Source organism: Campylobacter concisus (genome assembly GCF_050447505.1).
GTDB classification, from domain to species: Bacteria; Campylobacterota; Campylobacteria; order Campylobacterales; family Campylobacteraceae; genus Campylobacter_A; species Campylobacter_A concisus_BP.
Genome location: NZ_JALMFZ010000001.1, coordinates 1,151,301 through 1,208,971, shown reverse-complemented (window position 1 = coordinate 1,208,971; position 57,671 = coordinate 1,151,301). Strand labels below are relative to the sequence as shown.

The 57,671-nt window shown below is 41.2% G+C and carries 53 protein-coding genes and 1 tRNA gene (2 of these 54 cut by a window edge); 32 read left to right on the top strand and 22 right to left on the bottom strand.

Annotated features, from left to right (window positions below; all coding sequences use genetic code 11):
* Window positions 1-892, bottom strand: the 5' portion of a protein-coding gene (gene pta, locus MTT09_RS06020; protein ID WP_429803149.1) for a phosphate acetyltransferase. Its footprint begins 476 nt before the window's first position; 892 of the gene's 1,368 nt are visible here — the first part of the coding sequence; the start codon lies at window positions 890-892; its stop codon lies beyond the left edge, outside the window.
* Between the two features lie 67 nt (window positions 893-959).
* On the opposite strand from pta, the gene flgH reads away from it, so the two are divergent.
* From flgH to MTT09_RS05940, 16 genes are all read left to right on the top strand, one after another.
* Window positions 960-1,667 (top strand): flagellar basal body L-ring protein FlgH, encoded by a 708-nt coding sequence (gene flgH, locus MTT09_RS06015; protein ID WP_002940928.1) that lies wholly within the window; start codon window positions 960-962, stop codon window positions 1,665-1,667.
* 345 nt (window positions 1,668-2,012) lie between these two features.
* Window positions 2,013-3,158, top strand: coding sequence for a hydrogenase small subunit (locus MTT09_RS06010; RefSeq protein WP_429803147.1), 1,146 nt, complete (start codon window positions 2,013-2,015; stop codon window positions 3,156-3,158).
* A gap of 9 nt (window positions 3,159-3,167) precedes the next feature.
* Window positions 3,168-4,886, top strand: coding sequence for a nickel-dependent hydrogenase large subunit (locus tag MTT09_RS06005; protein WP_429803145.1), 1,719 nt, complete (start codon window positions 3,168-3,170; stop codon window positions 4,884-4,886).
* A gap of 9 nt (window positions 4,887-4,895) precedes the next feature.
* On the top strand, window positions 4,896-5,576 hold the full coding sequence (gene cybH / locus MTT09_RS06000; RefSeq protein WP_021089089.1) for a Ni/Fe-hydrogenase, b-type cytochrome subunit: 681 nt from the start codon (window positions 4,896-4,898) through the stop codon (window positions 5,574-5,576).
* Complete coding sequence (locus tag MTT09_RS05995) at window positions 5,576-6,118, top strand: HyaD/HybD family hydrogenase maturation endopeptidase (protein ID WP_429803142.1); 543 nt, start codon at window positions 5,576-5,578, stop codon at window positions 6,116-6,118. The genes cybH and MTT09_RS05995 overlap by 1 nt, the downstream gene beginning before the upstream one ends.
* The gene (locus tag MTT09_RS05990; RefSeq protein ID WP_429803140.1) at window positions 6,115-7,587 is read left to right on the top strand and encodes a hypothetical protein; all 1,473 of its coding nucleotides are present in this window, start codon (window positions 6,115-6,117) and stop codon (window positions 7,585-7,587) included. The genes MTT09_RS05995 and MTT09_RS05990 overlap by 4 nt, the downstream gene beginning before the upstream one ends.
* Window positions 7,571-9,796 (top strand): carbamoyltransferase HypF, encoded by a 2,226-nt coding sequence (hypF, locus tag MTT09_RS05985; RefSeq protein WP_429803138.1) that lies wholly within the window; start codon window positions 7,571-7,573, stop codon window positions 9,794-9,796. The genes MTT09_RS05990 and hypF overlap by 17 nt, the downstream gene beginning before the upstream one ends.
* A gap of 45 nt (window positions 9,797-9,841) precedes the next feature.
* On the top strand, window positions 9,842-10,255 hold the full coding sequence (gene nikR, locus MTT09_RS05980; protein ID WP_087583272.1) for a nickel-responsive transcriptional regulator NikR: 414 nt from the start codon (window positions 9,842-9,844) through the stop codon (window positions 10,253-10,255).
* Window positions 10,256-10,624: 369 nt separating this feature from the next.
* A complete protein-coding gene (locus MTT09_RS05975) occupies window positions 10,625-11,887 on the top strand; it encodes a DUF2157 domain-containing protein (RefSeq protein WP_429803136.1) in 1,263 nt (420 codons plus the stop codon).
* Entirely contained in the window at window positions 11,884-12,507 is a 624-nt protein-coding gene (locus MTT09_RS05970) for a GDYXXLXY domain-containing protein (protein WP_103637292.1), read from the top strand. The genes MTT09_RS05975 and MTT09_RS05970 overlap by 4 nt, the downstream gene beginning before the upstream one ends.
* Before the next feature lie 124 nt (window positions 12,508-12,631).
* The gene (hypB, locus tag MTT09_RS05965; RefSeq protein ID WP_429803134.1) at window positions 12,632-13,444 is read left to right on the top strand and encodes a hydrogenase nickel incorporation protein HypB; all 813 of its coding nucleotides are present in this window, start codon (window positions 12,632-12,634) and stop codon (window positions 13,442-13,444) included.
* The gene (locus tag MTT09_RS05960) at window positions 13,444-13,683 is read left to right on the top strand and encodes a HypC/HybG/HupF family hydrogenase formation chaperone (protein ID WP_009293878.1); all 240 of its coding nucleotides are present in this window, start codon (window positions 13,444-13,446) and stop codon (window positions 13,681-13,683) included. The genes hypB and MTT09_RS05960 overlap by 1 nt, the downstream gene beginning before the upstream one ends.
* Window positions 13,683-14,771: a hydrogenase formation protein HypD gene (hypD, locus tag MTT09_RS05955; RefSeq protein WP_429803132.1), complete on the top strand. Its 1,089-nt coding sequence runs from the start codon at window positions 13,683-13,685 to the stop codon at window positions 14,769-14,771. Before MTT09_RS05960 ends, hypD begins: the two co-directional genes overlap by 1 nt.
* Window positions 14,772-14,779: 8 nt before the next feature.
* Window positions 14,780-15,772 carry a hydrogenase expression/formation protein HypE gene (gene hypE / locus MTT09_RS05950; RefSeq protein ID WP_429803130.1) on the top strand — a complete coding sequence of 331 codons (993 nt, stop codon included), beginning with the start codon at window positions 14,780-14,782 and terminating at the stop codon, window positions 15,770-15,772.
* Window positions 15,772-16,113 carry a hydrogenase maturation nickel metallochaperone HypA gene (gene hypA, locus MTT09_RS05945; RefSeq protein WP_429803128.1) on the top strand — a complete coding sequence of 114 codons (342 nt, stop codon included), beginning with the start codon at window positions 15,772-15,774 and terminating at the stop codon, window positions 16,111-16,113. Before hypE ends, hypA begins: the two co-directional genes overlap by 1 nt.
* Window positions 16,114-16,309: 196 nt before the next feature.
* The gene (locus MTT09_RS05940) at window positions 16,310-16,723 is read left to right on the top strand and encodes a hypothetical protein (RefSeq protein WP_012001810.1); all 414 of its coding nucleotides are present in this window, start codon (window positions 16,310-16,312) and stop codon (window positions 16,721-16,723) included.
* A gap of 69 nt (window positions 16,724-16,792) precedes the next feature.
* Here MTT09_RS05940 and MTT09_RS05935 read toward each other — a convergent pair whose 3' ends face one another.
* Entirely contained in the window at window positions 16,793-19,258 is a 2,466-nt protein-coding gene (locus MTT09_RS05935) for an AsmA-like C-terminal domain-containing protein (RefSeq protein WP_429803126.1), read from the bottom strand.
* A gap of 73 nt (window positions 19,259-19,331) precedes the next feature.
* Between MTT09_RS05935 and mltG the strand changes: the two genes are divergently transcribed.
* From mltG to MTT09_RS05875, 12 genes are all read left to right on the top strand, one after another.
* Window positions 19,332-20,276: an endolytic transglycosylase MltG gene (mltG, locus tag MTT09_RS05930; RefSeq protein ID WP_103558483.1), complete on the top strand. Its 945-nt coding sequence runs from the start codon at window positions 19,332-19,334 to the stop codon at window positions 20,274-20,276.
* Between the two features lie 63 nt (window positions 20,277-20,339).
* A complete protein-coding gene (locus MTT09_RS05925; protein ID WP_429803123.1) occupies window positions 20,340-22,514 on the top strand; it encodes an NADP-dependent isocitrate dehydrogenase in 2,175 nt (724 codons plus the stop codon).
* Window positions 22,515-22,517: 3 nt separating this feature from the next.
* The gene (locus tag MTT09_RS05920; RefSeq protein ID WP_429803121.1) at window positions 22,518-23,411 is read left to right on the top strand and encodes a lactate/malate family dehydrogenase; all 894 of its coding nucleotides are present in this window, start codon (window positions 22,518-22,520) and stop codon (window positions 23,409-23,411) included.
* Between the two features lie 8 nt (window positions 23,412-23,419).
* On the top strand, window positions 23,420-23,731 hold the full coding sequence (locus tag MTT09_RS05915; protein WP_009293870.1) for a 4Fe-4S dicluster domain-containing protein: 312 nt from the start codon (window positions 23,420-23,422) through the stop codon (window positions 23,729-23,731).
* Window positions 23,728-24,858 carry a 2-oxoglutarate synthase subunit alpha gene (locus MTT09_RS05910; RefSeq protein WP_429803119.1) on the top strand — a complete coding sequence of 377 codons (1,131 nt, stop codon included), beginning with the start codon at window positions 23,728-23,730 and terminating at the stop codon, window positions 24,856-24,858. The genes MTT09_RS05915 and MTT09_RS05910 overlap by 4 nt, the downstream gene beginning before the upstream one ends.
* Window positions 24,848-25,693, top strand: coding sequence for a 2-oxoglutarate ferredoxin oxidoreductase subunit beta (locus tag MTT09_RS05905; protein WP_021091283.1), 846 nt, complete (start codon window positions 24,848-24,850; stop codon window positions 25,691-25,693). Before MTT09_RS05910 ends, MTT09_RS05905 begins: the two co-directional genes overlap by 11 nt.
* The gene (locus MTT09_RS05900; protein WP_429803116.1) at window positions 25,690-26,241 is read left to right on the top strand and encodes a 2-oxoacid:acceptor oxidoreductase family protein; all 552 of its coding nucleotides are present in this window, start codon (window positions 25,690-25,692) and stop codon (window positions 26,239-26,241) included. Before MTT09_RS05905 ends, MTT09_RS05900 begins: the two co-directional genes overlap by 4 nt.
* Window positions 26,242-26,281: 40 nt before the next feature.
* Window positions 26,282-26,704 (top strand): heat-shock protein, encoded by a 423-nt coding sequence (locus tag MTT09_RS05895; RefSeq protein ID WP_429803114.1) that lies wholly within the window; start codon window positions 26,282-26,284, stop codon window positions 26,702-26,704.
* A 431-nt stretch (window positions 26,705-27,135) separates the two neighbouring features.
* Window positions 27,136-28,974 (top strand): 8-methylmenaquinol:fumarate reductase flavoprotein subunit, encoded by a 1,839-nt coding sequence (sdhA, locus tag MTT09_RS05890; RefSeq protein WP_429803112.1) that lies wholly within the window; start codon window positions 27,136-27,138, stop codon window positions 28,972-28,974.
* Between the two features lie 9 nt (window positions 28,975-28,983).
* Entirely contained in the window at window positions 28,984-29,949 is a 966-nt protein-coding gene (gene sdhB, locus MTT09_RS05885; RefSeq protein ID WP_429803110.1) for an 8-methylmenaquinol:fumarate reductase iron-sulfur subunit, read from the top strand.
* Between the two features lie 2 nt (window positions 29,950-29,951).
* Window positions 29,952-30,809: an 8-methylmenaquinol:fumarate reductase membrane anchor subunit gene (gene sdhE / locus MTT09_RS05880; RefSeq protein WP_429803108.1), complete on the top strand. Its 858-nt coding sequence runs from the start codon at window positions 29,952-29,954 to the stop codon at window positions 30,807-30,809.
* 350 nt (window positions 30,810-31,159) lie between these two features.
* Window positions 31,160-35,860 carry a hypothetical protein gene (locus MTT09_RS05875; RefSeq protein ID WP_429803106.1) on the top strand — a complete coding sequence of 1,567 codons (4,701 nt, stop codon included), beginning with the start codon at window positions 31,160-31,162 and terminating at the stop codon, window positions 35,858-35,860.
* 99 nt (window positions 35,861-35,959) lie between these two features.
* Here MTT09_RS05875 and MTT09_RS05870 read toward each other — a convergent pair whose 3' ends face one another.
* The 15 genes from MTT09_RS05870 to murA all read right to left on the bottom strand — a co-directional run bounded on the left by MTT09_RS05870 (window position 35,960) and on the right by murA (window position 48,858).
* Complete coding sequence (locus MTT09_RS05870) at window positions 35,960-36,574, bottom strand: thiamine phosphate synthase (protein ID WP_429803104.1); 615 nt, start codon at window positions 36,572-36,574, stop codon at window positions 35,960-35,962.
* Complete coding sequence (thiH, locus tag MTT09_RS05865; RefSeq protein WP_429803102.1) at window positions 36,567-37,721, bottom strand: 2-iminoacetate synthase ThiH; 1,155 nt, start codon at window positions 37,719-37,721, stop codon at window positions 36,567-36,569. Before thiH ends, MTT09_RS05870 begins: the two co-directional genes overlap by 8 nt.
* Entirely contained in the window at window positions 37,721-38,485 is a 765-nt protein-coding gene (locus MTT09_RS05860; protein WP_429803100.1) for a thiazole synthase, read from the bottom strand. Before MTT09_RS05860 ends, thiH begins: the two co-directional genes overlap by 1 nt.
* Window positions 38,486-39,337, bottom strand: a complete 852-nt coding sequence (thiF, locus tag MTT09_RS05855) for a sulfur carrier protein ThiS adenylyltransferase ThiF (protein ID WP_429803098.1) — start codon at window positions 39,335-39,337, stop codon at window positions 38,486-38,488.
* A gap of 7 nt (window positions 39,338-39,344) precedes the next feature.
* Complete coding sequence (gene thiS / locus MTT09_RS05850) at window positions 39,345-39,548, bottom strand: sulfur carrier protein ThiS (protein WP_429803096.1); 204 nt, start codon at window positions 39,546-39,548, stop codon at window positions 39,345-39,347.
* A complete protein-coding gene (locus MTT09_RS05845) occupies window positions 39,548-40,726 on the bottom strand; it encodes a pyridoxal phosphate-dependent aminotransferase (RefSeq protein ID WP_107697747.1) in 1,179 nt (392 codons plus the stop codon). The genes thiS and MTT09_RS05845 overlap by 1 nt, the downstream gene beginning before the upstream one ends.
* Window positions 40,727-40,737: 11 nt before the next feature.
* Window positions 40,738-42,573, bottom strand: a complete 1,836-nt coding sequence (gene speA, locus MTT09_RS05840) for a biosynthetic arginine decarboxylase (RefSeq protein ID WP_009293792.1) — start codon at window positions 42,571-42,573, stop codon at window positions 40,738-40,740.
* Complete coding sequence (gene hisS, locus MTT09_RS05835; RefSeq protein WP_429803094.1) at window positions 42,570-43,796, bottom strand: histidine--tRNA ligase; 1,227 nt, start codon at window positions 43,794-43,796, stop codon at window positions 42,570-42,572. Before hisS ends, speA begins: the two co-directional genes overlap by 4 nt.
* Window positions 43,797-43,825: 29 nt before the next feature.
* Window positions 43,826-44,413 (bottom strand): dTMP kinase, encoded by a 588-nt coding sequence (gene tmk, locus MTT09_RS05830; RefSeq protein WP_103575503.1) that lies wholly within the window; start codon window positions 44,411-44,413, stop codon window positions 43,826-43,828.
* Between the two features lies 1 nt (window position 44,414).
* Window positions 44,415-44,885: a pantetheine-phosphate adenylyltransferase gene (gene coaD, locus MTT09_RS05825; protein WP_012001782.1), complete on the bottom strand. Its 471-nt coding sequence runs from the start codon at window positions 44,883-44,885 to the stop codon at window positions 44,415-44,417.
* A complete protein-coding gene (locus tag MTT09_RS05820; RefSeq protein WP_429803092.1) occupies window positions 44,882-45,433 on the bottom strand; it encodes a UbiX family flavin prenyltransferase in 552 nt (183 codons plus the stop codon). The genes coaD and MTT09_RS05820 overlap by 4 nt, the downstream gene beginning before the upstream one ends.
* Window positions 45,430-46,236, bottom strand: coding sequence for a flagellar basal body P-ring formation chaperone FlgA (gene flgA / locus MTT09_RS05815; protein ID WP_021089076.1), 807 nt, complete (start codon window positions 46,234-46,236; stop codon window positions 45,430-45,432). Before flgA ends, MTT09_RS05820 begins: the two co-directional genes overlap by 4 nt.
* Window positions 46,237-46,301: 65 nt before the next feature.
* A tRNA-Gly gene (locus tag MTT09_RS05810) sits at window positions 46,302-46,376 on the bottom strand.
* A 50-nt stretch (window positions 46,377-46,426) separates the two neighbouring features.
* Window positions 46,427-47,587: a molybdopterin molybdotransferase MoeA gene (locus MTT09_RS05805; protein ID WP_429803090.1), complete on the bottom strand. Its 1,161-nt coding sequence runs from the start codon at window positions 47,585-47,587 to the stop codon at window positions 46,427-46,429.
* A 2-nt stretch (window positions 47,588-47,589) separates the two neighbouring features.
* Complete coding sequence (murA, locus tag MTT09_RS05800; protein WP_103589679.1) at window positions 47,590-48,858, bottom strand: UDP-N-acetylglucosamine 1-carboxyvinyltransferase; 1,269 nt, start codon at window positions 48,856-48,858, stop codon at window positions 47,590-47,592.
* A gap of 138 nt (window positions 48,859-48,996) precedes the next feature.
* Between murA and MTT09_RS05795 the strand changes: the two genes are divergently transcribed.
* From MTT09_RS05795 to MTT09_RS05780, 4 genes are read left to right on the top strand one after another with little or no spacing between them, the layout of a single operon-like run.
* On the top strand, window positions 48,997-49,677 hold the full coding sequence (locus MTT09_RS05795) for an NlpC/P60 family protein (protein WP_103605644.1): 681 nt from the start codon (window positions 48,997-48,999) through the stop codon (window positions 49,675-49,677).
* Window positions 49,661-50,236 (top strand): rhomboid family intramembrane serine protease, encoded by a 576-nt coding sequence (locus MTT09_RS05790; RefSeq protein ID WP_429803088.1) that lies wholly within the window; start codon window positions 49,661-49,663, stop codon window positions 50,234-50,236. The genes MTT09_RS05795 and MTT09_RS05790 overlap by 17 nt, the downstream gene beginning before the upstream one ends.
* On the top strand, window positions 50,223-51,035 hold the full coding sequence (locus MTT09_RS05785; RefSeq protein ID WP_429803086.1) for a ferritin-like domain-containing protein: 813 nt from the start codon (window positions 50,223-50,225) through the stop codon (window positions 51,033-51,035). The genes MTT09_RS05790 and MTT09_RS05785 overlap by 14 nt, the downstream gene beginning before the upstream one ends.
* Window positions 51,032-51,529, top strand: coding sequence for a SixA phosphatase family protein (locus MTT09_RS05780; RefSeq protein WP_021086783.1), 498 nt, complete (start codon window positions 51,032-51,034; stop codon window positions 51,527-51,529). Before MTT09_RS05785 ends, MTT09_RS05780 begins: the two co-directional genes overlap by 4 nt.
* 873 nt (window positions 51,530-52,402) lie before the next feature.
* Here MTT09_RS05780 and MTT09_RS05775 read toward each other — a convergent pair.
* The 5 genes in view from MTT09_RS05775 to MTT09_RS05755 are tightly spaced (at most 53 nt apart) and all read right to left on the bottom strand, a layout consistent with a single transcriptional unit that may run on beyond the window.
* Window positions 52,403-52,930 carry a flagellar protein gene (locus MTT09_RS05775; RefSeq protein WP_429803084.1) on the bottom strand — a complete coding sequence of 176 codons (528 nt, stop codon included), beginning with the start codon at window positions 52,928-52,930 and terminating at the stop codon, window positions 52,403-52,405.
* Between the two features lie 4 nt (window positions 52,931-52,934).
* Window positions 52,935-54,281: a TolC family protein gene (locus tag MTT09_RS05770; RefSeq protein ID WP_429803082.1), complete on the bottom strand. Its 1,347-nt coding sequence runs from the start codon at window positions 54,279-54,281 to the stop codon at window positions 52,935-52,937.
* A 1-nt stretch (window position 54,282) separates the two neighbouring features.
* Window positions 54,283-56,211 (bottom strand): MacB family efflux pump subunit, encoded by a 1,929-nt coding sequence (locus MTT09_RS05765; protein WP_429803080.1) that lies wholly within the window; start codon window positions 56,209-56,211, stop codon window positions 54,283-54,285.
* Complete coding sequence (locus MTT09_RS05760) at window positions 56,212-57,408, bottom strand: efflux RND transporter periplasmic adaptor subunit (RefSeq protein ID WP_429803078.1); 1,197 nt, start codon at window positions 57,406-57,408, stop codon at window positions 56,212-56,214.
* Between the two features lie 53 nt (window positions 57,409-57,461).
* Window positions 57,462-57,671 carry the end of an ATP-dependent helicase gene (locus tag MTT09_RS05755; protein WP_429803076.1) on the bottom strand. Its footprint extends 1,824 nt past the window's final position, so only the last 210 of its 2,034 coding nucleotides appear in the window; its start codon lies beyond the right edge, outside the window — the gene reads right to left on this strand; it ends in the stop codon at window positions 57,462-57,464.

Sequence of the window (57,671 nt, the reverse complement as noted above, 5' to 3'; positions counted from 1 at the left end):
AGTCTGCAAAGAGTAAAATTTCTTCTTCAAGCGCCATAAAAAATGCCCCGCTTACCACGCTTACATTTGGCTTTGTTTTTATGATCTGAAGGGCTGGGCGGATCGTATCAGCCGTGCTCATCGTAGCACCACTTACCAAAGCATCGGCCATGCCTTCATGAATTAGCATCGTGGCAAAGTAAATTTTATCTTTTGCAAGTGCGTTTGCCTTGGCTTCATCCACGCCTTTATGTTTTCTTAGCTCATAAATTTTCTTTGCAAATTCATCTGTTAGCTCATTTTGCACAGGGTTTAACACTTTGGCTTTGCTTAAATTTAGCCCCAAAGTGGCTGCCTTTTTTGAAATTTCACTCTCAAGCCCAAGCAAGATGATATTTGCCGCACCTTTTTCTAGCACGATGTGAGCTGCTTTTAAAATTCTCTCATCATCACTTTCAGGCAAAACGACGGTCTTGTTTGCTGCTCTGGCTCTTTTTAGAAGCAAGCTTTGAAATTTAAATGGCGTGATGATCTCGCGCTCATAGCTTAAAATTTCATCAAATTTATCAGTTATTAGAAGCTTTGAGTTTAAATTTAGCACCCTTAGCTCGCTTGCATTTTCGTCAAAAATAGGCGCGTTTAAATTTCTAGCTAGCTTTAAATTTAGCTCGCTCTTGCCAAAGACGCTAAAGCCCTCACAGCCAACGACTATGACGAAGTCGCTTTTAGCCTTTAGCTCTTCAAATTTATCTATAAATTTTAAAAAAAACTCCTTTTCATTTAAATTTATTAGATTTTTTTTGTCATTTTCGTCTGGAGTTATCTTAAAGATCTCAACTTTTTTGAATTTTGTAGCTATAATTTCTTGCAAATATGCTAGATTTTTGTCTGAAAAAATGTAACAACTTTTCATTTTGTGACCTTTTTGGGAACTTAAATTGCTTAATCTTAGCACAAAGATACTTATTTTAAGGCATTTTATGAACTATAAAAAGATTTGGCTCGTCACATTTGCGGGCATTTTTTACACAGGTTGCACCCCAAGTGCAGATCCTCACATCAATATGAAACCTCCAGTTTATGTCGAGCAACTCCCTTCAAAAGATAGTGGCAGCGGTCAAAGCAACGCCGGCAGCCTCTTTGGCAAGGGCGAAAATCCGCTATTTTCAGATAGAAAGGCGATGAATGTAAATGACATCGTAACCATCGTCATTTCAGAAAATGCAAGTCAAATTTCAAGCGGCAGCAAAAGCACCAACAAAGATAGCACTATTTCGCTTGGCGGTGGCGTTTTCACAGCTGGGGCTGCGCCACTTTCAACCGTGGCTGATAATCTAAACAAATACGGCGACATCGGCTTTAAAGCAGGTGGCGGCAATAAATTTACAGGTAGTGGCACTAGCAACAGAAGCGAGAAATTTACCGCAACCATCTCAGCTAGGATCATCAAGATCTTAAATAATGGCAACTACTTCATCGAGGGCAGCCGCGAGCTACTCATAAACGGCGAAAAGCAGATCATGCAAGTAAGTGGCGTCATCAGACCTTACGACATCTCGCAAAACAACGAAATCGACTCAAAATACATAGCTGACGCCAAAATTTTATATAAAACTGAGGGCGAGCTAGACAAATCAACCAAAAAACCTTGGGGCACAAGGCTTATGGAGGCTATCTGGCCATTTTAATGCAAATTTAAAAGCCTAAATTTAACCCATTTAGGCTTTTAAAAATTTATATTTCAAAGCTCTTTCTTCTTAAATATACTAAATTATATTTTTTAAAAATTATTAAAATTTAATTGATATTTACTTTCAGAAAAATAGATTTTTTGCCATATCATTTCTCAAAATGGGGTAAATTCTCACTAAATATTATTTTTTAGCATATTTTAAGACTATTGATAACAAGGCGTTTAAAATTTTAATCTTTAAAATTTATTTAAATATAATTATTAATAGAATAAAATAATATTTGTCTTTTTTAAAAAAGATAAGATACAAAATAAACAAATTTCAAATGAAGGAGCTTATATGAATAATGACTTGCGTCAAAAGATAAATAGACGCTTAAGCGAACTTAGTGCATTGCCTAAGATAAAAAATGACACTAGTATTGCGCAGCTTTTAAAAGATAAGGGCTTTACTAGGCGTGATTTTATGAAGTGGGCTGGCGCGATGACAGCCTTTATGGCATTGCCAAGTGCGATGACGCCGATGGTTGCTCGCGCTGCTGAGCTAAGCGATAGGCTCCCAGTGATATGGCTTCACATGGCAGAATGCACTGGCTGTAGCGAGGGCTTGCTAAGAACTGACGCTCCAAGCATAGATAGCCTTATATTTGACTACATAAGCCTTGAATACCACGAAACTATCATGGCAGCTGCAGGCTGGCAGGCTGAAGAAAATTTAGAGCATGCGATAGAAAAATACAAAGGCAGATACATCCTACTAGTTGAAGGTGGCATCCCAACTGGTGCGACTGAAAATTTTTTAACCGTAGGTCCTCACGGCACAACAGGCAAAACTCACGCCGTAAATGCCTCTGCTAACGCTGCTGCTATCTTTGCCATTGGCACCTGTTCTAGCTTTGGCGGTATCCAAGCAGCTAAGCCAAATCCAACAAATGCAGTCGGCCTTTCAAAGGTGACCGATAAGCCAGTCATAAATGTGCCAGGCTGTCCTCCAAGCGAGAAGAACATCGTTGGCAACGTGCTTCACTACTTACTATTTGGCACTTTGCCTGCACTTGATGTTTATAACAGACCAAAATGGGCTTATGGCTTAAGAATTCACGATCTTTGCGAGAGACGCGGACACTTTGATGCAGGCGAGTTTGTCCAAAGCTTTGGCGACGAGGGCGCAAAAAATGGCTACTGCTTATACAAAGTAGGCTGTAAAGGCCCATATACATTTAACAACTGCTCGCGCGAGAGATTTAATCAACACACATCATGGCCAGTTCAAGCAGGACACGGCTGTATAGGCTGCTCAGAGCCAGACTTCTGGGATACGATGGGGCCATTTGAAGAGCCGATGGCTGATAGGCTATTTGACACTGTTTTAGGGCTTGGCGCTGATAATGTAAGTGATAAAATCGGCATTGGAATTTTAGCTCTAGCTGGTATCGGTATAGCGGCTCACGCTGCACTAGCTTGTATGAGTAAAGATAAAGAATAAGGCGAAAAAATGAGTGAAAAAAGAATAGTAATAGACCCTATAACACGTATCGAAGGGCACTTAAGAATAGAAGTCGTAGTCGATGAAAACAACGTTGTAAAAGAGGCTTACTCTGGCTCAACTCTTTGGAGGGGCTTAGAGCAGATAGTAAAAAACAGAGACCCAAGAGATGCTGGCTTTTTCATGCAAAGAATTTGTGGCGTTTGCACATACTCACACTACCGAGCAGGCATAGTCGCAGTTGAAAATGCCCTTGGTATCAAGCCTCCGCTAAATGCAGAGCTAACTAGAACGCTCATGAATGCAGCTTTATATCTTCACGATCACATCGTGCACTTTTATCAGCTTCACGGCATGGACTGGGCGGATGTCGTCTCTGCACTAAGCGCAGACGTGCATAAAGCTAGCGAAGAGGCGTTTAAATACACAAGCACGCCATTTGCAACGGGAGCTGACAAGCTAAAAGAGGTAAAAGAGAGGGTTGAAGCCTTTGTTAAAAAGGGCAACCTTGGACCATTTGCCAACGCATACTGGGGACATAGCACATATAAATTTACTCCAGAGCAAAATTTAATCGTCCTCTCTCACTACTTAGAGTGCCTTAGAATTCAAAGAACAGCAGCTCAGATGATGGCTATCTTTGGCGCAAAAAACCCACACCCACAAAGCCTAACAGTTGGCGGCGTGACTTGCGTGATGGACCTTATGGATCCAGCTAGAATGGGCGAATATATGAGTAAATTTGCTGAGATAAAAGAATTTGTAGATAGAGCTTACTATCCAGATATTTTGATGGCTGCTAAGGCTTATGCAAACGAGCCAAGCGTTCTAAACGACGTTGGCGTATCAAATTTATTCTGCTACGATGAGTTTTTGATCGGCAAAAATGACCATCTATTTAAAGGTGGTATCATCTTAAATGGCGATCTTAGCAAGGTCTATGACATAGACGAAGATAAGATCACAGAAGAGGCGACAAGGGCTTGGTATAAAAATGACAAAGCGCTTCACCCTTATGACGGCGAGACAGAGGCAAACTACACTGGCCTTGTCGATGGCGAGAGCATAGACGCCGAGGGCAAGCTAGCTCACAGCAAGCTTTTTGACACAAAGGGCAAATATAGCTGGATCAAAGCGCCAAGGTATGACGGCATGCCTATGCAAGTAGGACCGATCGCAAGCATCGTCATAAACTACGCTAAAGGCAACGAGAGAGTTAAAAAGGTAGTCGATGAGTTTTTAGCAAAGAGTGGCTTGCCACTAAGCGCAGTCTTTTCAACTCTAGGTAGAACCGCTGCTCGTATGCTTGAAGCAAAAGTGGTCGCAGAGCACACTATGGACGCATTTAATGCCTTGATCGAAAATTTAAAGACAGATCAAGAGACCTGCACAAAATATGTCATAGATAATGGCAAAGAGTATAAAGGTCACTTCAAAGGCAACGCTCCAAGAGGCGCGCTAAGCCACTGGTGCCGCATAAAAGATGGCGTCATCTCAAACTGGCAAGCAGTCGTGCCAAGCACTTGGAACGCCTCTCCAAAAGATGCCAAAGGTCAAATGGGAAGTTACGAGGCGTGCTTGATAGGCTTAAAGATCGCTGATCTTTCAAAACCACTTGAGATAATACGAAAAATTCACTCTTATGACCCTTGCATCGCGTGTGCCGTGCATGTTATGGACACGAAGGGAAATGATTTGAGTACTTATAAGATAAATCCAAATTTGTAAGGAGAAAAGATGTCACATAAAAATCCTGACAGGATCAGCGAATACGAATTCTCCATCGGCGTTAGGCTGACACACTGGATTAGATTTGTAGCTATCACGCTTTTGGTTGTGAGTGGCTACTACATCTCTTATGTCTTTATGAGCCCAGAGATCACGAGCGAGCCTACAAATTTCATGCAAGCAAAGTGGCGTTTGGCGCACCAGGTCGCTGGCTTTGTGCTAATAGCGGTATTTATCTTTAAATTCTATCTATTTGTCTTTGATAAACACAGCAAAAAAGAGTGGATGAGCGTGCTTGACTTTTTAAGTCCAAAAGTTTGGATAGCGCAGATAAAGTACTACATCTTTATGGGGCCACACCCGCATTTAAGGGGTGTTTATAACCCATTGCAGTTTGCTTCATACTTTTTCTTTTACGTCATCTTGGCACTCATCTGCCTAACTGGCCTAGTGCTTTACGCTCACGTTTATCACAATGGACTTGGCGGAGCGATATATGAGCCAGCGAGATACTTTGAAGAGCTTATGGGCGGGCTAGCAAATGTTAGAACGATACATAGAATTTGCATGTGGATCATCATGATATTTGTGCCTATTCACGTTTATATGGCGATATTTAACGCCGTTAAAGGCAAAAATGGAGCGATGGACGCCATCGTTAGTGGCTATAAATTTGTAAAAGAACACTGATGAGAGTGCTAGTTCTTGGCATTGGCAACGTTATGTTTGCTGATGAGGGCATAGGTGTTCATTTTGTAAATTTGATGGCTAAAAACTATAAATTTACAAGCTCCAAAAACGAGCTCACTCTAATGGACGGGGGCACTTTAGCCCTCGCTCTAACTCACATAATAAGCGAATTTGACTATCTTATCGTCGTTGATTGCATTAGCGCAAATGGCTCAAACGTGGGCGATGTCTATTTTTTTGACTTTCTAAACGTACCAAATTTTATCAGCTGGGACGGCTCGGCTCACGAGATAGAGATGCTTCAAACACTTCATCTAATGGAGCTTGCAGGCGACAGGCCGACAACCAAAATCTTAGGCATCGTGCCTAGCCGCATAGAATCATCAAATTTTAGCCTCTCAGATGAAGTTATAAAAGCTTCTAATATCCTAGAAAAAACGCTACTTGAACACTTAAAAGAGCTTGAATTTAAGTGTGAAAAGGTGGCAAATTTCACCTTAAACGACACCCTCGATGACTATGCTAAAAAAGGTTTAAAATGATACTTGCTTTTAAATTTGACTGCTTCAAAGACCCAGCCTTTTTAGCGCCATTTTTGCGCTCATTAGCTAGCACACTTAAGCACAGCGTAAGGTGCGAAAATGATCAAATTCGCCTAAAAGTAAGTGGCTTTGCCAATGAGCTTAGCGCCCTAGCAGATAGAGCTAGCGCCATTTTGCCCTATAGCCTTTTTATAAAGCATAGCGAGGTTGATGTGGCAGATGAGCTTGACGAGACAGATGAGATTAAAAAGATAAAATTTGGCACGCTTAGCCCATCTCAAGCGGCGGCATTTTTGGCTAATGGAAAGGCTATTTTAAATGAAAGTGGCACGCTTACTTGGAGTAAATTTGAGGGCGAGATAACGCTTGATAATTTTAATGAAAAGCTAAAAACCTGCCTAAATTTATTAAAAAATAGTAAGAGTGTTTGCGTAGAGCAAGATGAAAATTTATATGAAATTTCTCTTGGGGTAAAATTTGACGCAAATTTCTTGATGCCTGTAAATTTAAAGCAGCTACCTAAAATTTTTATAGCTGGTGATAGGGCGCAGATCGCGCTTGCTAGCTTTGAAAAGCCACTTTTGGCACTAAAAACGACAGCGATTTATAGGCAAAACCACGAGGACGCACCACTATTTTTTGACGTAATGGCGCCAAATGACCTTTTTCTTTACGCCCTTTGTGAGCAGCTAAATCAAGATGGCTTTAGCTTTTTGAGCGTTGCCATAGAGGAGCAAAAAAGCGCCCTTTCAAGGCTTGCTTTGCTTGAAAATAGCGCACTTTTAAGCCCATTTTTTTATACAAAAGATGAGAAATTTGAGCTTAGCTATTTGGGCGAAGTGGCTTTGGGGCTAAAATTTAGCAAATTTAGCGATGATGAAATTTGCCTGCTTTCAAAATCAAGTAAAACACAGCTTCTATTTTTACCAAAATTTAGCAGCTTTGAAGAAATTTATGAGCTCATAAGGGCTCAGGAGGGTGGCGAAAGGCTACTTGAAAACTTCAGCAAAGAGCGCGACTTGCCAAGTGGTAAATTTAGCTCAGATGCTAGCTTTTTCTCGCTATTTTGCATAGCTGGACGCTTGCTTGGCTTAAGTGATGAGTTTAAAAAAGCAGGGGAGAATTTGCTTCTTATGGCAAGCGATTTTAGCGGTCAAAAGGGCGTTAGGATCGATTATAAAATGAAAGATGACTTTGGTTTAGACGGGGTTAAGTTTGTAAAAAGTATTATTTCATTTATCCTTGCTGGCGCTGGAGAGAAGAACATCAGCTTTGGTTGCACCGAGTCTTTGGCGCATTTTTTGAGCGATTTTAGCTATGAAAAACGAGATAAATTTAACATTAAAAATGTTACTTTAAGCGGGGATTTATTTTATAATAAGGCAGTTAGCAACTTGATAAAAAAACACCTAAACCCAAATATAAAAACAAATTTTGACCCCGGATTTGGCATTGAGATCAAGCTTTAGATATGAGATCAAAGGCTTAGTTCAAGGCGTTGGTTTTAGACCTTTTGTCTATACTTTGGCGGACAAATTTAAGCTAGTTGGCGAAATTTACAACGACGATGAGGGCGTGAAGCTAAATTTTAGCGGCGAAGAGGCCAGCTTTTTGGCTTTTGAAAAAGAGCTTTATGAGAAGCTGCCAGCCCTTGCTAGGATCGATGAACTAAAGAAATTTAAGATAGATCAAATTTACGAGAAACTTGAGATCATCGCTTCAAAAAGCGCTACCAAACAAGCGCCTATCTTGCCTGATTACGCGCTTTGCGATGACTGCTTGCGCGAGTTTTATGACCCTACAAATCCACGCTACAAATACCCATTTATAAACTGCACCAACTGCGGACCGAGATTTTCCATTATCAAAGCATTGCCCTATGACAGGGTAAATACGACGATGAATGAGTTTAAGATGTGTGAGTTTTGCGAGAGCGAATACAAAGACCCGCTTAATCGCCGCTACCACGCAGAGCCGATCTCTTGCCCAAACTGCGGGCCAAAGCTCTATCTAAAAGATAAATTTGCCAAAATTTTGGCTAGTGAGAACGAAGCAGCCAAAGAGGCGGCTAGGCTCATAAACGAGGGCAAAATTTTAGCCATTAAAGGTCTTGGTGGCTTTCATCTAGTTTGCGACGCGACAAATGAAGCCGCAGTTTGCGAGCTAAGAGCTAGAAAACACCGCCCAAGCAAGCCATTTGCTCTGATGAGTAAAAATTTAGAGAATGCCAGAGAGATAGCGCAAATTTCAGAGGCAGAGGCTAAGCTTCTTACTTCAAATTTAAAGCCAATCGTCTTGCTTGAAGCAAAAAACGGCTCAAATATCGCAAAAAGCGTCGCTCCAAATTTAAACAAGCTTGGCGTCATGCTCGCATTTAGTGGCATACATCTTTTGCTATTTGACCACTTAGAACACGACATCATCGCAACTAGCGCAAATATCTCAGGCGAGGTTGTGATAAAAGATGAGAGTGAGCTAAGAGAAAAACTAGGTGATGTCATAGACTTTTACCTTGATCACGACCGAGAAATTTACTCTCCAAGTGACGATAGTATCGCATTTTGCGTTGGAGGTGAAGTTGTTTTTACAAGAACGAGCCGAGGGCTAAATCCAAATTTCATCCATACAAATTTTAAGCAAAAAGGGACATTTTTAGCCCTTGGAGCGGAGCTAAAAAGCTCATTTTGCATCTACAAAGACGGACTTTTGATGGTTAGTCCATATATAGGCGATCTAAAAAATGTGGCGACTTTTGATAGGTTTAAGGATATTTTCACCCTTTTTGAAACGACTTATGATCTAAAAATAGACAAGGTCATAGCCGATCTGCATCCAAATTTTTTAAATACAAAATGGGCGAAGGATCAGGGCTTTGAGCTAGTTCATCTGCAGCATCACTACGCGCATTTGCTAAGTGTAATCTTTGAAAATGATCTGCCTGACAAAGAGTATCTTGGCTTTTGCTTTGACGGCACTGGATACGGGGAGGATGGCAAAATTTGGGGTGGCGAGGTTTTTAGGCTGGATAAAAAAAGCTACAAGAGAGTTTATCACTTTGATGAATTTAGCTTATTTGGCGGTGAAAATAGCATAAAAAATATCTACCTTATCGCTTATTCTATTATTTTGAAGTATGAGCTTGAGGACGAGGGGCGTAAATTTTTAGTAAATTTTGATGAAAAGGTGCTTCGAAATTTTAAGATAATGGAGCAAAATGGGCTAAATTTAGTAAAAACTAGCTCGGTTGGTAGGATATTTGACGCGTTTGGTGCGATAATATGTGGCATTTTTAGTTCAAGCTACGAGGGCGAAAGCGGCATGAGGCTTGAGGCACTTTATGATAAAAATTTAGATGTGTGTTACAAATTTAGTCTAAATGACGGAGTTATCGGCTTTAAAGAGGCCTTTAAAAGTGCTTTAAAAGATGAGCCAAGAGTGGCTGCAACGGCATTTATAAATGGCATGGCTGATATTATTTTTGAAATTTCTAAAAATGAGAAAAAAGAGATTTTACTAAGTGGTGGAGTTTTTCAAAATAAGACTTTGCTTGAACTTATTTACAAAAAATTTACTAAATCAAATTTGAAATTTTATATCAATAAGAAATTCTGCAGTAACGATTCTAACGTAAATTTAGGGCAAATTTATTATTATTTATCCACATTTTCTAATAAGTGATGTATAATTATTTTAAACGGTAATCAAACGAGAAAGGAGCAAAAAATGGATAGTGTTATACGTTTTAGTGTTTCTTTGCCTAGTCAATTACTAGACGAACTAGATAGAAAAGTTAGCGAACAAGGCTACGCTTCTAGGAGTGAATTTACAAGGGATTTGATCCGTGAAAAGATCGTAAACGACAGCTGGAAGGACGCTAACGAGGAGTTGATTGGGGTTTTGACGCTCATTTATGTGCATCATCACAACGATTTGGTGAATAAAAAAATGGATATCGAGCATGACTCTGATGTGAAGATCATCTGCACAAATCACGTTCATGTCGATCACCACAACTGCTTAGAAACGATCTCTATAAGGGGCGAAGCGGAGAAGATAGAGCGCTTTGCTGACAGGATTGCTGGCTTAAAGGGTGTTAAGTTTTCTAAACTTACAAAGGCTGCTGTGCCTAAATTTTAAGCTAAAAGCTTTTTTGGCTGTTAAATTTAGGATTTTTGTAAATAGCTAGCAGTGCTCTTGGCTGCGGAGCTTGTCTTATTTTGTCTTTTTGATAGTTTTTTAGCAGTTTTTGTGATCCATTTTTGCAAATTTATAGCAGGGTTTTGCTGCATTTTTTTGCGCATGCCATGTATCTTTTTGGTAAAAATAGTTTGATGACCGTTTGTTTTTTGCTTGGGCTTTGGCTAAAGCTAAATTTGCAAAAGCCCGCCCAAGTTCTTTTTTGGCTTTTTATGTTTCTCTCTTTTTTGCTTTATTTTTGTTCTAGCATTTTTGGCGCTTGTATGCTATCATTAGCCACAAAAAAATGTCATTTAAAGAGAATGAAAGATGAATTTTTACAATAGAAATTTTCTAGCCAAAGAGCTAGATCGCTGGCAAAAAGAGGATGTGGTCGATAAGGGCACCGCTTTAAAGATAGCAAATTTATATGATATAGATATAAACGCTCATAGCGAAAAGACTAGCTTTATCTTAAAGTTGGTTGCTTATCTCTTTTTCGCGCTGGCATTTTTTACGCTAGTTGGAGCTTACTGGGAGGAGATACCAAGGATGGGGCGCCTTGTCATCATCTTTGGAGTGCTTGCTCTTTTAAATTTTGGTGGAGTTTATTATCTCAAAAAAGGCAAAGATAAGCTTGGCACGGCTACGCTCTTTTTGGGAAATTTCTGCTACGGCGCAGCCATAGCGCTTATCGCTCAAATTTATAATATTAGCGACGAGCCAAGCGGTGGAGTTTTGCTCTGGAGCGTTGGAGCGATGGCGCTCTCTTTTGCTAGCAAAAAGGCCTTGCTAGTGGCTCAAAGCCTTGTTTTTGCGACGATCTGGTTTGTTTTAAAGGGCATGGGTGGCGAGTTTGCTTATGAATTTATCGTCTTTATAGCCCTTGGCGCCTACACGCTTTACAAAAGTGACTCTATTTTTCTTGCCACTATGCTTCTAGCAGATATATTTTTCTACATCGTTTCACTTTGCGCTAGGATCAGCGGGTTTAATGAATTTTATGGCTATGATCTTATGTTTAGAGCGCCGATGGCTGCTACTTTGTCGCTCTCATACGCGCTTTTACTTGTCGCGCTCTTTAACACATTAGCTGGCTTTAGAGATAGGCTAGCGCACCTTGTAAAAGGCTTTGGCAAGTATCTTGGCATCGTTATCTTGATCGTTTGCCTGATAGCTTATGCAAATGGCGATATCTACGAGCTAGAAGAAGATAAATTTTGGTTTGCAAAAGCATTTTTTTATAGCAGTTTTGGCAAGGTTTTTGCCGTATTTAGCATCGCTAGCATTGCGCTATTTTTCAAAGAGAAAAACAAAAGCGGCTTGCTTCTTGGCTTGATACTCTTTGCGTTGCCATTTGTCTTTAGCTTGGGCGTTGGATATGCAAATATCTTCTTCTCGCTAGCAAACATTATCGTCGCTGCCGTGCTTATCAAAAATGGCGAGCTAACGCTTGGACTATGCATGATATTCTTAGTTGCGGTGGTTAGATACTTTGAGCTAATAGGCGATTATTTGGGGGCTACGGCGCTATTTATCGTCTTTGCCTTCGTCGTGCTCGCAGTTGCTGCTAAAAAAGGACGTACAAAATGAAGATAAGATCACTGATACTAGCCATAATCTTTCAAATTTTACTAATAATTGCGATGCTCGCATACGCGCTCATGCCACTTTATCTTGGAAAAGAGATAAAAGTGAGGGTAAATCTCTACGATCCAAGAGATCTCTTTCGTGGGAACTACGTGAGCTTGAGCTATGATTTTTCAAATTTGCAGCAGTATAAATTTGATGAAAAAACTGGCGTTGAGATAGATCAATATGATAGAAATTTCTCAAAAAATGATGAAATTTACGCCATTTTGAAGCAAGATGCGAATGCCACTTACGCTTTTGATAAATTTAGCTTTACTAAGCCAAAAGATGCTCTTTTCTTAGCTGGTAAATTTGATGGATATTCATTTGTAAAATATGGCATCGAAGAGTTTTACATGCCAACTAAAAAGGCAAAGCAGACTGAGCGAGAGATGATGGATCAAGATGTGGATGCTGTTGCTGTTTTGATGGTAATGGATGATGGCAGGGCAAGGCTAAAAGATCTCATCATCACGCCAAATGGTAAAAAAAGAAGCAGTGATGAAAATTTTGATGAAAATGGCTACACAGATGATAACGAGAGCCTTGAAGAGCCAGTTCGCTTGCAAGATCAAAGGTAAATTTAAAGGGATGATTAAAAAACGGGTTAATTTATCTCATTTGCATAAAATGCCCTTAAATTTTAATTTTATTTTTAAATTTAAGCGTTAAAATCTCTGAAAATTAATAAAAAAGGATAAGAAAATGTGTAAAGATTGCGGTTGTTCAATGGGAAATCACGCCCACACTCACACTCACGCTGATGGCACTACTCACTCACACCCACACACTCATGATGGGCGTACAGATCACGCTCATGACGCACACGAGCATAGCCACGAGGCTCACGCACACCCTGTGCTAAACGAGAGCAAAACCATAGATGTGATAGAGAAAATTCTATCTGAAAACGACAAAGAGGCAGCTCACAACAGAGCACATCTTGATGAGAAAAAGATACTTTGTGTAAATTTGATGAGTAGTCCAGGCGCTGGCAAAACTACGCTTTTGGAGGCTACGATAAAGGCTGGTAAATTTAAAATAGGCGTTGTCGAGGGAGACTTGGAGACCAATCAAGATGCCGACCGCATAGTAAAAGCTGGCGCAAAAGCTCATCAGATAAGCACAGGTCAGACCTGCCATTTAGACGCATTTATGGTGCATGAGGGGCTTCATCACCTGCCACTAAATGAGCTTGATCTAGTCTTTATAGAAAATGTTGGAAATTTAGTCTGCCCTGCAAGCTACGACGTTGGCTCACACTTTAACACTGTGCTTCTTTCAGTGCCAGAGGGCGATGATAAGGTGAGCAAATATCCAGTGATGTTTAGGGCTGCTGACGTGCTTTTGATCACAAAAGCTTCGCTTGCACCGCACTTTGACTTTGATATCGAGCGAGTGAAAAACGACGCTAGAAAGCTAAATTCAAAGGTCGATATCTTTGTGGTAGATAGCAAAACAGGCGAGGGCATCGATAAGTGGATAAGTTATTTGGAATTTAAAAAAGAGCTAAGATAATGTGTCTTTCGATCCCTTCAAAAGTAATAGAAATAGATGAAAACAACGTTGCTACCGTTGAAACCTTGGGCGTTACTAGAAAGGTAAGCCTTGACCTCATCTCTGAAGAGGTAAAAGTTGGCGAATACGTGCTAATCCACGTTGGATACGCCATGCAAAAGATCGATACGCAGTTTGCGCTTGAGAGCTTGGAGGTCTATCAAAAGATCGCTGAGGATATGGACGCGGGGAAAATTTGATGGATCTTATCAATGATTTTCGCGATAAAAATTTAATCCTTGCCCTTTCAAAACTCATCCAAAAAGAGAGCGTAAAACCGCTAAACATTATGGAAATTTGCGGCGGTCACACGCATAGCATTATGAAATTTGCACTGCCAAGCTTGGTTGGAGAGCATATAAATTTCGTCCATGGCCCAGGCTGTCCAGTCTGCGTGATGCCAAAGAGCCGCATAGACGAGGCCTGTAAGCTTGCTAGCATGAAGAATGTGATCTTTTGCACGCTAGCTGACATGCTAAGAGTGCCTGGCTCAAAGACAAGCTTGCAAAAGCTTCGTGGTGAGGGACACGACATAAGGGCACTTTACACGCCACTTGATGCGCTAAATATCGCTAAGCAAAATCCAGACAAAAAGGTCATATTTTTTGCCATTGGCTTTGAGACGACGACTCCGATGAGTGCAAATTTGGTTGAAAAAGTGGTGCAAGAGGGCATTAAAAATTTATACTTTCATATAAATCACGTGACCGTCCCAGCGCCAGTTAGAGCTATAATGAGCGATGAAAACGTAAGGATAGACGCATTTTTGGGACCAAGTCACGTGAGCGTCATCACGGGCAGTAAAATTTACAAAGAGTTAGCGAGCGAATTTAAAAGACCTATTGCCATTAGCGGTTTTGAGCCGCTTGATATCATGGCAAGTGTGCTAAATTTAGTCCGTCAGCAAAACGCAGGCACGTATGAAGTCTATAACGAGTATGCAAGGGCGGTCAAAGAAGAGGGTAACGTCAAGGCAAAAGAGCTCATAGCTAAGTATTTTGAGCCGTGCGACTTTGTCTGGAGAGGTCTTGGCGAGATAACGCAAAGCGGCATGAAACTAAAAGATGAGTTTGCCTATCTTGATGCCAGAGTGCAGTTTGACTGCAGCGTAGAGAGCGCTGGCGAGAGCAAGGCTTGCATTTGTGGGCAAATTTTAAGAGGGCTGGCAAAGCCGACTGATTGCAAGGTCTTTGGTAAGGTCTGTAACCCGCAAAATCCGATAGGATCGTGCATGGTTTCAAGCGAGGGCGCTTGTGCGGCATATTTTAAATACGCAAGAGTTGGTTAAGGAATTTAATGAAAAAGATAATGCTAAGCCACGGCGGCGGCGGCGAGGAGATGAACTCGCTTATAAACGAGACGATATTTAAAATTTTTGATAACGAAATTTTAAGGCAGAGCAACGACTCAGCGATACTAAATTTAAACGGCAAGATTGCATTTAGCTCCGATAGCTTTGTGGTAACTCCCATTTTTTTTAATGGCGGTGACATCGGCAAGATCGCAGCTTGTGGCACGATAAACGACATAGCGATGGTTGGAGCAAGCGCAAAATACCTAAGCTGCTCGCTCATCATCGAAGAGGGGCTAAGCATAGAAGAGCTTGAAAAGGTGCTTGGCTCACTTGCAAAAACATGCAAAGAGAGCGGTGTAAGCGTCGTTTGTGGCGATACGAAGGTTGTGCCAAAGGGCAAATGCGACAAAATTTTCATAAACACAGCAGGCATCGGCGAGATAGTTTGCGAAGGCGTGGAGCTTAAAAATTTAAAAGCAGGAGCAAAAATTCTCATCTCTGGAGATGTTGGCAGACACGGCGGTGTGGTGCTAGCAGCTAGAGAGGAATTTGAGCTTGGACTTGATCTAAAAAGTGACTGCAAGAGCCTAAAAGAGGTTGTCTTAAAGCTCTTTAGCGCTGGTATAAAGCCACAAACTATGCGCGATGCGACAAGAGGCGGGCTAAGTGCGGTGCTAAATGAGTGGGCTAAATTTAGTAAATTTGACATCTTGGTCTTTGAGGAAAATATCAAGGTCGCAGATGAAGTGATGGGCGTTTGTGAGCTATTTGGATTTGAGCCTTATGAGCTTGCAAATGAGGGCACTTTTGTGATGGCTGTCGATGAGAGTCAGGCTGAGGACGCACTTAAAATTTTAAGAGAATTTGATAAAAACGCGATGATAATAGGCGAAGTAATGGAGGCAAAAAACGAGCGTGTCATCATCGAAAACGCCTATAAATCAAGAAGATTTCTCGAGCCGCCAAAGGGTGAGCTACTACCAAGGATCTGCTAATGCACGAGCTTAGTATCGTTCAAAATTTAGTTAGCCTTTGTGAGAAAAATGCCGCCAAAGAAAATGCCAAAGAGATAAGCAAGATCGAGATAAAAGTTGGCCGCTTAAGCGGAGTGGAACCACACTATCTAGAGAGTGCCTTTGATGTTTATAAGACTGGCACGATCTGCGAAAACGCCAAGCTTGTCATAAATTTACAAGGCATTGTTGTAGAGTGTTTGGATTGTGGATTTGGCGGGGAGCTTAGCGAAAATGACTTTACATGTCCAAAGTGCAAAAGCCAAAATTTAAAGGTAACTGACGGCGAAGATATGTATCTTATGCGCCTTGAGATGAAGTAAAATTTTACGTATTATAATGCGTAAAATTTTATGAATTTATTAATTTTTATGGATAGTATTAAATTTTTCTCAATCAAACGCCTAAAGAGCTATAAAAACGAGCAAGAGCATAAAAAGAACTTTTTGCTAGTACAGGCTGGCTTAAAAGCTTAGTATTTTGTAAATAGCTACGAGAAATTTAGCTTTTAAAGCTTTGGTGGATAATAACAAGGTAGATATTTTAAGCTCTTTTGGCGGCTACTTCAAGCTAGATGATCTCTTTGTCTCAAAGCAAACTTTTGGATTTTGGGCAAAAATCATCGATGAAGCCAAAATCCACAATGATATCGTCAATCTTGATAAGCTTGATTTTAAAAAGTATTCTAAATTTAACCGCAAAAATAAACTTTTAAACTATCAAAAAGTAAAGATTTTATATGACCTTGCTGTTAAAATTCGAAACCGAGCATTTCATTTTGAAAATCTTTATAAGCTAAATGACGATCAAACGCCGAGAATTTCAACTCGTGTTGGTAAAACTTTAGTAGGCATTGACCCGCAAATGTTAGAATATTTTATTAATGATGCGTTGTTTTGTTTTGATGAGTATCTGGCAAGATACTTAGAATGAGTGGCGGATAATAAGCTCCGCCGTAAAATTCGCAAAAGTTTATACTAAGCAATATTTTTGCGTAATACTTTACTCAAATATCAAAAACGGAGCTTGCAGGACGTTTCTTATTATCTTTAGTGGCGAGAGCAGGGCATCTTGCAAGATCTGCGTCGAATACTCTGGCTTTTCAGTCGTGCCACGTATAGCGATGACGGTTGAGAGCGAGCGGTCTTTGCCAAGGATGATTTGGTTGATAAGTGGGATCTTGTCGATGATGCCGCTTGCGTCTTTTAGTATCTTTAGCTCAAGGTCGATGTTTATCTTTTTGCTCTTTAGATCGATCGTGCCGCGTCCGCCGATATCTGCGCTCGTGCCTATCATCTCAATCGCTAAAAACTCGATCACGTCGCCCTTTCTTGTAAGTAAAATTTTGCCGTTTTTAACAGTAAAACCCTTGTTGTTAAAATCAGGCGTTTTAAAGCTAAGAAGCGATGGCACCGAGTTTAAAAAGCTTAAAAGCCTTTGATAAAAGATGTAGTCTTTTAGATACGTGCCAAAAAATCTGACCTCAGCCTTGAAATTTTTCGAGCTCTCTCCAAGCATTTTTAGGCGAAATTTACCGCCCTCAAAGCTCTTGGTGCCTAAAAGACCATTTATAAACTCGCCACTTATATCAGTTGCGTCTAAATTTATGCTTTTCTCATCGCTAAAATATCCAACTCTGCCTTGCTTTGCTAGTCCATTTAGCGAGGTGCTTTTGCCTTTTTTCTCGGCGCTAAAGCTGGTAAATGGCAAGGTTTTGTTAAGGTCTTGCAAAATGATGTCGCCATTTTTTGCAAAAAGCTCAAGTGGCGTGCTTTGCTCTTTTGTGCTGTTATCATCAAGCACTAACAAATTTAGGTCGTTGCTCTTAGCTTCTATACCTTTTTCGGTGATATTTAAAGAGAGTTTTTTGCTCGCACTTTGCACTTTTACGCCAGCCTTTGAGACCGTGATCAAAAAGTCGTCACTATCATATTTTGAGCCATTTTTATCCAAAAACGGCATGTCAAATTTAAGCCCTTTTGCCAAAATTTCAAGATTAGTAAAGTCCTTGCTCTTTATGCTCACATCATCAAAGCCAAGCATGCCATTTTGCTTTAAAAGTGGGGAGTTTTGCATGATGAAGTTGCTATTTTTCGTAGCTATCACGCTCTCATCGCCAAAGCTTAAATTTATCCCAAAAGGCTCAATGCTAAGCGTGGTCTTATCTGGCTTACTAAAGTCAAGAAGTGCAGTAAATGGCTCATTTTTAAAGGCTAAAATTTCATCATTTTTCTCTTTTAGATCAAAGCTTTCTATGACGCCTTTTATCTCGCCGGTGCTTTTTTGTAAATTTATATCTACTTTTGCATTTGCTCTGAAAAAATCAAGCCCAAAGCCGCTTGCATCGATGTTTAGCACAGAAGTATTTATGAGCTTTACAAGGGCGCTTTTAGCGTTAAATTTACTCCCAGCGATATCTAAAACCGCATCACTTATCTTAAAATCGCCATTTGCGATAACGCTTTTTTCATCAAAATTTTCTAAGCTCTTCTCATCAAGCTTTATCAAAATTTTTAGGCTAGCGTCCATTTTGCCGCTTAACTGCTTAACTGGCACGATGATCTTATAAGCTCTTAATATATCATTTATCGCCTCATCGTAAATAGAATTTGTCTTTATAAATAGCTCTAAATTTGCGCTCTTTTCATCAAAGATATTATTTATCGCGACATTTGAACCATCAAGCTTTTTGCCCTTATAAACAGGCGCTATGAGGTCAAATTTAAGCTTTGAGTTATTAAGCGTGATGTTTGCCTCAGCTACATTTATGGCTGGTAAGCCTTTATCAAATTTAACAAGTAAATTTTTAGCATAGGCAGTCGCATTTAGATCGTTTAGATAAAAGTCATTTTTGGCAATATCGACCTTGCCGTTTATCTCATTTAGATGATAGTCGTTTGCCACGATGTAGCCATATATCCAGTTTTTAACCTCGCTGTTTAGGTGTATGCGGCTATCAAGCTCAGCGATGAAGTCCTTTATGCTGCCAGCATTTACGTCATAGGCTTTGTAGGTTAAAAGCGTATCTTTTAAGGCAAAGCTAAGCTTGCCATTTAGCTCGTGCGAGGTGAAATTTCCATCAAATTTATAATCATCCTTGTCAAAATTTGCACTGCCCTCGCCGCTAATGCTTACATTAAAATCTTTAAGGCTTAAATTTCTTACTATGAAGCGGTCTACGCCATTTTGTTGCTCGTTTTGAAATTTGATATCGATGTTTAGATAAGGGCTATCAACGAAAAATATATCGTCTAAAAATAAAATTTTGATCTTAAAATCATCGCCGATTTGCACGCTCTCAAGCGAAATTTCTTGAAAAAAGGTCTCAAGATAATCAACGCCTTGACTAAGGTTTAAAAGCTGCTTGTCGCTGGCTTTTTGCTCTGCGTTTTGTTTAAATTTAGGTAGCTTGATCTGCTTTGCTCTTACAATTATTTTTTTATCTAACTTTATATATAATTGCTCCAATTTTACGCCGTAAAGCTCGAAATCGTTAATTTTTATGCCGTATTTTAAAAGCAAAAGAAGCGAAAGAATCAAAATGATAAAAAATTTTATAAAAAAGCCGTATCTGGATATTTTCTTTGATATCGTACTCATCGTTGTCCTAAGTGTATTTGTTTATTTGGCACGCCCCATAAACACGAGCAAGGTCGTCTTTGTGCCAAAGGGAAGTGTGGGCGAAATTATATCTTATTTAGCTAATCGCAACTTTAACTTAAGCGCGATCGACAAATACGCCATGCGCTTTATCGGCTCGCCTCAGTCTGGCTGGATCGAGATAGGCAAAGATAAAATTTCAAGGATTGATTTTTTAAAAAAATTAGCCAAGGCAAAGGCTGCGATGACCGAGATCACGCTCATCCCTGGCGAAACTACGATCGTTTTTTTAAACCAGATAGCAGCCCAGCTAGGACTTGACGGAGCTAAACTAAATAGCGAGTATAACGCCCTTGCGCCAGTTAGCGACGGCTTTTTGATGCCAAATACTTATAAGATCCCAGTTGGCATCAGCGAAAGACATCTGGCATATTACCTCGTAAATTCATCTAAAAAGGCGCAAAGCGAGATCAGCAGAAAAATTTTTGGCGAATACAACGAGAAAAAGTGGTTTAAAATTTTAACCATCGCTTCAATCATCCAAAAAGAGGCCGCAAACGACGCTGAGATGCCACTTGTCGCTTCAGTCATCTATAACCGCTTAGATAAGGGCATGAGGCTGCAGATGGACGGCACGCTAAACTATGGCATCTACTCGCACGATGTGATCACAGCTGAGCGCATAAGAAGCGACATGAGCGAGTTTAACACATATCTAAACGACGGCATACCGCCAAGTCCAGTCTGCTGCGTCTCTATAAGTGCGATAAAAGCGGCGATAAACCCTGCAAAGAGCGATTATCTATACTTTGTGCTTGATAAAAAGGCGAAAAAACACATTTTTTCAAAAACATTAAGCGAGCACAATCAAAATATCGCAAAATAGGGCTAAAATACAACTAGCTTTAATAAAAAACGTGATAAATTTCAAAAAATCAAAAGGGCTAAAATGAGTGACATTATCTGGACTAAAACCGACGAAGCACCGCTATTTGCAAGCTACTCTCTCTTTCCTATCGTTAAGAGCTTTTTATCACGCGCTGGCATTAGTATAACTAGGGCTGATATAAGCCTAGCTGGGCGAATTTTATCTCTTTTTAGCAAAGAGCTTGGGCTAAACAAGGCCGATGAGCTAGAGCTTTTGGGTGAGCTAACCGCGCACAAAGAGGCAAATATCATAAAACTGCCAAACATCTCAGCCACGCTTGTTCAGCTAAAAGCAGCTATTGAGGAGCTAAGAAGCAAGGGCATAAACGTGCCATTTTACCCAGACGAGATCATCACAGACTACGACGAAGAGATCGCTAAAAAATATGCAAAAGTGCTTGGTAGCGCTGTTAATCCAGTGCTAAGACAAGGAAACTCAGATAGAAGAGTTTTGCCGCCGGTTAAAGAATTTGCCAAAAAGCACCCACATAGCAACGGTAACTGGGACAAAGCAAATAAAACTAAAATTTGCTACATGCAAAAGGGCGATTTTTACGAAAATGAACGCTCAATAATCGCTAGCAAAGATGAGAAATTTTATATAAATTTTATAAATTTAGATGGCAAAAAAGAGCTTTTAAAAGAGCTTGCCGTTCAAAGTGGCGAGATCGTAGATGCTACCTTTTTAAGTGCAGATGAGCTAGATAAATTTTATGAAAGTTGCTTTGAAGCTGCGCAAAAAGAGAATTTGACCTTGAGCTTGCATCTAAAATGCACGATGATGAAGGTTAGCGATCCAGTTATCTTTGCTCACGCGATAAAGAGTTATTTTAAAGAGGTTTTTGAGCTATTTGGCGATGAATTTAAGGCTCACGGCGTTGAGGCAAAAAACGGCTTAAAAGATATGTTTGCTAAAATTTATCAGCTTAAAAACAAAGATGAAATTTTGGCTAAATTTGATGAAATTTTGAGCAAAAAAGCAAAAATTTGGGCATTAAATGAAAATGCCAGCAATTTTGACGTGCCAAATGACGTCATCATCGACGCCTCCGTGCCAGCGCTCATTAGAAACTCTGGCAAGATAAAAGATAAGGATGGCGAGCTAAATTTCTCACTTTGCATGATTCCAGACAGAACATACGCTAGGGTTTATGAGGCCTGCGTGGCGGACTTTAAAGAGCATGGCGCGCTTGATGTGAGCAACATTGGCAGCGTGGCAAACGTGGGGCTAATGGCTAAAAAGGCCGAGGAATATGGCAGTCACGATAAGACCTTCATCGCAAAAGAGGACGGAGAATTTGTAGTTTTTGATGAGGCGGGCAAGAACGTCTTTAAATTTAGCGTCAAAAGTGGCGACATTTTTAGGATGACGCAGGCGAAGGACGATGCGATAAATGCGTGGTTTGAGCTTGCCTTAAAAAGGGGCGAAATTTCAAAAGATGAGCTTATATTTTGGCTAGATAGTAGCCGTGCTCATGATAGAAATTTAATAGCTAAATTTGACAAATTTAGAGATAAATTTACTAATGCTGGAGTTAAATTTGAAATTTTAAACTATGAGCAAGCAACTAAAAGATCGCTTGAAGCAATAAGGGTTGGCAAAGACGTCATAGGCGTCACTGGCAACGTTTTAAGAGACTATCTAACCGATCTTTTTCCGATATTTGAGCTAGGTGGCAGCTCAAAAATGCTCTCAGTAGTGCCACTACTTGCTGGTGGAGCGATGTTTGAGACAGGAGCTGGCGGAACGGCTCCGACACTTGTAAAAGAGCTAAAAGAGAAAAATCACCTGCTTTGGGACAGCCTGGGCGAGTTTTTAGCGCTTAGTGCATCGCTTGAACATCTAGCGTTTTTTAGGCAAAAAAAAGAGGCAAAAGAGCTAAGTGATGCACTAAATAGAGCCGTTGCTAGCTATTTGGACGAAAATAAAACGCCAAATGCCACTCTTGATACCAGAGAGTCGCACTTTTATCTAGCGCTATTTTGGGCGAGAGAGATGGCAAAAAGTGGCGGAATTTTAAGCAAAATTTTTGAAAATTTAGCAGACGAGCTAGAAAAAAATGAGAGCGAAATTTTAAAGCAGATTAGAGAAAATGATGGTGCAAGCGTGGAATTTGGCGGATACTACCTGCCAGATGAAGCAAGGGCAAATGAGGTCATGAGACCAAGTGAAATTTTAAATCAAATAATAGGATAAGAGATGAAAATAAGTGTAGTTGGAGCTGGAAACGTCGGTGCTAGCATAGCTTATGCGCTTTGTATGAGAGAGCTTTGCGATGAGATCGCGCTTGTGGATATATTTGGCGATGTGGCGCGCGCAAAAGCGATCGACCTAGCGCAGTCAAGCTGCGTCTTTAACGCTAAAACTAGCGTTTGTGGTGGCGATGATTTTGTGCTAATTGAAGGCAGTGACATCGTCATAGTCACAGCTGGAAGCCCAAGAAAAGAGGGTCAAACTAGAGAAGATCTGCTACTTAAAAACGCCGTTGTCGTAAAGCAAACTGCGCAAAAGATAGCTGAATTTGCCAAAAACGCAGTGATAATCGTAGTCACAAATCCGCTTGATGTGATGGTCTGGACGGCTCATAAATTTAGTGGTTTTAGCAAAAACAAAGTGATCGGCATGGCTGGCGAGCTAGATAGCGCAAGGTGCAGATATGAGCTAGCGCTTTTAAAAGATAAGGACGCCAGCAAGCTAATAGCAAAGATCGTCGGCGCTCACAATGACGAGATGATCGTGTCAGCTAGCAATATCAGTGAAAATTTAAATGAAAATGAGCTAAAAGTGCTCAAAAAAGAGACAAGCACTGGTGGCGCAAAGATCGTTAAACTGCTTGGCACTTCAGCTTACTACGCACCAGCGGCTGCGGCTGTGAAGATGTGCGAGATGATCGTTGGCAAGAGCGATGAGATAATAAGCGCTAGCGTGCTAATAGATGATGAGCTAAGCTGCGGCAGGCTAGTAAGGCTCGGACGTGATGGCTTAAAAGAAATTTTAGAGCTAAATTTAGACGAAGACGAGCAAGAGCAGCTAAACAAAAGTGAAGCTGAAATTAGAAAAAATATCAAATTTTTAAAAGAAAACTTAGAGTAGGAAGATATATGATCGTAAAAGAAAATGTCCCAGTTTGGGTCGATGAGAGCAGGTGTAAGGCCTGTGATGTCTGCGTGAGCTACTGCCCAGCAGGCGTGCTAGGTATGAGGCTTGAGCCAAAGGCGGTGCTTGGCAAGATGATAGAGGTGGTCTATGCCGACTCATGCATAGGATGCCGTGACTGTGAGCTTCACTGTCCTGATTTTGCCATTTATGTGGCTGATAAAGGCTTTAAATTTGCAAAGCTAACGCCTGAAAGCAAAGAGCGAGCTGCGGCTGTAAAGGCAAATAAATTTGCAAAACTTGGAGAGAGCGCATGAGAGAGGTAGTATCAACTGGAAATGCCCTAGTAGCAAGGGCTGCGGTCGAGTGCGGCTGTAACTTCTTTGGCGGATATCCTATCACTCCAAGTAGTGAGATCGCCCACGAGCTAAGCGTGCTTTTGCCAAAACATGGCGGCACATTTATACAAATGGAAGATGAGATAGCTGGGATTTCAGTAGCTCTTGGTGCAAGTGCTAGCGGTGCTAAGGCAATGACTGCAAGTTCTGGTCCAGGAATTTCACTAAAGGCTGAGCAAATAGGCCTTGGATTTATCGCTGAGATACCGCTTGTCATCGTAAATGTCATGCGCGGTGGCCCTTCAACTGGCTTGCCAACCCGCGTAGCGCAAGGCGATATCTTGCAGGCTAAAAACCCAACTCATGGCGATGTAAATATGATAGTGCTAGCCCCTAGTAGCCTAGAGGAGTGCTATACGCAGACGGTTCGCGCCTTTAATCTCGCAGCTAGGTTTATGACACCAGTTATGTTGCTACTTGATGAGACGATAGGCCACATGCAAGCAAGGGTTAGTTTGCCAGAAATCAGCGAGCTAGAAATTTATAAAAGAAAAGAATTTAGTGGCGAGCCAAAAGAGTATAAACCCTACGAGGCAGCACCAGACGCGCCAGCCACGCTAAATCCTTTCTTTAAAGGCTACCACTACCACATAACTGGGCTTCATCACGGCTCAACTGGCTTTCCAACAGAAGATGGCAAGATCGTTGAATACTCGATGAATAGGCTGTTTAACAAGATAAATTTACACACTGATGAGTGCGAGAAATTTGAAGAATTTATGCTTGATGACGCTGAAATTTGCATCATCGCCTTTGGTAGCGTGGCTCTCTCAGCTAAGCAAGCGATCTTAAATTTACGTGAAAAAGGGCTAAAAGTAGGGCTATTTAAGCCACTCACACTTTTTCCAGCTCCAGCTAAAAAGCTAAAAGAGATATCAGATAAATTTAAGAAAATTTTAGTCTGCGAGCTAAATTTAGGTCAATATAGTGGCGAAATTTCAAAGATCATCTTAAGAGATGACTTTGCAAAACTGCTAAAAGCAAACGGCAGACCGATAAGCCCAAGCGAGATCGAGGCGAAGATAGGAGAAATTTATGGCTTTTAATTATGATAAATATTTACGAACAGATAAAATGCCTACTCTTTGGTGCTGGGGCTGCGGCGACGGCGTCATACTAAAGGCTCTCATCCGTGCTATCGACACCATGGGCTGGGACATGAACGACGTTTGCGTGGTCTCAGGCATAGGCTGCTCTGGGCGTTTTAGCGGATATCTCGACTGCAACACCATCCACACAACTCACGGCAGAGCCGTAGCATATGCCACTGGCGTAAAGATGGCAAACCCAGACAAGCACGTCATCGTGGTAACTGGAGACGGCGACGGACTAGCTATCGGAGGCAACCACACGATACATGGATGTCGCCGAAATATCGGGCTAAATCATATCTTAATCAACAACTTCATCTACGCACTAACCAACTCGCAAACCAGCCCAACCACGCCAAAGGGCATGTGGACGGTCACAGCGCAATACGGCAACATCGATCCTAGCTTTGACGCCTGTAAGCTCGCAACTGCCGCAGGCGCTAGCTTTGTCGCACGTGGAAGCGTCATCGAGCCAGAGAAGCTTACAAAGCTCTTTGTAGAGGGCTTTAGCCACGATGGATACAGCTTTTTTGATGTATTTTCAAACTGCCACATAAATTTAGGCCGCAAGAACAAAATGGGCGAGGCGGTGAAAAATTTAGAGTGGATAAAGGGCCGCACGACGAGCAAGGTCAAATTTGACATGCTAAGTGACGAAGAGAAAAAGGGCATTTTCCCACTTGGCGTGCTTCACAAAGATGAAGAAAAGATCGAATACACTAAGGCTTACGACAAGGTAAGAAGGGCTGCTATGAGCAATGAAGCGATAAATTTTGAGGAGCTAGCATGAAGTCACAACTAAGATTTGTCGGCGTTGGCGGACAGGGCGTCATACTAGCAGGCGAGATCCTCTCAGCCGCCAAGATAAAAGCGGGCGGTTACGGCGTCAAGGCATCTACCTACACATCTCAGGTGCGTGGCGGTCCAACGAAGGTCGATATCATACTTGATGAGAAAGAAATTTTATATCCTTATGCAAACGAGGGCGAGATAGAATTTATGCTGGCAACTGCGCAGATAAGCTACGATGCCTTTAAAAGTGGCGTGAAAGAGGGCGGTGCGATCGTTGTCGAGCCAAATTTGGTAAAAGTAAGTGATGAGGACAAAAAGCGCTGGAAAATTTATGAAATTCCTATCATCTCTATCGCAAAAGACGAGGTCGGAAACGTCATCACTCAAAGCGTAGTAGCCCTTGGTGTGGCTGTGGCGATGAGTAGGTGCATGGATGAAAATTTAGTGCGTGAAGAGATGCTAGCAAGCGTGCCAGCTAAGGTCAAAGAAGCAAACGCCCAAGCTTACGAGCTAGGCCTAAAATACGCAAAAGAGCTTTTGAAATAGAAAATTTGGCTAAATTTAAATTTAGCCAAAACCTCCCAAAATGGATCAGATAAAACTAGAAAATTTCCGCAAAGAATATGGCTTTGATATGCCTATCATTAGGAGCTTGCCGGCTGGTGAGTGCTTAAAACTAAGAGAGAATTTACTTCATAAATTTAGTCTAAATGATATAGATGAGTTTTTTAAGATAGATAAATTTAGCAAGTTTGATGGCTTTAATGCGGACGAAGCAAATTTTGATCTCAAGACCGCTTTTAGCAAGCTTGGCATCGCCACGCCAAATGAAATTTGCATAAATTTTAATAAATTTAAGAGCATTGATATTTTGCGCTTTGATGATCTCTTTAAATTTTTTAGCGATATCTGGTATCCGTCACTTGATGATATTGAGATATTTGATATAAATTTAAGCTTTATTATTTCAGTCAGACACTACGGGGCTATCTATTATTTTACTCTCTAGATATCAAAAATTTACAAATTTATATGATTTTTGATAATAATACGATTTTTATCCCATTTAAATTTATTAGTTTTAATTATTTATTTAGTTTTAAGAAATATCCTCAAAGATACGTAAAATTGGCTATTTTATAACATTTTGTCTATTTTTATTAGTATATATTGCGTGGTAATATCATTTTTCATTTTTATCAAAATAATAAATTTATAAGTAGTAGCTACAAACACGATAAAATGGTCTTTTTCTAAATGATTTTAGCTATCAAATCTCACTATATAACCTAAAATAAATTCTTATGTTTCTTTTAAGTAAATTTTATGTAAAGTTACATCATTAATTTTTTAATTAATCTACTTATTTTAAAAAATATTAAGAAATGAACTGGCGGTGCGTTTTAACGCTAATAAACTTATTAAAATAGGAAGTTATCAATGAGTGAAAAATTTACCAGAAGAGAATTTCTACAAAGCGCCTGTATCAGCGTAGGTGCGCTAGCTACAACAGCTGGTGCGACCAATGTTTTTGCTGGCGAGTTGCCAAAGGGCAATGAAAATGGCTTGCCATCTGTTGATGTGCTAATAATCGGCTCTGGCGGTGCTGGACTTCGTGCAGCAACAGCCGTTCGCAAGCAATATCCAAACTCAACCGTCGTTGTCGCTACAAAGATGATGCCATCACGTAACGCGACCTGTATGGCAGAGGGCGGTATAAACGGCGTTACTGACTTTAGTAACGGCGACAGCTTCAAGCTTCACGCCTATGACACCGTAAAAGGCGCAGCTTATCTTGCTGATCAAGATGCAGTTGTGAAATTTTGCGAGGCAGCAGGCGCAGTTATCCACGAACTAGACTACAACGGCATGCTTTTTTCTCGTAAAGATAATGGCGACGTGGCATTTCGTTTCATGGGTGGCGCTAGCAAAAAACGCTGTAACTACGCAGCCGATAAAACTGGCCACGTTTTGATGCACGCCTGTCTTGACGACGCTATCACAGCTGGGGTTAAATTTTTAATGGATCATGAGCTACTTGAGATCGGTCTTGAGGATGGCAAGGTCGAAGGTGTCGTGCTTCGCAACATCCAAGATGGTCAAATTTACCCAGTTCTTTGCAAATCTCTAGTCATCGCAACTGGCGGATACACTAGAATTTTCTATAACCGCACTTCAGTTCCATTTATAGCAACAGGCGATGGTATCGCTGCTGCGCTTAAAGTAGGTCTTGGTTTTGAAGACCCTGAGATGCTTCAGTTTCACCCAACTGGCGTTCAAAACGGCGGCACACTTATCACAGAAGCTGCTCGTGGTGAGGGTGGTTACTTGTTAAACAACAAGGGCGAGCGCTTTATGAAAAACTATCATGAAAAAATGGAGCTAGCTCCCCGTGACGTCGTCGCTCGTGCGATCGAGACAGAAATCCGCGAAGGTAGGGGTTTTGGCGAGGGTATGAGTGCTTATGTACTTTGTGATGTTCGCCACCTTGGCAAAGATACTATTATGAAAAAGCTTCCAAAAATTCGCCACACAGCGATGCTTTTCCAAGACATCGACCTAGTCGAGCAACCAGTGCCTATCCGCCCAACAGCTCACTACTCAATGGGTGGCATAGAGGTAGCTAAATTTGATGATATGAGCACAAAAATCCCTGGAATTTACGTAGGTGGCGAGGCTTCATGCGTATCTATCCACGGCGCAAACCGCCTTGGTGGAAACAGCCTAACTGACGCAGTTGTAACTGGTGATCTAGCTGGCAAAGGTGCTGGCGCTTACGCTCAAAATGCAAAATTTGCAAGCGGCAAAAAGACTTCTGAGCTAGCAAAAATGTGGCAAGATAAATTTAAAGCCATAGCAACAGGTGAGGGCGGCGTAAATGATATGTACGCACTTCGCGAAGAGCTTGGTAAAAACAACTGGGATCTAATGGGTATCTTTAGAACTGGCGCAAAACTAGATCAGCTCTCTAAAAACCTAGAAGCTATCCAAGCAAAATATGACACCATCAAAGTGCCAAATCAAAACCCAGTAATGAACACAGCATTTACTGACTACGTCGAGCTTGGCAACCTTATACTTCTTTCTCGTGCAGCATGTCTTGCAGCGCAAAATCGTCTTGAGAGCCGTGGCGCTCACACAAGAGAGGACTATCCAAAAAGAGATGATGTAAATTTCTTAAAACACAGCATAGTTACACTAAAAGACGGCAAGTTGGAGCTTGGCTACAAAGATGTTGTGACAGGCATATTTTCACTTGACGGCAAGAAGCCAGAGTAAGGAGCTAGGATGAAAATTATTATCGACCGTTTTGACGGAACTAAAAAATATGAATCAACTTATGAGCTAACAAACGAAGAGATCGCAGGTAAAACGCTCTTAACAGTGCTTTTTGATATCAAACAAAAAAAGGATGCGACATTAAATTTCACAGCATCTTGTCGCTCAGCGATATGTGGAGCGTGCGCTGTTAGAGTAAATGGTCACTCATATCTAGCTTGCGATACAAAGATGAATGAGCTTTTGGCTGAGTATGGCAACCCAGATACTATTAGAATTTCACCACTTGGAAATTTCAAGGTTATCTCAGACCTTATGGTGAATTGGGAGCCAAGTATAGAAAATTTACGCAAGATCAAGCCTAGCATAACAGCTAAGCCAGAATTTAGCGCCGAAAAAGGCTGTAAGCAAAGCCAAAAAGAGTACGACAAAGTCGCACTTGAATGGGACTGCATACTTTGTGGTGCATGCGCTAGCGAGTGTAATAAACTTGAAGCAGACGCGAGTGACTATATGCAGCCATTTGTATTTGTTCATGCTTATAGGGCTGCCTTTGACTCACGTAGCAAAGATCCTATGCCACACCTAAAACCAGCTATCGATAATGGCCTTTGGATGTGTGTAAAATGCCAAGAGTGTGCTGATCGCTGTCCAAAAGGTATAAGCGCATGCGCTGATATAACTGATCTTCGTATCATGGCTATACAAAAAGGCTTTAATGAGGGCATGGGACCAGATCACGCTGAGGCGTTCTTAACTGATCTAGTTGATGGCTCAGGCAGACTAAATGAGGTTAGACTTGCACTTCGTTCAGAAGGTGTTATCAAAAATATGGGCAAACTAGACATCGCTGCAAACTTAATGCTTGCTGGCAAGATGAATCCGCTTCATGTATTTGGCGAAGAAGATATAGAAGGACATGACGATCTAGTAAAAATGATAAATGCGGCTCGCAAAGCTGCTAGTAAGGAGTAATTATGCAAAATGAATTCGCTTTTTTCCCAGGATGCGTACTCACTCAAGCAGCTAAAGAGGCTAAGATGTCGCTTGAGGCCATCGCTCCAGTACTTGGCTGGAAGCTTCACGAGATAAAGGGCTGGAGCTGCTGTGGTGCTCAACAAGCACAAGACGTAGATCCTATGGCTACACTTGTAGCAAATGCTAGAAACATAGCGCTTGCAGAGCAGATGAATATGCCGATGCTTACGACATGCTCAACTTGTATGCTAACTCTAACAAGAGCTAAAAGCACGCTTGACAAGGGCGCAAAAGATCGTATCAATACATTTTTAGCTGAAGGCAATATGAAATATAATGGTACATCTGAGGTAACAAGCCTTCTTTGGGAGCTTTACCAAAATGTTGATACGCTAAGAGCAAAGGTTGTTAAGCCACTTAGCGGTCTAAAAGTAGCGCTATTTTACGGCTGCCACAGCCTAAGACCTGAAAAAGATCTACATAACAGAGAAAGCTCGGTAAATCCAAAGAGCTTTGAAACTGTTGTAAGCGCACTTGGTGCTACTATCGTGCCATTTGAGAAAAGACTTGACTGCTGCGGCTTCCACGCTAGCTATCCAGCTGGAAAATCAGTAAGAAAAATGTCAAGCCAGATCGTAAATAACGCTGATCAAAATGGCGCAGACGTAGTTGTGACTCCGTGCCCACTTTGTCAAATGCAACTTGACATCTATCAAGAGAGATATCAAGATGAGAACCACTCAGATGTTAGAAAACCTATCATCCACCTCTCTCAGCTTGTAGGTCTTGCACTTGGTCTATCTGTCGAAGAGCTAGGTCTTGATCTAAACATCATCGACGCTAGCAAGATAGCGTAAATTTATCCCACGTCTTTTGGCGTGGGAATTCCTTAAGAATTTATACCAAATTTCTATTTTACTTATCAAAAATATGCAAATTTTAATAACATTATCGTTTTAAAATTTACTTTGTAACGATAAAACATCTCTTTGGCAAATTTCATAAAAATTTAAAATTTTATCTTACTAAAAGCTAGCAGCGTTTTTTTGGTAAATTTATAAAAAATCAAGTAGTTTTTAAATTTAAAAACGACCCAGAAATGACAAAAATTCTTATATAGATTTTTTATTTACATTATTATTATTTTGGTTATAATCGCGTGAAAATTTTAAATGGATGTTTTAGTTTTAAATTTAAAGGATGAAAGATGCAAAGCGTTGGTGTCGTCGCAAAGATAAGTGGAAAAGTTTTTGTAAAACGAAACGGAAAGTTGATCTTGCTAAAGCAGGGCGACGAGATATTTTTGGGCGATGAGATCATCACGCAAAGCAGCAACGACACTATTGTTATAAATTTCGATCACGCTGCGCCTATCACGCTACTTGAACCACAAACTATTATCATCACAAAAGAGCTATCAAATGCAAAATTTGACGACCAAGGCAATGAAGCGCAAGTAGAAGAGGACAAGAGAAGGATTTTTGGCGAGAGCGAAGAGTCTAGTAGCAAAAGCAGCGACGAAAGCGCTCAAGGCTCTAGCCACCACTCTCATGGCTCAAGTCATGGTAGCGACGCAGCAAGCATAAATGGGTCAAATTTTGACACGCAAGGGCACATCTCAAACGTAGTTTGGTTTGATGGCGGTACGCTAGAGCTACCAGCTATCATCTCAAGCGAGCCAGCAATGCCGGTTGGTTCTATTAGCGGAGCAGCGCCAGTAGCGGCTGAGCAAAAAGAGAGCGCTCCAGCTATACCAGCGCCTAGCATCGCACTTTTAAAAGACCTTGACGGCGATGGTTATATCAATATCGCAGAAGCAGGCGGCGATCCTAATCACACAAGCATGGCTGTTGCTTTTAACAACGACTTCAAGCCAGGCGACAAAGTAACGCTAGAAGTTGTAAATAACGGCGTAAAAACCACGCTTTCTTACAAAGTAGATCCTGCAGGCACAAGCGTGATAAATGAAAACAATCCAAGCGAAATTTTGCCTATCACGCCAAATGCAACAAATCCAGATCAAAAAGAATTTATCATCCCAAGCGTTGCTATCACGCCAAATGCCCCGTTTAATGTAAGCTCTAGCATCACGTTAGCAAGTGGTGCCAGCTCAGCTCCAGCAAAGGCAGCCGCAAGCGTTGATACTGTTACGCCAGCTCTTAGCTTTACAAAGGTGATTTTAGGCAAAGACCTAAATGGCGATGGCGTGATAGACGCTAGCGAAAATGGCTTTAATCCAGCCAGCAGTACGCCAAGCGACGATGCGAAGATCGTTTTATCGCCAAATATGAAAATAGGCGATAAGATAAAGCTCACTACCACTGATCCTGACGGCACTTTGCATGAAAAGACGCTTGTTAAAACATCTAGTGGCACGCTTGTGGATAAAGATAGTGGCGAGAGCTATCCACTCACAAGTGAGAGCGGCGGAAATGTCGGCTTTAACGTGGCAAGTGCTGTTAAAATTTCATCATCAACGCCAACAAATGTAAATATCCAAATAATAAGCAAATCAGGCAACCCAGGTGCTACGGATACGATAACTATCACAAACAACAACGATCCGATCGCCGTTTTTACCCTTGATGAAAATAAAGATGGCATTATAAATGCAGCCGAACTAGCTAAAAGTGGTGGCACAGCGTCGCTTATCGATATCTACGTGCCAAACAACGCCGCAGTTGGCGACAAGATCCGTATAAAGGTCGATGACCCAGCTAGCACACCGACAAGTGTTACAAAGACCTACACTATCGCACCTGACGGACTTACTGCCACGCTTGATGGCGGTAGCGAGACTATCTCTATCCAAAATGGCAAGATCACAGTCGCTGACCCTACAAGCTCAACTGATCCAAGCAGGAAAAAGCTAAGCACGACGATCATTGATGGCGCGACTGGCGTACAAAAAGCCTCTAGTGTGAGTGAAATTTCAAGCGATACGGTTGCGCCTATTAGATCTCCACATGTTGAATTTACAAAAGATGAGAACAAAGATGGGGTGCTAACCAGTAAAGAGAGTGGCTTTAGCCCTGATGGTGCGAAGACTTCTATAAAGATGAAAATTCCAAATGATGCAAAAGATGGCGATAAATTTGAGATAGATATCGCAGGAAGCGACGGCAAAACAGATAAGATAACCATTAAAATTTCTCAAAACGCATCCGGCGCATATAGTGCCACAAGAGATGATGGCGTAGCTATTAGTGTAAATAATGGCACCATAGAGACCACTACAAAACTTTATGGCGTTACGACAAATTTCACGACCACATTTACCGACAAAGCTGGCAACAAAGCAGACCCAGTCACAGACGAGATCACCGTAGACAACAGCATAAAGGTGCAGTTTGCAAGAGATAATGACGGCGACGGGCTAATTGATAGCATCACCACGCCTTCTGGCTCACCATCAACCCAAAGCGACCTTGATATCTACGTACCTAGCAACGCAAAACCAGGAAGCAATGTAAGCGTCACTATCTCAACTCCGACCATACCAGCTGTAACCACAACGGTCAAATACACAATAAGCGACGATGGACTAACCGCATTGCCAAGTGACGGCTCAGCGCCACTTCCTATAGTAGATGGCAAATTTAGCATACCAAATGTCCCTATCTCGGTCGATCACTCTACGCCTGTTAGGGCTACTATCACGACACCAAACGAGGTCACCACGACAGATGGCGTTCGCGGTAGGCTCTTTGACTTTGGAATTTTAAGCTACATAGATGACGTCAAGCTTGCCACGCAGATAGATGGCGGAGCTATAAATATCGCTAAATACCTTAGGGTAGAGGACTATGAGAAGGTTATCCAGAAAAATAACTTTGATGATGAGACAAAAACTATAAAAGAGTACAACATCTCACTTACTAATGACGAACAGCCAAATATTGTATTTGGCGTGGACCGCGATCCTGGCACAAAGCTTCGTTTAGCACTTGAGGATGATCATGGCAATGCCAAAATTTTACCAAGCGGGCAAACATATATAGATCTAACAGTCGGTGCAGATAAGCGTGTAAATATGGACTTTGAGGCCCTTGGTATAAAGCTAGATGAGAGATACTCAAACATAAGAGCGACCGTTTTAAAGAGTGATGACACAAAGGATGATGATCTGATAGTTCACGTAGATCTAGACGCCACCCCTGATGCGATCGGCACTCCAACGGCAACTTCACATGTAACTAGTGTAGATATCTCAGGTAGCGTTGGCACCGATGCGAGTGGCAACAACACGCTAAATAAAAACACCATAAACAAAGTAGATCTTTACGATCTGTTAAATTCCGTCCATAAAAGCTCAGCTCTTGATGATACGCACAGCTATTCTGAAAATTTTGCCCTGCCAGCAAACAGCACTGGAGCAAATTTCATGATAAAAAATGCCGACACCGCAGGAAATGTCTCTGTTAGCACGGTGACATTTATCGGTAACAGCGGCCTTGACGCTGATATGTGGTTTTATAACTACGTAGATCCATCGTGGAGGGCTAGAGTTGGTGGCGATTCTGGTGTTTATTCGCAGCGAGGGGGCAAATCCATCTATAAAGACTATATCAAAATTTACTCTCCAAGTGCCTCTACTACATATGACGTTGTGCAGTTTGCCTCTGGAACGCACTATAAGACCCTGTCTGATCAAGGTAATATGCATGCAGAAGATCTAGCAAGAGTGGGTAGATATGGTAGCGATGCCTTGTATGACGCATCTAATCCATACGCACCAAAGAAATTTAGAAACGGCGTAGATACGACTGCTGGCACGGGAGAAAACATAAGCTTTGCAAATGGCACATTAAAAGGCAAGCCTGGCAACTACACGCTTGGTGAGTCAAACCCTGTTGGCTCTGACCTTGTCATGAAAATGGATGGTTGGATATATGTAAATGCTCCTGGAACATACTCAGTAAGAGCAGCCGACCTACACAACTATGTAGAGCTAACTATAAATGGCAATACACAAAAATTTGGAAGTGCAACAACATTTATAAATCCATCCACAGAGGTATCATATGGCAAAAATGGTCAATGGTGGAGTAGGGATTTTACATTTAATAAAGCTGGCTTTTATAAATTTGATATGGAGTATATGGACGGAACTGGTGAGATGAATTTATCTTTATACATAATGCAAAAAAATAGTGCGCCAGCTAGTGGACCTTATCCGATAGACACTTTAGTAGGATCAGAGCATAGTGGTACTCGCCTCTTTAGCAACAACTATGTTGAAGCGCTCATTCAAAATGATTTTATAAAAAAGATAGGCACTACAAATTCTTACGAGATAAATACAAGCAAATATAGCGAGGCAAATTTTGGAGACCCAATCTATCTAAAACAAGAAGGCGACGTAAAAGGCGGTAACCTAGATGATGCTTTTGTTTATAGTAAGGGCAGGGCGATAGACGGCAAAGGTGGTGTAGATACACTTATAGTGGTTGATGATGTGGATTTTTCAAATTTAGACAATGTTAAAAAGATAAATAACTTTGAAAAAGTGCAACTTGGTAGCGCAGATCAAGCTGTATCTATAAAATTTAGCCCAAATGGCATCTTTGACATCATAGATAGTAGAAACACAAGAGATGCGAGCAATAGCGCAGCCAGCGAGAGCGTAAATACCGTGCTAAAGGTTATAGGCGATAGTAAAGACCTGGTGCAGCTTACGCATGATTTTGTAAAAGCCACAAAAGCAGATATCACCACGCTAAATAATAAACATAGCGTCGTTGGCGATACGTACAACAAAGTAGATGTCACAAGCGATGGTGACGCGGTAAATCAAGTCTATAAAGCTACCTTTAATCGCCAAGAAACTATCAATGGCAACACAATAAATTCAAAGCATACCGTTTTTGTAGAGATCCAAGACGGCGTGCAAGTTGATCTGTTGTAAAACTTATTTTGATTTATGAGAGGACTAAGAATAGTCTATAAATTTAATCTTACGTAGTTTTATATATAAAATAATATGTAAAATTTTATGCAAATAAAGCTAAATTTGCTCGTTTTTGCTCTTTGCTATCTTTTTTATAAGCTCCATATCGCTGTTCATTGCTAGGCTCATAAAACAAATGCCATTTGCGCCAGCTTTTATGGCCTCTTTGTAGTTTTGGTTGCCCAGTCCGCCAAGTGCGTAAATTTCTTTATCAAAGCTTTTTAGCTCACTTATAAAATTTAGCCCTTTTGGCTCTAAACCCGCCTTGCAAGAGGTGGCAAATATATGAGAAGCAACGAGCACGTCAGCGATAGTGGCTGAAATTTTAGCCTGCTCTAGGTCGTGAGCTGGGGCGTAAATTTTAGCTGTTTTTCTAAATTCATCTAAAAAAACGCCGTGATTTTTAAAAAAATCAAGCTGCGTCGAAGTGAGCCAAAAGTCGCTCTTGAGCTTGCAAGCTACGTCAAAAAATTGATTAATGATAAATTTCTTGCGGTAGTTTTCACAAATTTGAGCCACAACCCTAGCAAGATCATAAAATTGAGCCTCGCTTAGCCCCTTTGCACGAAGCAAAATTTCATCCACGCCAGCCTTGCAAAGTAGCTCTATCCTCTTTAAAAAGTCATCGCCACCATAGCTTTCAAAGTCGGCTACGCAGAGAATTTTAAACATAGATATACTCGCTCATCAAGGGCTCTAGGCCGTTTGCTTTTATCATTGCTTTTATCTCATCCACGCTTCTGCTATCACTTATCTCAAACTGCTCGTCGCCCTTTTTCTCTTCGCCGTGAGCGCCGATGCTTACTTTTACGCCAGCGCTTATCTTGTTTGCGGCGATCTTTACGGCATTGTCGCGAAATTTAGCCTTTTCTCTGGTTGAGATCGTTATGCTAGCTGTTGGCATGAAAATTCTATAAGCGCATATCACTTGCAAAAGCTCGCGCTCGCCCACGTCGCGGGGATTGATGCGATCGTTGTTGATGATAGGGCGAAGCCTTGGGCATGAAAATGCGATCTCGGCATGCGGATACTTTTTTTGAACTAAGCTCGCATGAAGTGCGGTCGCAAAGGCGTCAAGCCTAAAGTCATCTATACCAAGAAGTGCCGCAAAGCCAACCCCTCTCATGCCTCCAAGAAGCGCTCGCTCTTGTGCATTTAAGCGGTATGGGAAGATCCTTTTATTGCCGCCAAGGTGGATTTTCTCGTATTTTGTGGGATTGTAGGTCTCTTGAAAGACGGTCACGTAGTCTGCGCCACTTTTGTGAAGCAGGGCGTAGTCCTCAGAGTTTAGCGGGTAAATTTCAACTCCAACGACTTTAAAAAATTTCTTCGCCAAAGCGCAGGCGTTTGCGATGTAAGCGACACTTGAGTTAGTCTCGCTCTCGCCAGTTAGGATCAAAATTTCTTCTAAGCCACTCTTTGAAATTTCTCTTAACTCCCTTGTGATCTCTTCGTCGCTTAGCTTTGCCCTTTTTATATTATTTTTGGCGTTAAAACCGCAATAAACGCAGAGATTATCGCAGTAGTTTGCTATGTAAAGCGGAGTAAAAAGTGTGATGTTTGAGCCAAAATTTGCCCTTGTTTTTGCTTGAGCAAGTTTGGCTATTGGCTCTAAAAATGGCGCTGCAGCAGGCGAGAGTAGGGCTTTTAAATTTTCAAGCGAGCAGTGCTTTGCGTTTAGAGCTGCTTTTACGTCTGCTTCGGTATAAATTTCTGGCTTGTAGCTAGCACGCTCTTTTAAAATCTCATCCATAATGTCGCTGCCAACATCCTGCATGTGAGGTAGTAGCTGCATGTGGTCGGTTCTAGTAAATTTCATCAGTCTAAAAATCCAGTGAGCGGTGATGAGGCGTTTGCACTTTTGCTCTTTACGCCAAGGCCTGCTAGATAGGCGTTGCGACCAGCGATGATCGCCTCTTTGAAGGCTCTTGCCATGAGTGGGATATTTTTAGATGAGGCGATGGCTGTGTTTGCCATGATAGCAGCCGCTCCCATCTCCATCGCTTCGCACGCTTGTGAAGGCCTGCCGATGCCAGCATCAACTATGATCTGTGTATCAAGCTCGTTTATCAAAATTTCAATAATATCTTTAAAAACTAGCCCTTGGTTTGAGCCGATGGGCGCAGCTAGAGGCATTATGCAGCTAGCTCCTGCGCTTAGCATCGCTCTTGCGGCATTTAGATCTGGAAACATATATGGCATTGGCACAAAGCCGTCATTTGCCAAGGCTTCGCACGCTTTTATGGTTTCAGCGTTGTCTGGAAAGAGAAATTTAGAGTCAGTTATGATCTCTATCTTAACAAGCTCCCCACATCCAAGCTCACGTGCAAGCTGGGCGATACGAACGGCCTCTTTGGCGTTTCTAGCGCCACTTGTGTTTGGCAAAAGCGTCACACCTTTTGGGATAAAGTCAAGTATATTTCGCTCTTTGCTCTCGTTTATGCGCCTAAGAGCAAGGGTTAAAATTTGCGCTCCAGCCTCGTTTATGGCTGAGTCGATGAGCTCGTGCGAGTACTTGCCAGAGCCAAGGATAAAGCGGCTTTGAAACTCCTTACCGCCAAGGATCAAACTACCACTTTGCACTTACGCCTCCAAGCCCATAAGTAGTCTAATGGCCAAATTTGCCTCGTGGTTTGCGCAGACTGCGACGCGCGGCGCCATGAGCCCTTGACCGATCTTCGCCTCGTTTGTGAGGTCGCCGCAAAGATAGACATTTTTGGCAAATTTTATGGTTTTTATGAGATTTGAGCTAAAGTATCCAGCCATGCCAGAGGCGCCGATGATCTTTTTACCTTTTAAACTTGCCCCAGCTTCATTTAGTATCATCGCCTTGCCAGCGACGTTGTCAAAGGCTTCGCATAAAATTTCGCACTCGCCAAAGACGCTAGCCACGTTTTTTTCGTCCAAAAATATATCGTGAGTTTCGACCTCGACAAAGGGATTGACGTCATTTATCAGCTCTTTAAGCGCCTGCGTCTTTTTTAAACCGATGTGGCGGACGAAATACTGCTGGCGGTTTAGATTGCTTGGCTCAACAACGTCAAAATCGGCAAGCACTAGCTTTTTTACGCCAACTCTAGCTAGGCTTAGCGCGATGTTTGAGCCAAGACCGCCAAGTCCAGCCACGCCGATCACCGCTTTACTTAGGGCCAAATTTAGTTCAGGGCTGTTTCGTGAAGCGATCATCGCGCGTAAAACTTCACGCTCAGGCATCACGCCACGCCTTATAAATACGACGTTTGAGCCATCTTTTAGCTCGCTATCTTCTTTTATGGCAAAGCCATCAACGATAAAAATGTCAGGCTTTGTCGCGTTAAATTTCTCTAAAAATTTATAAATTTCACTCTCTTTATCGCCAAGCGCAAGCTCTTTTAGCTCGCCAAGGCTTTTTGCTGGCACATTAAATTTTGCGCCATTTAGTATTATCTCTATCATTTTCTCCTCATCCACCGCCAACTAAAGTGACGATCTCATAAGCTTTGCCCTCGCTCATGAAGCGCACACTCCAAAGCTTTTTTGGCAAAATTTCTCCGTCTCGCTCAAGGGCTATAAATTTAAGCTCATAGCCATTTTGAGCTAAAAAATCATAAACGCTTATATCGTTTTCAAGCTCGAAAATTTTGCCATTTACTCTAAATTTGATCATTAAATTTTGTAGCTTTTTACAAAATTTGCGATCCTCTCGATCGCTTTTTTTATGCTCTCGATGTCTGTCGCAAAAGAAATTCTAAAGTATCCCTCCATACCAAAGCCCACACCTGGCACGGTCGCTACGTTCGCCTCTTCAAGCATCTTTTTGCAAAACCTAAGTGAGTCGCCATCTACCTCTTTGCATTTTACAAATAGATAAAACGCGCCATCAGGCTTAACTACGCTTAGCCCAGGGATAGCATTTATCATCTCAACTGCCACGTCGCGTCTTTTCTCGTACTCTTTTCTCATGTTTTCGATATCGTCATCAGTTTCGCCTAGAAGCGATGGGATAGCGCCTATTTGCACGATCGAGCTGATGTTGCTTGTGCTTTGGCTTTGAAGCTTTTTGATGCCAGCAATTAGCCAGTCCATCGAGCTTGCTATGTAGCCAAATCTCCAGCCAGGCATCGCACCACACTTGCTTAGGCCATTTATCGTGACCGTTCTTTTGAAAAGATCCTCGCTTACTGAGGCTACGGCGTGAAATTTCTTGCCGTAGATCACTTTTTCATAAATTTCATCGCTTGTGATGATAATGTCAGTACCCTTTAGAACCTCACCAAATGCCGCGATCTCCTCTTTTGTATATACAGCTCCAGTTGGATTTGTCGGGTGATTTAGTGAAAAGACCTTTGTTTTTGGCGTTATCGCTTTTTTTAGCTGCTCGGCTGTGACTTTGAAATTTGTGCTCTCGTCCGCCTCGATAAAGACAGGCACGCCGCCACAAAATTTAACGATCTCTGGGTAGCTCACCCAGTATGGAGATGGGATGATGACCTCGTCGCCTGGGTTGATAAGCGCTTGAAATACATTAAAAAGTGAGTGTTTTGCGCCGATGTTTGTGACGATTTGATTTGCTTTATAGTCAAGTCCGTTATCTCTTTTTAGCTTTGCTCTAATGGCATCTATCACCTCAGGCAGGCCTGGTACTGGCGTGTATTTGCCGCTTTTGCTATCGTTATCAAGTGCGTTTTTTACAGTTTCTCTTATCTTTTTTGGAGTCATAAAGTCAGGCTCACCAGCTGAAAGCGAGATCACGTCGATGCCAGCAGCCTTCATCTCTTTGGCCTTTGTGCTGATCGCGATTGTGATTGACTCGCTTAATGTTTGCATTCTGTTTGCTAGTTGCATTTTCGTCCTTTTTAGTTGATTGTCTTTAGGTAGCTATTATCATTTAAAAATAGATAAAGTTCGCCCAAAATTTGCTTCTTTTGTGTTTCGTTTATCAGAGTTGATTTCTCTAAGCGCTCATTTAGAGTGTCTTGGATCTCGTAGATATCGTAGTCCATGTCCTCCATGATATCAAGGATCGACTGGCTCTCTAGTAAATTTGTGATCTTGTAGCCATCGCTTGTTATCTCCACGGTAGCTTCTGTCGGATGAGTGAAGAGGTTGTGCTTCATGCCGATCACCTCTTGGTATGCGCCAACTAGGAAAAATCCCAAGAAATAATCCTCCTTCTCCACATCCACGTCGTGCAAAAGTAGCGGATTTTTCTCGTCATCATAGCTGATCTCGCCGTCGCTATCGCAAGTGATATCCCAGATCGAAGCTGGCAAAGTAGGGCGCTCATCTAGCCTGTCAAGCGGCATGATAGGGAAATTTTGTTTTAGTCCCCAAAAGTCTGGCAAGCTTTGAAAGATCGAGAAATTTAGCAGGTATCTCTCTTGAACCTCTTTTTGAATTTTAGTTAGATCGCTTGAGTTGCTCTTGTTGCCAAGCATCACGACAGCTTTTTTGCTAATGAGCCTTAAAAGTACCTCTGCGTTTGACCTATCTTGTAGATCGACATAGCCTAGGTCAAAGAGTGTGAGGATGCTCTCGGTGTGGTGGATAGCGTCGTGCAGGTATTCTAGGGCATTTGAAGGCTTGATTGACTTATAAAGATCAACTAGCTCGGTTATTAAATTTGGATTGTTTTTCTTTAAATTTAGCTTCTCTTCGGTGTATTCTTGAGAAAATAGCTCAAGCACAGGAGCGACCAAAAGTGCGTGAGAAGCAGCGATGTAGCGACCTGACTCTATGAAAATATCTGGCTCGATCTCCTTTTTTTGCTCGCTTATGGTTTTAAGCATATAAACAACGTCGTTTGCATATTCGTTTAGCGTATAGTTTCTGCTGCTTTCTTCTTTAAACTGCGAGTACTCGATCGCAAGGCCACCGCCTAAATTTATAGCTTTTAAATTTGAGGCGCCCATTTTTCTAAGCTCAGCGTAGATGTTACCAGCCTCGATGAGTGCTTTTTTGAGCGGATGGATCTCGCTTATTTGAGAGCCGATGTGAAAGTGTATCATCGTGAAGTTTTCAAGTAAATTTGCCTTTTTTAGCATCTTTACAGCTTCTATTAGCTCGGTTGATGTTAGACCAAATTTAGAGTGTATGCCTCCACTTTTTGCCCAGAGTCCTGAGCCTGTCGAGTGCAGTCTTACCCTAAGTCCGATCTTTGGCTTTGGTTTAAAGCGCTCTTTTGCGATGGCGATGATCGCTTCAAGCTCGTTTAAGCCCTCGATCGTTAGCGTGATATTATGCCCCATTTCAGCGGCGATAAAGCCTATGTTTATCATCTCTTTATCTTTAAAGCCATTTACCGTTATAGGCGCTTTGTCGTTGTTATAAGCCATAGTTAGAAGTAGCTCAGCCTTGCTACCAGCCTCAAGGCCGTAGTTGTAGGGCTTGCCAAGGCGAACTAGGTTTTTTACAAAGCCAGGATATTGATTGACCTTAAGCGGGAAAACGGCGTTAAAGCTGCCTTTGTAGGCAAACTCTTTCTTTGCCTTTGCAAAACTTGCGTGGATCTGCTCGATCTGCTTTTGGATAAGGTGCGGAAAGCGAAGCAGTAGCGGCCCTCTGTAGCCATCGTCTCTTATCTCTTTTACGATGTCGATGATCGCTGGCTTGCTAGCTTCGTTTATGCAGACTTTGCCATCTTCTATCACAAAATTTGAATTGCCCCAAATGCTAAGTCCAAAATCATTCATCCCAGCTCCTTTTCAAGCTCATCTAAATTTATCGTTTTTTCTTCTTTGGTTTCTAAATTTTTATACCAAATTTTATTCTCTTTCATCTCATTTTCGCCCACGCAAAGGAAAATTTTTACATTTTTATTGTCGGCATTTTGTAGATGTTTTTGAAGTTTTTTGGCTTCATAAGAAATTTCAACCTGATATTTTTTGCGAAGCTTTGAGCCAAGATTATAGATAAAATCAACATTCGTCGCATCAAGCGCGCAAAGATAAACTCCGTTTCGCTCATCATCAGCTTCGCCTAAAATTTCCATTATCCTCTCAACGCCCATCGCAAAGCCAACGCCGTAACTTGCTCTACCGCCAAGATATTCAACGAGCCTATCATATCTGCCGCCACCTGCGACCGCACTTTGTGAGCCGATCTCGTTGCTGATAAACTCAAACGCCGTCTTGCAGTAATAATCTAGCCCACGAACGAGCTTAGTGTCTATCTCAAATTTAACGCCATTTGCCGTTAAAATTTCTTGCAGTTTTGCAAAATCAGCCTGCGCCTCATCGCTTAGGCTATCAGTGATAACTGGGGCGTTTTTATAAATTTCTTGGCAGCTCTCGACCTTACAGTCAAGCACACGGATAGGGTTTAAAAGCTTGCGTCTTTTGCAGTCTTCGCAAATTTTATCGTCATTTTCATCTAGAAATTTAACAAGCTTTGCTTTGTAAGACTTCATCGAGCTCTCGTCGCCAAGGGAGTTTATTTTTAGGGTTGTTTTGATATTTAGTCTGTTAAAAATTTCGCTCACCATCAAGATAATGCTCGCATCCTCATAGACGCTGCCCTCGCCAAAGCACTCACAGCCAAACTGGTGAAACTCTCTCAAGCGGCCTTTTTGTGGGCGCTCGTAGCGAAACATCGAGCCATGATAAAAGCAGCGTTTTGTCACATTTGCCCTATCAAGTTTTGCCTCGATAAAGGCTCTAACCACGCCAGCCGTGCCCTCAGGACGCAAACAAACGTCGTTGCCGCCTTTGTCTTCAAACTGATACATCTCTTTGCCCACGATGTCACTACTTTCGCCGACACTTCTTTTAAAAAGCGCCGTCTCCTCGAGGTGCGGGGTCAAAATTTGCTCATATCCGTAGTTTTTTGCGACTTCCTCGCAGGTTTTTATTATCTGTGCGTAAAGTTTTGCGCGAGCTGGAAGCATATCTTTCATGCCACGAAGTGCCGTTATCATCGCATTATCCTTTTTATTTTTTTGTGATTTTACTTAAAATTTATAAAATTTTCTATCTCTTTTGAAATTAGCTCTATGCTTTTAGATGCGTCTATAAAAAGCGTTTCAAAGCCATTTTTGATAAGAATTTGCTTCATCAGGCTTTGCACTTTTAAAAGATACTCTAGCCCACGAGCCTCGATCTTATCGCTGGTGCCTCTATTTTTTAGACGAGAGCTTATAAGCTCATGGCTTGCTTCAAAAAAGACTATCTTATCTGCAAATTTATCATTTAGTGCAAATTTATTAAGCTCTAAAAGCACGTTTTCATCTAAGTTTTCATCATTTGCCAAAGCGTAGGCGATGCCAGAGATAAAGCCTCTGTCGCTTAAAATCAATTTGCCTAAATTTGGAGCGACCAGCTTTTCAAAATGCTCAGCCCTATCAGCCAAAAAGAGTAAAATTTCAGCCCTTTTGCCTATTTTGATGCTTGAGCTTAGTAAAATTTCACGTAAATTTTCACCAAGCTTTGTGCCACCTGGCTCTTTTGTGACGATGGCATCACTAAATTTAGAAGCTAAAATTTCTATCTGCGTGCTCTTGCCAACGCCGTCAATGCCTTCAAACAAAACATACATTTTACGCCTTTAAATTTTTAAGAATTTTTGCTGGCACTAGGTTGCTCACATCGCCGTCGTGGCGCAAGACTGAGCGGACGATCGAGCTTGAGATGAAGGCGTTATTTAAGCTTGGCATAAGATAAACCGTCTCAAATTCGTCCCAGAGTGCAGCGTTTGCGTAGCCGATTTGTAGCTCATACTCGAAGTCACTAACCGCGCGAAGCCCCCTGATGACGGTGTTTATGCCGTGCGACTTAGCAAAATCAACAAGTAAGTTATCAAAGCCAAGCACGCTTACATTTTTTAGCTCACAAACTGCCTCTTTTGCCATTTCGATGCGCTTTTCATGTGCAAACATCGGCTGTTTGCTGTCGCTTTTTGCAACTGCGACGATTACTTTGTCAAAAATTTTTGTAGCCCTTATGATGACGTCTAAATGGCCGTTTGTGATAGGGTCAAATGTCCCTGGATAGATGCAAGATTTTTTCAAATTTGCCACCTTTTGTAAAGATTATTTTGGATTTTTAAAGCATCAAGCCACTTGCCGATGATAAAATTTTCCATATCCTGAAGGCTCTTTATGCCTGCGTAGTAGCCTAAAACTGGCGGTGCGATGATAGTTCCAAGAGATGAGAGCAGCTGCATCTGAGAGAGCGCGATCGCAGAAAATGGCATCTCTCTAACGCCTAAAACTAGCCCTTGTCTCTCTTTTAGTGCGACGCTTGCAGCTCTTGTGATGAGCGTGTCGCTTATGCCGTTTGCGACCTTTGCCAAAGTATTAGTAGAGCAGGGCGCTATGATCATCGCATCCGTGCCAAACGAGCCAGAAGCAGGGCCAGCGCCAAGGTCTTGATCATCATAAATTTTTACGCCAAGATCATCTAAATTTAGCCTCAAATTTTCTTCAGCCGCTAAGACTTTCATGGCGTTTTTGCTAACTATGACGTGCGCCTCACAGCTATCTTTTGCGGCATTTATTAGCTTTAGAAAAAGCCCAGCCCCACTTGCTCCGGTGGCTGCAAAAACTACTTTTTTCATCTTATAACTGCCTCATCTTTGCCTGAAACTGTGGCCTGTAAAATTTTATTTTCTCTTGTTCTTATCTTTATCATATCGCCTAAATTTCCATCTTCAAGCGCCTTTACCTCGGCGATTATCTTGACGCCACCCTCGCTTAAGACTGCATTTAGCATTTGACCTTTTTTTACTAAGCTTATGGCGTTAAACTGGCGTTTGGTTAAAATTTCTCCGCTTCTTATCTGCACTTTTGTGACAAGAGTTGAGGCGCTAAGTCCAAAGAGTGCGTCACGCGGCCATTTGCTAAACTCGATCATCGTTGGTTGGTAGTCAAGCAAGCTTAATATGTGGTTTGTATTCATTGAATTTATGGCGATAAAAACTGGCATTTTGGCGTTAAAGCTAAATTTAAAATAAAGGCTCTTTAAACTTAGATCAACGTCCTCAAATGAGGCTCTAAAAACGCCTTTTTGGCTATTTTGATCGTTTAGAAAGATATTTTTAAAGACTAAGTCCTTAAAATTTGCAGGGAGTTTGTTTTGCGGACTGATGCTAAGATCGCTCACGCTGATGCCTGGATACTCGTTGCTGATCTCTCTTAGAAACTGCATCTGAATTTCATCCATGATAGAGCAGTTTTTTACAAAAGCTACGCTGCCGCCGCTTTTGTCATTATATGTTTTAAAATTTGCTGTTAGAATTTCATAGAGTTTTTTACTATCTATCTTGGCAGCTCTTTTGCCCTCTAAGTTTAAAATTTCATTGTCTTCGCCTTCAAAGCCAAAAGTACTAAGTGAAATTTGATCATTTACGACGCAATACATCGGATAGATGCTGACTTCATTTGCTAAAAGTTTTGTGGAAAATAAAAAAATGAGTATAAAAAAGATGGAGCGGGAAACGAGATTCGAACTCGCGACCCCAACCTTGGCAAGGTTGTGCTCTACCCCTGAGCTATTCCCGCAATCAAAATGAAGTCCGCATTTTATCAGATTGTTTTTCATTTGTCAAGGATTATGGAAGTTTTATAAGTGAAATTTCACTATTTTGTAAAATTTCACCTTGATCAGGGCTAGTTATCAACACAAAATCACTCTTTAATATATGATTTATCATGCCTGAGCCATATTTTCCGCCGTCAGTTGCTATAAATTTGCCATCAGTTATATTGCCAAAAACCGCATTTGCTCTACCTGATTTTACCTTTAAATTTTCGCTATTTATAGCTTTTTGTGTCACAAAACACTCACTTTTTAGAAGTGGCAAAACAAGCATCATCGTGCAAAGATAAGCAGCCATAGGATTGCCAGGCAAGATAAAAACAAGCCTGCCATCTTTTTCATAAGCCTTGCAAGGTCTGCCAGGTCTTATGTCAAGGTGTGAGAAAATTTCGTTGTATCCAAGCTCGCTTAGGGCTATCTTCATAAAGTCAGCCTCACCAGCGCTGGCTCCACCAGAGCAGATAACGATATCGTAGTTTGCAGCGTTTAAAAATGCCTGCTTTACAGCATTTAACTCATCTTTTATGATGCCAAGATATGAGCTTTTTTGACCGATTGAGCTAAGAAGTGCAGCTATGCCAAGTGCGTTTGCGTTGTAAATTTCATCCTCGCTCGCTCTTTGCCAAGGCTCGATGATTTCGTTGCCGCTTGAGTAAATTCCAACACTAGGCTGCTTTTTCACATCTATAAAGCTTATGCCCTGAGCTGCTAGCATCATCACGCTTCTTGTGTTTAAAATTTCGCCACTCTTTAGTAAAATCTCACCAACCTTTGTCTCTTCGCCTTTAAAGCGGTAAGCCTCGCCTTTTTTAAGCTTGGCTGGCGCTTTTACAAACTCGCCCTCAACGACGCAGTCTTCAAATCTCATGACCGTGTCAGAGCCTTTTGGCATCTTTGCGCCTGTCATTATCTTCACGCACTCGTTTTTGCCGATAGCTAGCTGCTCTTTATCGCCTGCAAAGGCACTTGCGATTATCTTATAAGGTTCATCTTTTTCATCAAATTTAACAGCAAATCCATCAAGCGCTGAGTTATCAAAGCAGGGCAGGTCTTTGACGGCTATCACGTCATTTGCCAAGGTTTTGCCAAGAGCCTCGCTAATGGGTAAAATTTCGCTCTCATTTTTTGGTTTAAATTTAGCTTTTAAAGCCTCAAGTGCGTCATTTACTAGCATTTTTACTCCTCAAGCCTAACTATTTTTGCCCCAAGGCTTTTGAATTTCTCCTCCAGTCTCTCATAACCTCTATCAAGGTGGTAAATTCTATGCACCAAACTCTCGCCATTTGCGATGAGAGCTGCCAGTATCAGCGCTGAGCTTGCTCTAAGGTCAGTCGCCATGACATCAGCTGCATTTAAATTTGCAGGGGCATAAACGCTTGCGATGTGACCGTTTAAGCGGATATCTGCGCCCATTCTAGCTAGCTCACTAACGTGCATAAAGCGGTTTTCAAAAAGCCTCTCATCTATCGTGCTAACACCATTTGCCGCAAGACAAAGCGCCATAAACTGAGCCTGCATATCGGTTGGAAAGCCTGGATATTCAGTCGTTCTTATCTCGACTGGTTTTATCTCATTTGCCGGCAAAATCGTGATCTTATCGCCGTCTATTTCGATGCCAAAGCCCATCTCTTCAAATTTATTTAAAATGGCTGTCATGTGCGCAGCATTCGCCCTTGTGACTGAAATTTTGCTATTTGTGATAGCTCCAGCGCAAAGGTATGTGCCAGCCTCGATCCTATCAGGGATGACTTCGATATCGCAAATTTCAAGCAGTTTTTGACCGCTACCAGTGATCTTTAGCTCGCTCGTGCCTATGCCTTCGATCTTAACGCCACTTCTTGCTAAAATTTCACAAATTTGCACCACTTCAGGCTCAAGTGCGACGTTAAAAAGCTCTGTCGTGCCATGCGCTAGAGCTGCTGCCATGATGATGTTTTCACTGCCAGTTACGGTGATCTTATCAAAAACTATCTTTGCGCCTTTTAGGCCATTTGGCGCGGTTGCGACGACGTAGCCTTGTTTTATCTCGATATTTGCGCCCATTTTTTCAAGTGCGCTTAGGTGCAGATCAATAGGTCTTTGTCCGATCGCACAGCCTCCAGGCAGACTCACTTCGCAGTGACCAAAGCGCGCTAGAAGCGGTCCAAGTGTCAATATAGAAGCGCGCATCTTTCTAACGATATCGTAGTTTGCCGTGGTCGAATTTACGCTGCTTGTGTCGATACTTAGTGAGTTCTCATCTTTAAATTCACACTTTGCACCAAGATTAACTAGCAACTGGCAAAGCGTCTTTATGTCAGCGACATTTGGGATATTTGTTAAATTTATCTTATTTTTAGCAAGTAGGGTTAAGGCGATGATAGGTAGGGCGGCATTTTTAGCTCCGCTGATCTTTACTTCGCCGCTTAATTTGGCATTGCCTTCTATTTTTAGATAGTGCATCATTATTTTTTGCCTTAAGAAAATATATTTTTTGCCGATTATATTGTTTTTAAACTTAGAGTAAAGAAAACAGGGCGCTATTTTCGCTTTATTTACATTTAAGAGTTAAAATTACGAAAATTAATTATTTTGGATAAAAATATGTTAAGTTTAATAAATAAAAGAATATTTTTTGCACTCTGCATTGCACTTTTTACAGGTTGTTCTTTCACCTCAAATGAGCCTAAAATCCCACAAAATGACTACAATCAAACCGCCTCTACAAACGAAGACTTTAGCAGGCAAACTTCAAGTGAGCTTTTAGACGAAGATGACGGCAGAGCAGATAAAGAATTTGGTTCATTTTTTAAAAAATACTTAAATACTAGAGCAGGGGGCGACTGCTCAGGCTTCGTCTCTATCGTAAATGCAAAATATAAAAATATGTATTTTGATGAAAAAACTATCAATAACTACTACAGCAAGGGTGGCAGAAAGTCAAAAGCCATCTACAACTTCTATGAAAGCCAAAATTTAATCACTCATAAAAATCCAAAAAAAGGCGATCTTATCTTCTTTTCAAACACTCTTGGCAAAGGCATACAAAAAAATAAAGACAAGAAAAACGTCACTCACGTTGGTATCGTGACAGCCATACTTCCAGACGAGACGGTCAAATTTATCCACAACTCTGGCGGCAAGATAATCCACAGCTATATGAATTTAAAACAAAAAAACACGCACCTAAAGGGCGACAAAGAGATAAATAGCTACGTTGTAAGGTGCTCAAACGCTAGCTGCCTAGCGGCAAACAGATTTGCTGGATATGGCAAAGCTAAGTAGCCCAGCTACATTTGCGCTTATCCTTTTAAATTTAGCTGCATTTTTTGGTGTCACCTTTTTGCACTCGCGTGAGCTATGGCTTGCGCTTGGCTTAAATATCTATTTTTTAGAAAAACTCTATATATTTCAGCCCCTCACATCTATCTTTATACACGCAGGTGCAGGTCACTTGCTTATGAATATGCTCTTTTTATATCAAGTTGGCACGATGAGCGAGCTATATCTTGGCACGAAAAAATTTATCATTTTTTATATCGTTGGCGGCGTTTTGACGCAAATTTTAAGCTTTATTTATATATATTTTGCATTTGAAAATGAGAAATTTATAAATTTAGTCGGTGCAAGCGGCGCTTTGTGTATGCTCTTTGGCATGCTAGCGACCTCGGTGCTTTACTCAGACAAAAAGGCGTGGTTTGGCTACTTTGCCATCGTTGTTGCCATGAGCTTTTTGCCGCTACTTATGGGCATAAATGTCGCATGGTACGCGCACTTTATAGGCTGGGCTGTCGGCTGTTTGTACGCTAAATTTTACTTAAAGAGAGCAGATGAGATTTTTTGATGAGATCTGGGACATTTTAAACGAGGGCGACGTGGAGCTTAAATTTTTAAAATTTGAGCTGTTTTACGAGAAATTTAGATCAAATTTGGATATTTGTTTTGATGAAATTTCTGCGCCAAATGAGCTAACTACCCCGTGCTACGCTAAATTTTGCGACGTTGTTAGCATGAAAGAGCTAAACAAAAAGGTAAAGCCAAAAGATAAAAACCTAAATTTCATCCACTCGGTCACTCACATAGAATTTAGCGCTATCGACATCGCGCTTGATGCTTGTTATAGATTTAGAGGGCTACCAAGGGAGTTTTACGAGGACTGGCTGGAGGTGGCTGAGGATGAGATCAGGCACTTTTGCATGATAGAAAATTTACTCACAAAGCAGGGCGGCAGATACGGCGAGCTAAGTGTGCATGATGGCCTATTTATCGCACTTCAAAAGACTTCAGATAGGCTTACTAGCCGCATGGCACTACTGCCAAGATATATGGAGGCAAACGGGCTTGATGCAAACGCTCACATCATCAAAAGACTAGAAGCTGAGGGCGGGCAAGAAGAGCTAATAGAGTGCCTAAAAGTTATCTTAAAAGAGGAAGTTTCTCACGTTTATAAGGGTGATAAGTGGTTTAAATTTGCCTGCAAAAAAGAGGGCGTCGATGAGAAAAGCTACTTTGACATCATCTTAAATTTATATCCAAATTCATTTAAAAGCATTAGAGAGATCAACGAAAAGGACCGCTTAAAGGCTGGATTTAGTAAGGAAGAGCTTAATTGGATAAAGAATTTCTCAAAGAATAGATCATGAGCAAAATTTATTTCATAAGGCACGCAAAAGCAGTTGATGAGAACAAAGACGGCGCAAAAGACGCTTCAAGAGAGCTTAGCCCAAAAGGAAAAGAGGACGCTAAATTTATGGCTAGCAGGCTAAAAATGTATGACGTGATGCCTGGAGCTATCTTTTCAAGTAGCGCAAAAAGATGCGAGCAAACAGCAAAAATCATCGCTAAAACTTTAAAATTTAAAGAAAAATCCATAGAGATAAAAGACGAGCTTTACGACATAAGCTTTGAGGATCTTTTGGAGTTTGTAAGAAATTTAGATGAAAATTTAGATGAAATTTTCATCATCACGCACAATCCAAGCATAACTGAAATTTGCGAATATCTAAGTGACTCATCGATCGATAATATCCCAACTTCAGGCATTTTTTGCATAGAGTTTGAGTCTGAATTTAAAGAGCTAAAAGAGGGCAGTGCAAAAGCTCTGTTTTTTGACCACCCAAAGAAACATCAAAGATAAGTTTTATTAAAAATCCGCAAATTTATTCATTGCAATTTGACAGACACAAAGGACATCTGTTTATTTGATTTTTCAAATGCAAGTTTTACTTTTGAACCAAAAATCATTTTCTATTTTTAAAATTTATCACTCCAGTTTTTAAAATTTAACCATTTCAAGTTCAAACCGCCAAGCATAAAAGCAAATTTAAAATCAACCATAATTGCAATACTAAAATATGACAAAAGGTAAAATACAAGATATTTTATATATTTTGTATTGAAAACTGTAATTTTCAAATTGATATTTTAAAATCTTTATTCTGCTTTTTTGAAAGTTTTAAATGGCTAAATTTGGCTATGTTTTGCATTTTATCTTTTGTGTGATCTAAAATTATCCATTAAATTTGGTGTAAAAAAATTTGTAAGAAAATGAGTTAAATTTTACACTTTTCAAAAATTGTGAAATTTGCATTTATCTTATACATAACTTAAAATTTGATCTACCCTATTTTGAAAAATGTGAGCAAGAGCTATCTTTGGAGTTTGTGGTTCTTGCTTTTAAACGCAGAGCGCCGACCTTGCAAAAGCTGCGATAAATGTAAATAAAGCGCTCGCTTGAGATGGTATTTTGGAGACAAATTTAATCACAAGCTTTTTAAAAAGCTGATAAGGCGATCTTGTGAATGCTAAATTTAAGAGCAGCATAAAATAAGAATAGTGCGTGGTATTTTGTTTTTGTGCGCCAAATATTGAAATTGCGTGTAAAATTTTGAGAAAGGAGTTAAATTTGCTATTAACGCAACTATAAAACTAAATTTTGTTTTTTGTATGTTAAATAGTTATATTTTGCGTTAAATTTTAGATTTGTGAGTGCAAATTTAAGAGCTAGTAGCTAAATTTTGCAAATGTAGATATGAAAGCTATTTTTTAAGTTAATTAAATCAAAAAGTGTGCGGATATCTAGTGTGTAGTTTTTAGGCATAAAGATCGGTGAGTCTAAAATTTCAAGCAAGCCATCATCAAATGAGAGAAATTCCACTACTCTTTTGCGTTTGTTGTCAGTTTTTATGCTCATATCGGCTAGGCGAAGTATCTTTACGATCTGCATTTTATCTGCTGTCCATTCAGAAAAAGCTAGAAATTTAGAGTCGTCTGAAAACAAAAAGCAAGCTGTTGCCCTGTCGCTAAGTAAAATTTGATGTGCGTTGCTATCTTTGACTAAATTTTGATCCAAATTTGATAGTCTTTTTTCGTGGTTTGAAGGCTTATTTTTTAAATTTAGACAGTGCTCGCTATTTACAAAAAGCCGTAGCTCGCCAATGGTTGGAGCGCCCATAGCGACCTCGCAACCTTCAAATTTGGCACCAAATTTATCATCCTTGCTGCATGCGTTTGCCTCGTAGTCCCAAGCTGAGCTCATAAATTTACCTATTAAATTTACCTGCCATGGCTTTGTAGATATTTAGCTCATCTTGTAAAAGTGTGTATTTTGCTTTTAGTAACCCTATTTTGGCCTCCAGCTCGCTGTTTTTCGCCTCTAAAAACTGCTTTAGCTCGACTTTGCCGTAGGAGTATTTTAGCTCGTAAATTTTTGAAATTTCTTCGTAGTTTTTTATCTGCTCTTGGTAGTTTGTAAGTAGTGCTTCGTCATTTAAGTAGCCTTTGTAAAATGCGTCTATCTCGTTTAATGCGCTATTTAGAGTGCTTATATAGTTTAGCTTTGCAAGCTCGAAATTCGCCTCGCTAACCTTTAAATTTGACTTTAGCTTGTGGTAGTTTAAAAATGGCAAATTCAAAGCGATGTTGCCATTTAGAAATTTAAGGCTAAAGGCTTCCTCTTTTTTGTTGGTGCTGCTTTTGAGGCTAGCTCCTAGCGTGATGCTTGGATAAAACTCTTTTTGGCTCACTTTGTAGTTTAAGATGCCCTCTTCTATGCGGAAAATGGCCGCTCTTAGATCAGGTCGGTTTGCTATGGCGCTTGTTGGCACATCTAGATCAACGCCCACTCTTTTAACGGGACTTAGCGTGAGACCTTCAAATTTAAGCTCAAATTCTGGCCTCTCATTTAGCAAAATCCTAAGCGTTTTTTTAGCACTCACAAGCTCTTTTTTGGCACTTTCTATCTTATTTTGAGCGCTTAAGAGCTGCGAGTTTATCTGTTTTAGACTTAGCGCCTCCTCTTTGCCAAGCTTAAATTTAAGCCCAACTATCTCATTTAGCTTGTTATAAATTTCTAAAATTTGCTCATAGGTTTTTATGCTCTCGTTTAGATATAAAATTTGAAAATAGACGTCTGCCACGGAGTTTATCACGCTTAGTTTGCCAGCTTCCAGATCAAATTTAGTAGCATCTGCTTCAAACATCGCTGCGTCTTTGCTGTTTGCTAGCTTTTGCCAAAGGTCAAGCTCGTAGCTAAGCCCTATGCTTGAGCCAAAACTTCTAGTGACCGCACCGCCCTCTTTTATATTTTTGCTACTTCCAGCCTCAAAACCAGCATTAAAGCTTGGGATCAAATTTGCCTGCAAAACACCAGCTTGAGCGAGTGCTTTATTTACATTTACCGCAGCTTTTGCAAGGTCGGTATTGTTTTTAAGAGCAAGTTCTACAAGCTCATCAAGGTAGCTTTGCTTATACTGCTTCCACCAAGAAGTGTCTAAATTTAGCTCACGGCTAGCGTTATCTTCAAGTAAAATTTGCTTATAGTTTTCATCTATATTTTTAACAGCGCAGCCGCTTAAAACGAGCACTAAAGCTAGGCTTAGAAATTTCATATTACTCCCTTGAAAGCGCATCTATTGGATTTAGTTTTGAGGCATTTTTAGCTGGCATGTAGCCAAAGATGATGCCAATAGCCATCGACGTGACAAGCGCAAGCACGATCGAGCCGTTTGAAAAGATCATGCTAAAGCCGTTTAAGAAGTTGTTAAAGATGTAGCCAATAGCGTAGGATAGGACGATGCCGATGGCTCCGCCGATAAGGCAAAGTAGCACCGCCTCTATCAAAAACTGCTGCAAAATGTTGCTCTGTCTAGCACCTATCGCCATTTTTATGCCTATCTCTTTGGTGCGCTCGGTGACTGAGACTAGCATGATGTTCATGACGCCTATGCCCCCAACTACGAGCGAGACGACGGCGATGCTTGAGATGAGCAGACGCATGGTCGAGATGGTCTCTTCGATCGTTTGCTTGATGCTGTCTGAGTTTCTTGTAAAAAAGTCCTTTTTGCCGTGCTTGATCTCTAAAAGCTCGGTTAGTGTTTTTTCGGCGATTTGCGCATTGACGCCCTCATTTACTTTGGCGGTGACCGAGCTTATAAATTTATCCCCTGTGACCTTGTTTAGCACGGTCGTGTATGGAGCGTAAATTTTAAGCGTGCTTGAATCGCCCATCTTAAAATCATCCTTTTGCAAAACGCCGATAATGCGAAGTGGCTTTTTGTTAAAAAGTATGATCTTGCCGATAGGATCATCATTTTTAAAGATGCTATTTTTAGTGTTTTGATCGATTAGTGCGACTGAAGCTGAGTTTAAAACCTCGTCATCATCGTAAATTCTGCCCTCTTCTAGCTTTAGCCCATTTACGTCAAAGCTCCCTACTCCGCCACCTTTTAGGCTCGCACTTAGCGAGATATTTTCATAGGTTAGCACGCCTGAAGTGCTTGTATTTGGCGTGACAGAGTCTAGAAAGGACTGCTTGGAAAGCATGTTTGCGTCGCTTATGGAGAGCGTTTTGACCTTGCCTGAGAGCATATCGCCAAAGCCTTTACCTGGCATGATGTCGATCGTATTTGTGCCGATCTTTCTGATGCCAGCTAAAATTTGCTCCTGCGAGCCTTTGCCAAGGGCAACGACGCTAATGACTGCTGTGATACCTATAATAATGCCAAGCATCGTTAAAAGCGATCTTAGTTTGTGCGCTAGCATCGCATTTACCGACATTTTAAAGCTCTCAATTAGCTGGTCTTTATAGTAGGTAAATTTGCTCTTTTCTGGCTGGGTTTGCTTGCTAGCCTCGTAAATTTCGCTATTTTTAACATTGTCACTTACGATGTTGCCATCTTTTATCTCGATCACACGGCTTGCATACTCTGCGATCTTTGGGTCGTGCGTGACGATGATAATGGTGTGGCCTTTTTTGTAAAGATCAACTAAAATTTCCATCACCCTAAGCCCACTTTTGCTATCAAGCGCACCTGTTGGCTCGTCTGCTAAAATGATCTCGCCGCCATTCATCAGCGCCCTTGCTATGGAGACCCTTTGCTGCTGTCCGCCTGAGAGTTTGTTTGGTAAATTTTTCGCCTTTTCGCTAAGTCCAAGTGAGCCAAGAAGCTCATTAGCTCTTTTTTCTCGCTCGCTCTTATTTGCGCCTGCGTAGATGCTTGGCAGCGCTACGTTTTCAAGGGCATTCATCGTGCTAAGCAGGTTGTATCTTTGAAAGATAAAGCCAAATTTATCTCGCCTAAGTTTAGCAAGTGCGTCGCTATCAAATTTTGATATATCTTTGCCGTCCAGCAGGTACTGCCCGCCACTTGGGCTATCTAAGCAGCCAAGGATATTCATCAGGGTTGATTTACCAGAGCCAGACTGACCGATGATAGCTATAAACTCGCCCTTTTTTATCTCTAAATTTATGCCATGCAGGATCTCTATCTCATTGTCACCCAGCTTAAAGCTTTTAGTGATGTTTTTTAGGCTTATCACTTAAAACTTCTTATGTTCTTTTGCGATCATCTTAGCGATCTCGCTTGATGAGCCTTGAGATGTGATGATCTCATCGCCCTCGTTTATGCCGCTAATGATCTGCGTATCGAGGTTGTCTTTTATGCCAGTTTTGACCACTGTTTTTACTGGCTTGCCATCTTTTAGCAGATAGACAAAAGTGCCGTTTTCATCTTTTTTGATGCCTATGCTTGGCACGATAATGGCGCCCTCGACGTTTGCTATTAAAAGCTCGTTTTGTGTGGTCATACCTATTCTTAAAATTCCATCTTTATTATCAACGATGCTTTGTGCGTAGTAATAAACCGCCGAGCTGCTGCTTGAGCTACTTGAGTATGAAGACTTACTGCTGCTACTTGAGCCGTAGCTGCCATCACTTAACGTGGTAAGCCCCGGGTCGATCGAGCTAACAGTTGTTTGAAATTTCTTCGTTGGCTCAGAGAGGATCGAGTATTCAACTGGCGTGCCGACTTTGATCTTTGTGATGTCGCCCTCTGCTATTTGCATCTTCATCTTTACATGGCTAAGATCGGCGATATTTACGATAGTTGGCGTAGTTTGGTTGGCATTTACAGTTTGACCCTCTTCTACCTGCACGCTTACAACGGTGCCATCTCTTGGAGCGGTGATCTTTGTGTAGCCTAAATTTATCTTAGCGGTGCTTAGCTCGATATTTGTCTGCTTGATCTGCGCTTCAAGCTCTTTTATCTTGGCGCTATTTGCACTATATGTGTTTTTTGCACTTTCAAATTCTTGCTTTGAAGTAGCGTTTTTGGCAAAGAGTGCGTTTTCTCTATCAAACTGCGTTTTAGCGATATTTAGAGCCACTTTTGCACTTTCTAGCTGGGCTTTGTAGATGGCAAGCTGAGCCTCTTTATTGTCTATGCTATTTTGCTGGGTCGAGCTATCGATACTTGCGATCATATCGCCCTTTTTTACCTGATCTCCAAGCTTAACATATAGCTTTTTTATCTGACCGCTAACCTGAGCTCCCACGTCGATTAGCTCGGTGGCGAAAATTTCTCCAGTCGCATCGACCTTTTTGCTAAATGAGCCCTTCTTTGCCTTTTTAGTGATAAACTCCACCTTTTCATCTTTTATATTGAAAAATTTATCATAGACGAAGTATCCACCGACGCCTAAAATAAGCAGAATTATTAAAATTTTAGTTTTTTTCATCGCTTCTCTTTGTAAAAAATTGGTAAATTCTACTTCACAAGAGTAAATACTCTCTAAGCTTCCTCTTTTGCCATGCCAGCCTCTATCAAAAACCTACTTGGTTGGTAGGTCACCTTCTTTATCTTGTCGTATTTTGCATAGCTAAGATATAGCTCGTCTTTAGCCCTTGTTACTGCTACGTAAAAGAGGCGCCTCTCTTCTTCTAGGCTGCCGCCCATGCTCATTAGCTTTAAATTTGGAAAGCGGTTTTGCGCGAGATCGAC

Bases quoted from the DNA above. Each gene is read 5' to 3' on its own strand.
- MTT09_RS05775 (WP_429803084.1), bottom strand. From the start codon at position 52,930: ATGAGCTCAGCTTGGGACTACGAGGCAAACGCATGCAGCAAGGATGAT.
- nikR (WP_087583272.1), top strand. From the start codon at position 9,842: ATGGATAGTGTTATACGTTTTAGTGTTTCTTTGCCTAGTCAATTACTA.
- MTT09_RS05820 (WP_429803092.1), bottom strand. From the start codon at position 45,433: ATGAAAAAAGTAGTTTTTGCAGCCACCGGAGCAAGTGGGGCTGGGCTT.
- MTT09_RS05790 (WP_429803088.1), top strand. From the start codon at position 49,661: ATGGCAAAGCTAAGTAGCCCAGCTACATTTGCGCTTATCCTTTTAAAT.
- MTT09_RS05805 (WP_429803090.1), bottom strand. From the start codon at position 47,587: ATGCTAGTAAATGACGCACTTGAGGCTTTAAAAGCTAAATTTAAACCA.
- MTT09_RS05995 (WP_429803142.1), top strand. From the start codon at position 5,576: ATGAGAGTGCTAGTTCTTGGCATTGGCAACGTTATGTTTGCTGATGAG.
- tmk (WP_103575503.1), bottom strand. From the start codon at position 44,413: ATGTATGTTTTGTTTGAAGGCATTGACGGCGTTGGCAAGAGCACGCAG.
- thiF (WP_429803098.1), bottom strand. From the start codon at position 39,337: ATGATAGAGATAATACTAAATGGCGCAAAATTTAATGTGCCAGCAAAA.
- MTT09_RS05785 (WP_429803086.1), top strand. From the start codon at position 50,223: ATGAGATTTTTTGATGAGATCTGGGACATTTTAAACGAGGGCGACGTG.
- MTT09_RS05975 (WP_429803136.1), top strand. From the start codon at position 10,625: ATGAATTTTTACAATAGAAATTTTCTAGCCAAAGAGCTAGATCGCTGG.
- MTT09_RS05780 (WP_021086783.1), top strand. From the start codon at position 51,032: ATGAGCAAAATTTATTTCATAAGGCACGCAAAAGCAGTTGATGAGAAC.
- cybH (WP_021089089.1), top strand. From the start codon at position 4,896: ATGTCACATAAAAATCCTGACAGGATCAGCGAATACGAATTCTCCATC.
- MTT09_RS05770 (WP_429803082.1), bottom strand. From the start codon at position 54,281: ATGAAATTTCTAAGCCTAGCTTTAGTGCTCGTTTTAAGCGGCTGCGCT.
- murA (WP_103589679.1), bottom strand. From the start codon at position 48,858: ATGATGCACTATCTAAAAATAGAAGGCAATGCCAAATTAAGCGGCGAA.
- thiS (WP_429803096.1), bottom strand. From the start codon at position 39,548: ATGATCAAATTTAGAGTAAATGGCAAAATTTTCGAGCTTGAAAACGAT.
- MTT09_RS05870 (WP_429803104.1), bottom strand. From the start codon at position 36,574: ATGTTTAAAATTCTCTGCGTAGCCGACTTTGAAAGCTATGGTGGCGAT.
- MTT09_RS05760 (WP_429803078.1), bottom strand. From the start codon at position 57,408: ATGAAAAAAACTAAAATTTTAATAATTCTGCTTATTTTAGGCGTCGGT.
- MTT09_RS05915 (WP_009293870.1), top strand. From the start codon at position 23,420: ATGATCGTAAAAGAAAATGTCCCAGTTTGGGTCGATGAGAGCAGGTGT.
- MTT09_RS05960 (WP_009293878.1), top strand. From the start codon at position 13,444: ATGTGTCTTTCGATCCCTTCAAAAGTAATAGAAATAGATGAAAACAAC.
- MTT09_RS05990 (WP_429803140.1), top strand. From the start codon at position 6,115: ATGATACTTGCTTTTAAATTTGACTGCTTCAAAGACCCAGCCTTTTTA.
- thiH (WP_429803102.1), bottom strand. From the start codon at position 37,721: ATGAAATTTACTAGAACCGACCACATGCAGCTACTACCTCACATGCAG.
- MTT09_RS05925 (WP_429803123.1), top strand. From the start codon at position 20,340: ATGAGTGACATTATCTGGACTAAAACCGACGAAGCACCGCTATTTGCA.
- flgA (WP_021089076.1), bottom strand. From the start codon at position 46,236: ATGTATTGCGTCGTAAATGATCAAATTTCACTTAGTACTTTTGGCTTT.
- sdhA (WP_429803112.1), top strand. From the start codon at position 27,136: ATGAGTGAAAAATTTACCAGAAGAGAATTTCTACAAAGCGCCTGTATC.
- MTT09_RS06005 (WP_429803145.1), top strand. From the start codon at position 3,168: ATGAGTGAAAAAAGAATAGTAATAGACCCTATAACACGTATCGAAGGG.
- MTT09_RS05845 (WP_107697747.1), bottom strand. From the start codon at position 40,726: ATGCAACTAGCAAACAGAATGCAAACATTAAGCGAGTCAATCACAATC.
- MTT09_RS05905 (WP_021091283.1), top strand. From the start codon at position 24,848: ATGGCTTTTAATTATGATAAATATTTACGAACAGATAAAATGCCTACT.
- sdhE (WP_429803108.1), top strand. From the start codon at position 29,952: ATGCAAAATGAATTCGCTTTTTTCCCAGGATGCGTACTCACTCAAGCA.
- MTT09_RS05970 (WP_103637292.1), top strand. From the start codon at position 11,884: ATGAAGATAAGATCACTGATACTAGCCATAATCTTTCAAATTTTACTA.
- sdhB (WP_429803110.1), top strand. From the start codon at position 28,984: ATGAAAATTATTATCGACCGTTTTGACGGAACTAAAAAATATGAATCA.
- MTT09_RS05895 (WP_429803114.1), top strand. From the start codon at position 26,282: ATGGATCAGATAAAACTAGAAAATTTCCGCAAAGAATATGGCTTTGAT.
- hypB (WP_429803134.1), top strand. From the start codon at position 12,632: ATGTGTAAAGATTGCGGTTGTTCAATGGGAAATCACGCCCACACTCAC.
- mltG (WP_103558483.1), top strand. From the start codon at position 19,332: ATGATAAAAAATTTTATAAAAAAGCCGTATCTGGATATTTTCTTTGAT.
- MTT09_RS05910 (WP_429803119.1), top strand. From the start codon at position 23,728: ATGAGAGAGGTAGTATCAACTGGAAATGCCCTAGTAGCAAGGGCTGCG.
- MTT09_RS05920 (WP_429803121.1), top strand. From the start codon at position 22,518: ATGAAAATAAGTGTAGTTGGAGCTGGAAACGTCGGTGCTAGCATAGCT.
- hypE (WP_429803130.1), top strand. From the start codon at position 14,780: ATGAAAAAGATAATGCTAAGCCACGGCGGCGGCGGCGAGGAGATGAAC.
- hisS (WP_429803094.1), bottom strand. From the start codon at position 43,796: ATGATAACGGCACTTCGTGGCATGAAAGATATGCTTCCAGCTCGCGCA.
- speA (WP_009293792.1), bottom strand. From the start codon at position 42,573: ATGAATGATTTTGGACTTAGCATTTGGGGCAATTCAAATTTTGTGATA.
- hypA (WP_429803128.1), top strand. From the start codon at position 15,772: ATGCACGAGCTTAGTATCGTTCAAAATTTAGTTAGCCTTTGTGAGAAA.
- MTT09_RS05900 (WP_429803116.1), top strand. From the start codon at position 25,690: ATGAAGTCACAACTAAGATTTGTCGGCGTTGGCGGACAGGGCGTCATA.
- MTT09_RS05795 (WP_103605644.1), top strand. From the start codon at position 48,997: ATGTTAAGTTTAATAAATAAAAGAATATTTTTTGCACTCTGCATTGCA.
- MTT09_RS05875 (WP_429803106.1), top strand. From the start codon at position 31,160: ATGCAAAGCGTTGGTGTCGTCGCAAAGATAAGTGGAAAAGTTTTTGTA.
- flgH (WP_002940928.1), top strand. From the start codon at position 960: ATGAACTATAAAAAGATTTGGCTCGTCACATTTGCGGGCATTTTTTAC.
- MTT09_RS06010 (WP_429803147.1), top strand. From the start codon at position 2,013: ATGAATAATGACTTGCGTCAAAAGATAAATAGACGCTTAAGCGAACTT.
- hypD (WP_429803132.1), top strand. From the start codon at position 13,683: ATGGATCTTATCAATGATTTTCGCGATAAAAATTTAATCCTTGCCCTT.